Genomic DNA, 57671 nt, shown 5'->3' on the forward strand with positions numbered 1-57671 from the left:
CCGGCATTTCCACGTCGGTGGCATCACCAGAAGCAGCAGGCGCCTCGGACTCAGCGTCCTCAGCGGGCTTGTCTGGGGTCTCGGCAGCCTTCTCGGAGGAATCCGCGGACTCCTCAGCAGCCGGTGCGGATTCGCCTTCGTCACCGATGATGGCGATGACTGCGCCCACGTCTACGGTGTCATCTTCCTCAGCCTTGATTTCGAGGATGGTGCCGGCGACCGGGGAGGGGATTTCGGTGTCGACCTTGTCGGTGGAGACCTCGAGCAACGGCTCGTCGACCTCGACGGTGTCGCCGACGGACTTCAGCCACTGGGTAATCGTGCCTTCGGTTACGGATTCGCCCAGTTCGGGCATCACAACAGAGTGTGCCATAAGTGTTAAGACTCCTCGAAAGTTGGAATTAGTGAAACGCTAGTGTTTGATTCTACAGCGTGTTTATAAAAGGTGCGCACGGGTGGGGTGAATTAGGGCATCCTCCGCACGAAGTGGCTGAAGGTGGCCTCCGGTAGGCTAAAGAGCCATGTTCAACCCCTTCCGCCGCAACAGCTCCAAGTCCCAACTGCGCCCGCCCCGCGCACCGGGGGAGACCATTCGCGCAGAAGACGCCCAAGAGCTTCAAGCCTGGGCGCAGGGACGTGCTTTTATTGAGGCCTTTGTTGAACCGGAGACCGTGGTCAACGAGATGTCTGTCGTTGTGGTGGATGAAAACGGCGCCTTCATTCGCCGTCGCATTGGTGGGCCCAAAGGCATCGACGCGGTGGCTAAGCTTCTGCGCTGCGATGTCTATGACGTCGAAGAGACTGGTTACCCCCAGCGCATGCGCGAGCGCATCGAGCGAGAGCGCATTCTGCGCAAGCGGGAGGAACAACGCGAGCGCCGTCAGCGGTTTGAACAGCGACAGCAGCAGAATGACCAGGACGGCAATTAGAGGGGTGCTGCCTAGCCAGTAATGATGGTGGCGCCTGCCTTCTCAAGCTCTTCCAGAGCGGCGGCGCCGCGGGCCTCGTCGACAGGCGCGCAGTAATCCGCCAGCACACGCACCGTGAATCCCTCCGCAAGGGCGTCGGCAGCGGTGGCGCGCACGCAGTGATCGGTAGCGATGCCCACGATGTCCACGGCGGTGATGTCGTGCTCGCGCAGCCACTCTGCCAGGGGAACGCCGTCGGCCGCGCCTTCGAAACCGGAATACGCAGCGGTATATTCACCCTTCTTGAAATAGGCCTGGGCGGGCCCGATCGCTTCGTGCATCGCGGCGCCGAAGGAATCGGCCACGCAGTGCGTGGGCCAGGTATCGACAAAGTCGGGGTTCTCAGAGAAATGAGTGCCTGGGTCGATGTGCCAGTCCTGCGTGGCAACGACAGTGTCGTAGGAAGGCTGGAGGGCACCGATGCGATCGGCCACCTCATTTCCGCGCTCGGTGGCGAGGGCTCCGCCGGGGCAGAAGTCATGTTGGACGTCGACAATGATGAGTGCAGGTGTCATACGCGGCAATTCTATACGCTGGGAAACGATGAAAACACCGATTCCTTTTTATCTACAGAAGATCCTTGATGGCGTTCACGATCACGATTCCGGAGAAGTCGCGGACTATATCCCGGAGCTGGCTGCCGCAAACCCCGAGCAGCTGGGGGCTGCGCTGTGCTCTGTGACGGGCCACCTCTACAGCGCCGGTGACGCGGAGACCCGCTTTACCATTCAGTCCATTTCCAAGCCCTTCGTCTATGCCCTCGCTCTGAGCGAGTTCGGCCCTGACGCGGTGCGTGAGGTGGTAGGACTCGAGCCCTCGGGGCAGGCCTTCAATGAGTTATCCCTAGCCAAGGACCACCGCCCCCTGAACCCGATGATCAATGCCGGTGCCATCGTGGTCAATCAGCTGATTAATGGGGTGGAGTCGACCGTGGAGGACCGCGTGGAAAAGATCCGCGCCTTCATATCCCAGTTGGCGGGGCGCGAGGTGGACGTCGATAAGCGCCTGTGTGACTCGGAACTTGAGCACGCTGAGCGCAACCTGTCCCTGGCACATATGCTGCGCTCCTACGGCATCATCCAGGACGATGCCCACGACGCCGTGCTGTCCTATACCTCGCAGTGTGCTCTGTCGGTGGACGTGCGCGACCTCGCCGTCATGACCGCGACCCTGGCTAATGGTGGCCGCCAGCCGGTAACGGGGGAGAAGATTTTGGACGCCGACGTCTGCCGCATGACGCTTGCGGTGATGAGTTCCTGCGGCATGTACGACGGTGCTGGGCGCTGGATGGCGGAGGTGGGAATCCCCGCTAAGTCCGGCGTATCCGGAGGACTCATTGGAACGCTGCCGGGGCAGATCGGCGTGGCGACGTTCTCGCCGCGTCTCGATGAGCAGGGAAATAGCGTGCGCGGAACCGAAATCTTCCGCGAGCTCTCCTCGGACATGGGTCTGCACTTGATGTCCACGGAAAACCGCTTTGGTGTGCACCCAGTGCGCGGCGTCGACGAGGATGACGACACCGCGATTATCCGCCTACAAGGTCATATCAACTTCACCGCCACCGAAGCCATCCTCCACGAACTGGAGGAGCGCCAGTTCTCCGGCAAGCGCTTGGCCTTGGACTTCTCCCAGGTCTCTGGCCTGCACAAGGTGGGCCGGCGCATGCTCAAGGAAGGACTGCGCCGGCTGCGTGAGGAAGGCAACGAGGTCGCGCTTGTCGACGACGACGGGCTCGTCACCGACCGCGCCATGTCCGACGGTACGGTCCTCCCATTGGCGGATAAGGAGGACTACGTCATCGCCGGCGAAGAGGTGTGAGCGGCCTAAAGCCGCTCACACGAGGGGCCGCATGGAAGCCGCTCTGATCTAGGCTTCGGCGATCTCGCGCAGCGCTGCCACCACGGTGCGCACCGGAACTCCGGTGGCGCGCTTCGGGGTGTAGCCGCGCGGGGCGGAACCGTTCCAAGAGGGGCCGGCGATATCGATGTGGGCCCACTCGATGCCCTCGCCCACGAACTGCTTGAGGTAGGTACCGGCGAACTCCATGCCGCCCTCGCGCTTCGCATTGATATTGCGGATGTCCGCGGCCTGGGACTTGATCTCCTCGTCGTGCTCTTCCAGCAGCGGCATAGCCCAGGCGTTCTCGCCCACCTCGCGGCCGATTTCGGCGAGGCGATCGCGGAAGACCTCGGAGCCCATGATGCCGGAGGTGCGCGAACCCAGCGCCACGATCTGTGCGCCGGTGAGTGTCGCGGTCTCAATGAGGTAATCGGGCTTATCCTCGCTGGCGCGCGCGATGGCGTCCGATAGCACGAGGCGGCCCTCGGCGTCGGTGTTGAGGACCTCGGAGGTCAGGCCGCCGTAGTGGGTAATGACATCGCCCGGGCGGGTGGCGCCAGAGCCCGGCATGTTCTCAGCCAGCGGCAGGGTAGCGGTGATCTGAACCGGCAGCTTCAGCTTGGCCGCCGCGATGATGGTGGCCGCCATCGCAGCGGAGCCACCCATATCCGAAATCATGTCCCACATGCCATTGCCTGGCTTGAGGGAGATACCGCCGGTATCGAAGGTAATGCCCTTACCTACAAGAGCCACGTGTTTCTTGGCCTTCTTGGGCTTCCAGCTCAGGCGCACCAGACGCGGCGGGCGGGCAGACCCCTTGCCTACCGCGAGGATGCCGCCGAAGCCCTGCTTCTCCAGCTGCTTTTCATCGAGCACCTCGACGTCAAGACCGGCTTCCTTTGCCTGGCCGGAAAGGAATGCGGCGTAGGACTCCGGGTAGAGCTCGTTGGCGGGGACATTCACGAGGTCGCGGGCAAGCAAGACAGACTCAGCCACGGTGCGGGCTGCCTCGAATTCTTCGGAGACAGACTTATCAGCCACCACCACGAAAGTGGCTGGTTGTTCCTTCTCCTCCAGTTCGGTGGAGCGAATGCCGCGATAAGCGTAGCCGCCGAGAATGAGACCCTCGACAGCGGCGGTAACGCCGAAGTCCGCTAGCGAGGTCACGATGGTGCCCACGCCCGCGGTGGCGCGGGCCACGGAGCCGGCGGCGCGGCGCAGTGCCTCGGCGTCGAGTTCCTCGACATCGCCCAAGCCCAGCGCAATGACCTGCGCAGCCCCTGCCTTCTGCGGGGCGGGAACCTTCACGATTTCCCCTGCCTTGCCCGTCGCGCCCACGGCCGCGAGAGCCTCGTACGTCGAGCGCAGTGCGGACGAGCTGAGAAGAGAGGTGCCCGGCACCTCGAGTCCCTCCTCGCCGGCGAAGGTGGCGATCAGCAGGGCATCTGCCTGCTTGGGAGCCTTCTTGGCCAGCTCAACGGTGGGGAAAGAGCCGCGTGCGGGCAGTTCGAACGTGGAAGAAGCCACGATGTCCTCCTTGAGAAAAGTGACAATGGGATACTCCTCACACACTACCCGTGTCTATGGTGTGGAACGTACTGGGATTACAGTGGGATTACGGTGGGAGTGGGGTGGGGTGGCAGCGGGGCTTGTGGGCTCGCCGAGTGGACTCAAGGAGTGGTGATCTAGCTAGGGCATTTCTGCATCTCTATAGGGGGCTAAGGAGTACGCTGTAATCCATGTTGAATTACACCGTGACGCGAACTGAAACCCCCACCTCCCCGGAGCGCCTGCAGGAGATTCTGGCGAACCCGGGCTTTGGTAAGTACTTCACCGACCACATGGTGACGATTGACTGGACCGAGGACAAGGGATGGCACGACGCGCAGGTACGCCCCTACGCGCCGTTTAGCATGGATCCGGCGTCCACCGTCTTCCACTATGGCCAGGCCATCTTCGAGGGCATCAAGGCCTACCGCCAGCCAGATGGCAGCATCGCCACCTTCCGCCCGGAGCAGAACGCGCAGCGTCTGCAGGCTTCCGCTGAGCGTATGGCTATGCCGCAGCTGCCGGAAGAGGAGTTCATTGAGTCCCTGCGCCAGCTTGTCGACATCGACCAGGCCTGGGTCCCCGAAGCCGGTGGCGAGGCAGCGCTGTACTTCCGCCCCTTCATGATCGCTACTGATGTGTCCCTGGGCGTGCACCCGGCGCACTCCTACCGCTATGTCGTCATCGCCTCCCCGGCAGGCGCGTACTTCACCGGCGGCATCAAGCCGGTGTCCGTCTGGCTATCCACTGACTTTGTTCGCGCTGCTCCCGGCGGCACGGGCGCGGCCAAGTTCGCCGGCAATTATGCGGCCTCACTGCTCGCCCAGGCGCAGGCCGCGGAAAAGGGCTGCGACCAGGTGGTATGGCTGGACGCCATCGACCGCACCTACATCGAGGAAATGGGCGGCATGAACCTGGCCTTTGTCTACGGCGAAGAGGGCAACCAAACCCTGGTGACCCCGGCGCTGTCGGGCTCACTGCTGCCGGGCATTACCCGCGCCTCGCTTCTGCAGGTTGCTGAGGACATGGGGCTGAAGGTCGAAGAGCGTCGCATCACCTACAAGGAGTGGGAGCAGGACGTTGCTTCCGGTGCCATGGTGGAGGCCTTTGCTTGCGGCACTGCGGCCGTTATTACCCCGGTGGGCCACGTCATGGGCGACGAGACCGACTTCCACATCAACAACGATGAGGCCGGCGCTACGACGATGGCTCTGCGCGAGCGCCTCACCGGCATCCAGCGCGGGTCCGTGGAGGATACCCACGGCTGGCTGCACACGCTGGTGGAGGCTTAGAGCGCAATTCGCTTAGGCAAGCTCGGCGGCCAGCTGCACCAGCGGCAAGGCCGCGAGCGCGCCGAGGGGGAAACCTTCGCTCAGGTTTAAATCAAGCAGTGGGGTTAGTCCCAGCTCTTTGAGAGCAAGCGCATACGCCGGTTCGGGGGTGGTCGTCCCTGCGCGCAGCCAGCCTCTCACGCCGGGCGCGGTGCGCTCGGCCAGGACGGCGGCGGTGGCGGCCAGGGGGCCGTCGATAAGCACCGGCGTTCGCCGCGCCGTGGCCTGCGCGATGAAACCCGCCAGCGCTGCGAGATTCGGGGAGCCGATGGTCTGCACGACCTCCCAGCCCTCCAGGTTGCGGGCGCGGAACATCGAGTCACGCACAACGCTCACGCGGGCCTTCCACATCGCATCCGTAATACCGCTGGCCAGAGTATTCGTCCCCACAATCGCCACCGGTTCGGTATGGGTAATCCGGCCCATGACGCTGGCGGCGACTGTGCTTGCGCCGATACCAAAATCAGACGTGATGAGCAGATCAGTGCCCGAATCGATCTCTCGGTCAGCCGTAGCCATGCCGAGTTCGATGTGTGACTCGCACTCTGCCGGGGACATAGCGGCAGAGGGGGCACCAGGCTCAGTGCTGGTGGACTCTGCGCTGCATTCGACGAAGTCGATGCCCGCTCCTGCCCGCTGCGCAGCGCTGAAGAGATTATCGCGCCACCGATCTGCATCGCTGAGGGAGTGCTCTGTGGCTTCTGCACCGTCGACAGTGGGTACAACGTTGGCATCAGCGCCCTCAAAGACGATGGCTCGGGGGCGCTGAAGGGGCTTCGCCTGCGGGGAATCCTGCGCTGCCGCCAACCACGCGGCAATTTCGGCTACGCGGTTTGGTTGAGCTGCGGTTGAAGGGCGCAGCTGGGGAACCGCGGTGAATTCAGGCATGTGTCCTCCGGTTTAGACGGTGGCTCCGCGCTCCACCTGCGGGCGCGGGGTGCGCCACTTACGCGGCTGGGAGGCGCGGGAGTACGCGTAGAAGCCTAGGCCAAAACCGGCCTCGGTGGTTCCGGGGAACTTCAGGCGCACGGCGTTGTTGCACTTGCGCGCGAGCCAGAAGCCCTCGACGGCAAAAACAACGATGATCGCCATTGCACCGATCGAGATGATCTGCGACAGGCGCGGGTCCCGGGTGCTGACAAACATGAGTACGAGCAGGACGATAACAAAGGGCATGACCCACTCGTTGATAAAACGGCGGGAATCTACCCAATCGCGCACATAGCGGCGGACCTCGCCCTTATCGCGGGCGAGCAAGTAGCGCTCGTCGCCAGCGGCCATGCGCTCCTGTGCCACCTTGTTACGTTCGCGGGACTCAGCGCGCTCCTTACGCTTATATTCCTTCCATTCCGCCTTGGACATGGAAGCCTTAAGCTCCTTGCGATGCTGGTAGCGTTGCGCGTCCGACATCCCCCGGGGATCACGCTTGACGCCGCGGGCGATTTCCTGCGCATCACGCTTGGGCGTGGGGCGGCCCTTCGGCGGCGTGTAGCCCTTGCGGTGCGGTTTCTCGGCGGCGGGTTGCTCTTCCGGCGCCGGGGATTGCTCGGCGGGGGAAGAAGTCTTGTCATCTTTTTGCCACGGAAGTTTCACGCTGTTTAGCGTACAAGGTCTAGCAGACATAACGGGAATAGGCCCGCGGGAGAGAGCGTTGTGGTTAGGGAACAGGACACCTGTGAACCACTAGTGAACTGTGAGGCATCCTTTCTTCCTCACCTGTGAGGGGGTAGGGTGGGCTCCAGAAAAATTCCGCATATATAAGAGGAGAAATCATGACCGCTCCCGCGTCTGCAACCGGAGTTATCCTGACCGAGGCCGCTGCCGCCAAGGCAAAGTCCCTGCTTGAGCAGGAAGGCCGCGACGATCTGTCACTGCGCATTGCTGTCCAGCCAGGCGGCTGCGCGGGTCTGCGCTACCAGCTCTACTTCGATGACCGCACCTTGGATGGTGACAAGGTGGACACCATTGGCGGCGTTAACCTCGTCGTAGACAAGATGTCTATCCCGTACCTCACCGGCGCCAAGATTGACTTCTCTGACACCATTGAGGCCCAGGGCTTTACCATCGATAACCCCAACGCTGGCGGCTCCTGCGCTTGCGGTGATTCCTTCAATTAAATTCAAGTAAAGTCACGTTGACAAAACGATGAAGCCCTCGTCCGCAGTGTGCGGCGAGGGCTTCGTCAGTTTTGTTGTTTTAACTAGAGCTTCACGGGGTAGTCGCGCTGCTCTATCTTCGGGTCGATGCGGTCTTCCACGAAGATGCCATGCCAAATCATGAAGGACAGCACCGTCCACAAGCGGCGTGAGTGATCGGATACACCGTCGCGGTGCTCCTTGAGCATCTCCAGAACTTCCTTCTTGTTGAAGATGTCCTCGGTCTGGGATTCGGTAATCTGATCCTGGGCCCAGCCGTAGAGCTCATCGCCGGCCAGCCAGTGGCGCATCGGAACCGGGAAGCCCAGCTTCTTGCGGTGCAGCACGTGCGGGGGAACGATCTGCTCCATGGCCTTGCGCAGAGCGTACTTGGTCGTGCCGTGCGAAATCTTGAGCTCGTGGGGGATAGTTTCCGCGACCTTAAACACTTCCTTGTCGAGGAAGGGAACGCGCAGCTCTAGGGAGTTGGCCATGTTCATCTTGTCGGCCTTGACCAAGATGTCGCCGCGCATCCACGTAAACAGGTCGAGGTGCTGCATGCGGGCTACCGGGTCGAAGTCCTGTGATTGCGCATAGATCGGTGCGGTGACCTCGCGGTGATCCCACGACGGCTTGGCCCAGGGGAGCACCCGCTGGAGCTGCTCGAAGTTAAAGGAACGTGCATTGCCGTAATAGCGCTCCTCCATGGTCATCGAACCACGGTTGAGCAGGGACTTGCCCTTCATTCCTTCGGGGAGTACCTGTGAGAGCTTGCCCAAGCCGCGGCGCAGCGGGGAGGGGATCTTCTCGAACGGAGCCAGGGAGAGAGGCTCCTTATAAATGGTATAGCCGCCGAAGAGCTCGTCCGCACCTTCGCCGGAGAGCACCACCTTGACGTGCTTGCGGGCTTCCTGGGCCACGAAGTACAGCGGAACGAGGGAAGGGTCCGCGACGGGGTTGTCCAGGTACCACATGATCTTCGGTACAGCGTCGGCATACTCGTCAGGGGAGACGATCTTGACGATGTGCTCCACACCGATCGCCGCGGCGGACTCGGCGGCGACATCCACCTCGGAGTAGCCCTCGCGCTCGAATCCCGTGGTGAAGGTGAGTAGGTCTGGGTTGTGGCGCTTGGCCAGAGCTGCGATGGCGGTGGAATCAATGCCACCGGAGAGGAAGGAGCCGACGGTGACGTCCGCACGCATGTGCTTCTCTACGCTATCCTCCAACGCCCGGGCGATCCTGTCGAAGAGCTGCTGCTCCTCGCCCTGCTTGACGGGTTGGATGGGGAAGCGGGGCTTAAAGTAGCGCTCCGATACAACTTCTTCGCCAGGGCGAAGCGTCACGGTGCAGCCAGACTCGACGCGGCGAATATTGGCGTGGAGGGACTCTGGCTCAGGCACGTACTGCAAGTCTACGTAGTGCTCGATGGCGCGCCTATCAAGGCTGAGGTCTAGACCGAGCGAGTCGGCCATCGAAAGGATGCACTTCATCTCCGAGGCGAAGACCGTGCCCTCCTTGGTGGTGGCGTAGTAGAGCGGCTTGATGCCGAACTGGTCGCGGGCGGCAAACATCGTGCGCGTTTCGGTATCCCAGATAACGAAGCCAAACATGCCACGCAGGTGCTCTACGACGTCCTTACCCCAGTGGTGATAGCCCACGACGATGGGCTCGCCGTCGCCCTCGGTGTTGAAGGTATAGCCGGCGGCACTGAGCTCTTCGCGGAGTTCTACGTAGTTATAGATTTCGCCGTTGAAGGTAAGGGCATAGCGCTCGGGGTTGTCCTCGGGGCCCCAGCGGAGCGGCTGATTGGAGTGTTCGAGGTCGATGATAGATAGGCGGTTAAAGCCAAAAGCCGCATCATCGTCGTGCCAGGTTCCGGCAGCGTCCGGGCCGCGGTGGCGCATGCACTGAAGAGACTGTCCAAGAGCTTCCAGGTGCTGGGCGGCGTTGCGATCGGCGCTCAGTAGCGCGCAGAGTCCGCACATAAGCTTGCTTCTCCTTATAGATCACGGTTTATCTCCGGAACACTTTACGGCCGCGGCTAAACGATCTGCGAACCCCGCGCCGCGTTCCCCGTTAGGGTGCGAACTTTCGGATGATGCAGGGGTGTGCGGCTTGTGAATTGGGTCATAGCCGGGAGGGGGAGGCTGGGGGAGCTGGCGTGATCTTGCGCAGGTGGGCCGGTAACATTCCGTACGGTCACTACTTATAGGGCAGGTCCAACGCCCAGACAGTCCAGCGAAAAGGCCTGAAAATCAGGCAGGATGCTCTATTCTGATTGGGTAGGAATGCTCTGTGAGTATTCGAGAAGTTTGTGTGCACAGAAAGGCAGAACACACGTGGGACAGCGTAAGCAGCGCAACCTCGGCCGTAAGGCAGGCCTAGCGGGCGTCATCGCTTTGGGCGGTCTAGCCCTTGCGGGTTGTGACGTCGCAGCGCCGACGGCAGTTGAGAACCTCCTAGGCATGGGTTGGCCGAAGGGTGTTACCCCTGAAGCGACCTCGATGTACAACTTCTGGATCTGGGTCTGGGTTGCTGCATGGATCATCGGTTTCATCATGTGGGGCCTGTTCCTCACCGCTATCTTCCGCTGGAATGCGAAGAAGGCTGAGAAGGCCGGCAAGGGCGAGTTCCCGAAGCAGCTGCAGTACAACGTGCCGCTGGAGATGGCTCTGACCATTATCCCGATTCTGATCATCATGGGTCTGTTCTTCTTCACTGTTCAGGCTCAGCAGAAGGTTACGGCGCTGGACAAGAACCCTGAGGTGACCGTGGACGTTACCGCCTTCCAGTGGAACTGGAAGTTCGGTTACGCCGAGAACAAGGTTGATGGCGAGAACTACGATGGCGCCGATGCTGAGCGTCAGAAGCTTGCCGAGGAATCCTCCCTCGACCCGGAGGGCACCCCGAACCCGAACCCGATTCACGGTAAGTCCACCGGTGACATCTCCTACCTCAACTTCAACAAGATTGAGACTGTTGGTACCACCGAAGAGGTTCCGGTTCTGGTTCTCCCGGTTGACACCCCGATCGAGTTCCGTCTCGCCTCCGGCGATGTTTCCCACTCCTTCTGGGTTCCGGAGTTCCTGTTTAAGCGCGATGCCTACGCGCACCCGGAGAACAACTCCCAGGAGCGTCGCTTCCAGGTAGAGAAGATTGAGGAAAAGGGCGCCTTCGTTGGTCGCTGTGCTGAGATGTGCGGTACCTACCACGCCATGATGAACTTTGAGATTCGCGTCGTTGACCGCGCAGACTTCAACGAGTACCTCAAGTTCCGTGAGGAGAACCCGCAGGCAACCAACGCCGAGGCTCTCGAGCACATCGGTGAAGAGCCCTACGCAGTTACCACCGCTCCGTTCAACTCTCTGCGCGACACCCGCGATGCCGACAACTTTGTCGACACCGCTGAAGCGGCATAAGAAAAGGAACTGATAGAAAATGCGTGCAACATCTAAGGTCTTTTATTCCATCGCGACCTACCTCTTCGTGTCGCTCATCGTCTACGTCATTGGCGTTAACTACGTCAAGGATGATGGCTACATGTACGGCACCGAGTGGGTCGGCATCGTGGGCTTGGTCCTCGCTATGCTGCTCTGCCTCATGCTGGGCGGCTACCTGCACTTCACTGATAACCGCTCCGACATCGCGCCGGAGGATTGGGAAGAGGCGGAGACTGAAGACGCAGCCGGTATCCTTGGCTTCTTCTCTCCGAGCTCCATCTGGCCGCTGTGCATGACCGGCTCCATCGCAGTGCTGGGTCTTGGCATCATCTTCCTCTACTTCTGGATGATTATCCTGGGCGCAGTCCTGCTCGTCACCTCCGTGACTGGCCTGTCCCTGCAGTATGGCCTTCCGAAGGAAAAGCACTAAGGCTTAACCTTTTCTGCCGCGCTTTCTAGCGTCACGACTTCTCACGCCTCCGCCACACCTCGTGGCGGAGGCTTTGTCGTTGAGAAGACTGCGTCGTAGTGCGTTGCGGAAAGTTCCCAAAAGGGAGAAAAAATTTCGATTTGGGTGGAGTGCTGGGGGAGCGGGTGGCTTGCCGAAAGTGTGTAACTCTAGGTCTGTGCTTAGAATTCCAGCACGTTAACGGCCATTTTTACGGGGGTCATCCGAAAGTTGCAGTCCTGCACTTTCGCCCGCGGGGGCGGGTGTGATTTATCTCATTGGCGTTGGTCCGACCGGTTTCGGATTGCGGGCAAAACGTACCTCTTCTTGACCTGTTGCTGGCTTCACAACTGGCGTTGCCAAGTCTCACTACCTGCAGGGATGGGGCGTCGTAAAGCGCGCTAAAAAGTTCCCGACTACTTCCGGGGAGCTCTGTGGTTCCTGCCTGGGGTGAAAACTGTGAAGGTCTAGGTCGTGGCCTCAAAAAAATCGGGGGGAAATGAGATGACTTATGCGGTCAGACCAGCCATACTGTTATGCGTGACGAGCGTAGTTTCTAACCAAGGTATGGCAGCACCACGTGTTGCCGCGCTGAACCGACCCAACATGGTCAGCGTCGGCACCATCGTGTTCCTGTCTCAGGAATTGATGTTCTTTGCTGGACTGTTCGCGATGTGGTTCACCTCGCGTGCGAACGGCCAGGAGGGTGACTGGGCAGAGCACACGGCGCACATCAACGTGCCCATGGGCTTCCTCATTACGAGTGTCCTGGTTCTTTCCTCCGTGACCTCTCAGTTCGGCGTGTTTGCAGCAGAAAGGGGTGACGTTTACAAGCTCCGACTCTGGTACTCGGTAACCATCGCGTTGGGTGTTGTCTTCTTGGGCATCATGGCGTTCGAGTGGACAGAGTTGATCATGGCAGGTGTCACTGTTCAGTCCAGCGTGTTCGGTTCGGTCTTCTACATTCTGACCGGCTTCCACGCGGCTCACGTGACTGCGGGTCTGATTTCCTTCGGAATCATCTTGGCGCGCATCGCCCGCTCCAAGTTCACGCCTGCACAGGCCACCGCGGCAATGGCAGTGTCTTACTACTGGCACTTCGTTGACGTTGTGTGGATCGGCGTGTTCGTAGTCATCTACCTAGTTCAGTAGGCCGTAGTCGCCGGAGAATATCCGGCCTACAGTCATTCATCTCCATGTACGAGTTATCTAAAGGAAAATGATGGATAACATCCAGCAGCCCGCCGCAGTGGAAGACACCACTGCCGCGGCTAAGAAGACCCGCCGTCGCCGCAAGGCGAAGCGCACGCTTGCTGGCGTCTTTGCACTGAGCATCGGGCTTACCGGCGCAGGAGTCTTGGCTTCCGCTCTGACCCCTGATGCGCAGGTGGCCACCGCCGCAAAGGATGACCAGGCACTCGTTCAAGAGGGCAAGGACATCTACGAAGTCGCGTGTATCACCTGCCACGGTGCGAACCTGCAGGGTATCCAGGACCGTGGTCCTTCCCTCGTTGGTATCGGTGCCGGCTCTGTGTACTTCCAGGTGCACTCCGGTCGTATGCCGATGATGTCGAACGACGCACAGGCTGAGCGCAAGACCCCGCGTTACACCGAGCAGCAGACCCTGGCGCTGGCTGCCTATGTTGCTGCCAACGGTGGCGGCGCTGACATCGTCTACGACGAGGATGGCTCCGTAGCGCAGGAGTCCTTGCGCGGCGCCAACTACAACGGCCAGATTCAGGCCGAGGACGTCGCCAAGGGCTCCGAGCTCTTCCGCATGAACTGCGCGTCCTGCCACAACTTCACCGGTAGGGGAGGCGCCCTTTCCTCCGGTAAGTTCGCTCCGCCGCTAGACCCGGCTAACGAGCAGGAGATCTACCAGGCGATGCTGACCGGCCCGCAGAACATGCCGAAGTTCTCCGACCGTCAGCTGACCGCAGATGAGAAGAAGGACATCATCGCCTACCTCAAGTCTGCGAAGGAAACCCCGTCTCCGGCTGGTTGGTCGCTCGGCGGCCTCGGCCCGGTGGCTGAGGGCCTGGCAATGTGGATCATCGGCATCAGCCTTCTGTGCGTTGCCGCTATGTGGATTGGATCTCGCTCATGAGCAACGTAAAGAAGAATTACTCTCGCAAAGAGCTCGATGCTATGAGCAACGACGAGCTCGCAGCCCTCGGTACCGAGCTGGACGATGTCACCGTTGCGTTCCGCAAGGAGCGCTTCCCGGTAGAGGGCGATCCCGCCGAGAAGCGTGCCGCTGCAAACGTCACCTTCTGGCTCATCATCTCCGTCCTGATGGGCATTGCCTTCCTGGCCGTCTACCTCTTCTGGCCGTGGGAGTACAAGATGCTGGGCGAGGACGGCATGTGGTGGCACACCCTCTACACGCCGTTGCTGGGCCTGACCTCTGGTCTGTGCATCTTGGGCTTGGGCTTTGCCATCGTTCAGTACGTCAAGAAGATCCTCCCCGAGGAGATCTCGGTTCAGCGCCGCCACGACGGTCCTTCCGATGAAGTCGACCGCCGCACGCTGACCGCACTGCTGAATGACTCGTGGAACACCTCGACCCTGGGTCGCCGTTCCACCATCAAGGGACTGCTTGGTGGTGCCAGCGTTCTGTTCGGCTTGACCGTGATTGCTCCGCTGGGTGGTGCCATCAACAACCCGTGGAAGAAGCGCCACGAGTTGAACTACATGGGTGACGGCACCCTGTGGACCTCCGGTTGGACCCTGCATGAGAAGGGCGTCAAGCTCTACCTCGCTCGCGATACCGGTACTATCGCCGAAATGCACGAAGGCGAGTCCGGCTCGCACTACAGCACCCGTGGCGTCACCCGCCTGGTGCGTGTGCGTCCGGAGGATCTGGCTGCAGGCGGTATGGAGACTGTCTTCCCGCTGGCTGCGGAGGATGTCAACGACGGTGCAGAGTACTCCGAGGACAAGGACGTCTACGAGAACCACATGCACTCGATCCACGGTAACCGCAACGCTGTGATGCTCATCCGCCTGCGCAACGATGATGCCAAGAAGGCTATCGAGCGCAAGGGTCAGGAAGACTTCCACTACGGCGATTACTACGCCTACTCCAAGATCTGTACCCACATTGGTTGCCCGACCTCGCTGTACGAGGCTCAGACCAACCGCATTCTCTGCCCGTGCCACCAGTCGCAGTTCGACGCGTTGCACTACGGTAAGCCGGTCTTCGGTCCGGCAGCCCGTGCACTGCCGCAGCTGCCGATTGACGTGGACGATGAGGGTTACCTCATTGCTAAGGGCAACTTCATTGAGCCCGTCGGACCTGCATTCTGGGAGCGTAAGTCATAATGAGTAACAAACTTGCACAGATGGGTAACAACATGGACGAGCGGTACTCCGCTGCCGGCGTCCTGCGTACCCAGCTCAACAAAGTCTTTCCCACTCACTGGTCCTTCATGCTCGGTGAGATGGCACTGTACAGCTTCATCATCCTGTTGCTGACCGGTATCTACCTCGCGCTGTTCTTCGACCCTTCAATTACGAAGGTCATCTACGACGGGGGATACACCCCGCTGAACGGCGTGGAGATGTCTCGCGCGTATGCAACGGCACTCGATATCTCCTTTGAGGTCCGCGGCGGCCTGTTTGTGCGCCAGATGCACCACTGGGCAGCACTCATGTTCATGATGTCCATGATTGCCCACATGCTGCGCATTTTCTTCACCGGCGCATTCCGTCGCCCGCGTGAGGCTAACTGGATTATCGGTTGCGCGCTTATCCTTCTGGGCATGGTCGAGGGCTTCCTCGGCTACTCCCTTCCGGATGACCTGCTCTCCGGTGTTGGTCTGCGAATTATGTCCGCCATCATCCTGGGTCTGCCGATCATCGGCACCTGGCTGCACTGGGCCATCTTCGGTGGCGACTTCCCGTCCGACCTCATGCTGGACCGTTTCTACATCCTGCACGTGCTGGTTATCCCGGGCATCATCCTGGGCCTTATCGCAGCACACCTCATCATGGTGTGGTTCCAGAAGCACACCCAGTTCCCTGGACCGGGTCGCGCTGAGAACAACGTCGTGGGTGTCCGTATTATGCCGGTCTTCGCCACCAAGGCAATCGGCATGGGCATGATGGTTGCCGGTGTCCTGGCGCTCATCTCCGGTCTGATGACGATTAACGCTATCTGGAACCTTGGCCCGTACAACCCGTCCCAGGTTTCCGCTGGTTCCCAGCCGGATATCTACATGCTGTGGACTGACGGTGTTGCTCGTGTCATGCCGGCATGGGAGCTCTACATCGGCAACTACACCATTCCGTCTGCGTTCTGGGTTGCACTGCTCTGTGGCCTGATGGTCGTTCTGCTCTTCGCCTACCCCTTCATTGAGAAGAAGCTGACGGGCGACGACGCTCACCACAACCTCCTGCAGCGCCCGCGTGACGTTCCGGTTCGCTCCGCTATCGGTGCAGCTGCCATCGTCTTCTTCCTGCTGGTTACGCTGTCTGGTGGTAATGACCACGTGGCACACTTCTTCCAGATCTCGCTGAATGCGATGACCTGGGTTGGCCGTATCGGTCTGATTGTCCTGCCGCCGATTGCATACTTCATGACCTACCGCATCTGCGTTGGTCTGCAGCGCTCCGACCGTGAGGTGCTTGAGCACGGTATCGAGACCGGTGTCATTAAGCAGCTGCCGAACGGTGCCTTCATCGAGGTTCACCAGCCGCTTGGTCCGGTGGACGAGCACGGCCACCCGGTTCCGCTCGAGTACGCCGGCGCTCCGGTTCCGAAGCAGCTCAACCAGCTTGGTCTGGCCGACTCCGAGACACAGGGCATCTTCTCTTCCGATGACTCCGCTATCGTCTCCCGAGTCAATGAAATTCGCCACGAGAACCACGCTGAGGAGGCGGAGATGTTCCGTCAGCTCAACGAGGCTAACCGCCGCGAAGACGAGGAGAATGGCCGCATCTAGCGCCATCACTCGCTGAAACACGCTCACAGAGCCCGTTCCTTTCTCCATCACACAGGAGAATAGGAACGGGCTTTTGCGTTCTCATTTCCTTTTGTCGCGGGGCTTCGAACCGGGCCCTTGGAGCCGGCCTGGTTCATTTGTTCATTTCGGAAGCTGAGCTAAGTCAGGAGGGCGTACTTGCACAAGGCATCTGACAAAAGGCATTTTTGGGTCTGAAGACGCCATCTGCCATGAGTAAATGGCGTTTTTAGCCGTCAAAACGCCTTATGACTGATGCCTTTTGCCAGACGCCTTTTGTCAGATGCCTCAGGCGTGTCAATAAAGGCTCCCAGACGTTGGGCGTTGGAGGAGCTCAAAGAAGGTAATCCGTTTCGCGAAGAGATGTGCAGTGCACTACGGAAAGGTCGTCGTGAACCGACCTGGGTCATGGGTGGGTGAGTAAACCTTGACGTCACTCTTTGCAGTATTGCCTGGTGTTGTTCGGCGGTGGGGCGGGATTTCTTCGGACTAAATTGGCCTAACTCAGGTTAGAGCTGTCTTGGTTGAAGAAGCATTAGACCCCGCCGCGAGTACGCTAGGTGAGCGCGAAGGGCGTCCCAGGGGAGTTCGTTAGATACAGCGTTCTTTCATGCCTAGGCCTCTAGAGCGTGTGCTTTAGAGTAGTTGTAAGGCCGTCTACGTACCCGCTGTCAGAGGAGCGGTCTGCGGGCGCCGAGCTGGGTGGGAGAGCGGGCTCGTAAGTTTGCGTTGCTTGCTCGTCAAGGTGTTAACCCGTAGTTAACCTCTTCTTAGTTTGTCTGATTTCCAGGAATCGAGGTGCGATACGGCGATGCGGAGTTCTCTCATTTGCTCGGGAGAGTGACGCGGTTGACATAAAACCGCAGGAGAGAACCACTTTGTTGCATGGTTTCAGGAGAGGGTAGTGGGTCAAATGGGGTCGATGTGACGGCGAGTTACACGAGTGTGATGAAGGTTACATCGTATACTTTTGGACGCTCTTTGGGGCTTTAGGTCGGTGTTAAGGTCTAGCGGTGTGAAGTGAAAACCCCTCTGGGTTATTGCAGGTGAGGGCAAGTATCTGCCTGTCGTGCTTGTGTAATGAACTGGGGTCGTTGGGCGCCGTGTCGTTTAGGTTTCCATTTGATAACGGGACGGTAACGAAGCCGGTTTTACGTTTCTGACTCGACATCGCTCGTGATGATTTCGTAACCTATTCGAGACATTGAGTTACCGCCACGGTGTACACATCACCGGTGCTCAATACGAACTGAAGATTTAAGCGCCGCGTCTGGCCCCTCCTAAACATCCGGGGGCCGAGCGGAGATGGCCCTACAGGAACGGGTCATCGTCGAACGCTAGGCCCGCCCTTGGGTCAGAGCTTTTGTTCGCGTCATGTGGAGAGTAGTCATATGGATTGCCTTCTCCTAGTGAGCGAAAGTAGGCGCGCAGGAAGATTTGGAGTTTAAATTCGTGGCTAAGCACCGTCGTCAGGGCAACCTGAACACCCGTCGCATCGCATCCACTGCTGCTGTTGCTGCTACCGCAGCTGTTACCGTCCCTGCCGCTGCTAATGCGGCTGAGGTTGTCGTCCCGGAGACCGATATCCGCTTCGAGGTTGCTGGTCTGGAGAACGTCCCGAATATCAAGCAGCTGCCGAACATTGACCGTTACATCCCGGCCTTCAAGGCTGATCAGGGCGCGGGTTACGCCGCTGCTGTGGAGGCTCCGGTAGCTGAGGCTCCGGCGCCGGCACCGGTTCAGTCCGTGGGCGAGAAGGTTCTCGAGGCTGCTCGCTCCGCCGTCGGTTCCCCGTACGTCTATGGTGCCAACGGCCCGAGCGCTTTTGACTGCTCTGGTCTGACCTCGTGGGCTTACCGCCAGGCTGGCGTGTCCATTCCGCGCACCTCCCAGGCGCAGGCTTCTGCGGGTACCCCGGTGTCCCTCGATGCCCTGCAGCCGGGCGACATCATCGTCTACTACTCCGGTGCATCCCACGTTGGTATCTACACCGGCCACGGCACCATCATTGACGCGCTGAACTCCGGCACCCCGGTCGGCGAGCGCTCCCTGAACTACATGCCGATTCACTCCGCTGTTCGCTTCTAAGCGAACCTGGCGGTTTGGCTAACCCCTTCCGCTGCTCTTGCCATGTTGATGGCGAGGGTGGGGAAGGGGTTCGGCTATTCTAGAAGCCGTTATGCTTTTCCTTGACTGAGGGTATAATTCAGTCATCTATTAACCTTCTCTTAGTTTCGGGGGTATTCATGTCGCGTCGTGGCATTGCGTGTGCCGTCGCTGCAATCGTTGTGGGTGCGGCTCCGGTGGTCGTCCTGTCGCCATCTGCAGTGGCTCAAGAGTTCCTCCAGGAGCAACCGCACGAAGCGGCAGGGGAGCAGGCACCCGAGGATCTGAGCGATCTCATTGAGCGCATGGCGGACGTCGCCCAGCGCGTTTCTGCCAAGGGTGAGGAAGTCAAAGGGCTTGAGGATGAGCTCGCAGAATCGGAGAAGGAGATCAGCGAGCTGGAACGCAAGGCTAAGGAAGCGCAGCGCAGTTCCGAAGATGCTTCCGTGGTTGTCGCTGAGCAACAGCAGCGGATCGATTCCCTGGCGCAGTCGCGCTACCGCCGAAGCGCGGCAACGCCAGTGTCGGCAGCCCTTGATGCCAACGACGTAGCTAGCGCGGTCGAGCGCATGGGGTACCTGGGGGCTTTGACGAAGGCTGCCAAGCGTGAAGAGGAAGCCATGGTGGCTGCCGCCGCCGCAGCCGACGAGGCGCATCAGCAGGCAGTCGATGCTACTGAGGAAGCGCGCCTCAAGCGCGACGAGCTGCAGGCACAGCGCGATGCGGTTCTCAAGGAGCAGGCTGACCTGGAAGAGCAGCAGAAGGAGCTCGAAACCAAGGTTGATGGCTTGAGCCCTGAGGCGCGCCAGGCATGGGTTGAGCACTTTGGCGGCTCTGCCGACCTTGACTTAGCTGCGTTGGCCGATGGTTCGGGATCCGCCGCTGTCCAAGCAGCACTCACCCGCATTGGTGCCCCGTATGGCTGGGGAGCAACGGGCCCTGATGTGTTCGATTGTTCCGGCCTGATGGTGTGGAGCTATCAGCAGATGGGGAAGAGTATCCCGCGCACCTCGCAGGCGCAGATTGCCGGCGGCACCCCAGTACCGATCGATGAACTACAGCCCGGAGACATTGTGGGCTATTACGCCGGCATTACCCACGTGGGAATGTATATCGGCGACGGTCAGGTGGTTCACGCCTCCACCTATGGCGTTCCCGTGGCAGTGGTGCCGCTTCATTCCATGCCCGTTCAAGGCGCCGTCCGCTACTAGGCCATGGCGCGCACACTCCTAGTAACGAATGATTTCCCGCCCACCATCGGCGGGATTCAGTCTTATCTTCGAGATTTTCTGGCAACCCTCAACCCGGAGGACGTCGTCGTCTTCGCCTCGACCCAAGATGGTGACGCCGCTGCCGAGTATGACGCGACGCTGCCGTATACCGTGGTTCGCTGGCCACGCACCATCATGCTTCCGACACCAGCCACCGCGCGCCGGATGCAGAGTCTGATTCGTGAATACGATATCGAGACCGTGTGGTTTGGGGCGGCAGCCCCGCTTGCCCTTATGGCGCCGGAGGCCCGGGCGGCGGGCGCTCGCCGGATCGTTGCCACGACGCACGGTCACGAGGTGGGCTGGTCCATGCTTCCCATAGCCCGGCAGGCCCTGCGTCGCATTGGTCAGCATGCCGATGTCATCACGTATATCTCGGACTACACGCGTACCAGGTTGGAACCCGCGTTTGGTACCCATGCGCGCTGGGTGCACTTGCCTTCTGCGGTTAATCTGGAAGACTTCACTCCGGCCACGGAGGGAGAAAAGCAGAGCGCGCGGGAGCGCTTTGGACTCGGCCCAGGGCCCGTCATCGTGTGCATCTCCCGCTTGGTTCCCCGCAAAGGCCAGGACCAGCTCTTGCGGGCGATGCCGGCGGTACGGGCACGCTTCCCGGACGCCCAGGTACTCATCATCGGTCGCGGACGCTATGAGCAGACACTGCGCGAGCTAGCGCGTCTGTACTGCCCCGACGCGGTGTTGCAGGAGGCGCGGGACACCGAAGAATTGCAGTTGGCGCTTCATGCTGCCGATGTGTTTGCCATGCCGGCGCGCACGCGGGGTGGGGGACTCGACGTCGAGGGCCTCGGCATCGTTTACCTAGAAGCACAAGCGGCGGGGTTGCCGGTCATTGCGGGTGACTCCGGTGGTGCACCGGAAACAGTAACGTCCGAGACCGGCATCGTCGTGCGCGGCTCCTCAGTTCTGGAACTTGAGCAGGCCTTGTGCACGTTGCTTGGCGACGTCCCCGGGGCCCGCCGCATGGGGGCGGCAGGGCGCCGTCACGTGGAGGAGCACTGGACGTGGGAAATCATGGGCGCACGATTGCGTGAGGTTCTGGAATGTGATCGTGGGCAGGCCGGGGTATATCCTACTAGTCATGCTTGAACACACTTCCTCCGCTGACGGTGGCCACAGCGGCCTCACCATCGGGTTCGATATTGGTGGAACCAACTTGCGGGCCGCGGTGATTAATCCCGCCGGAGAGATTGTGGATTCGACAAGCGTCCCCACGGCCAGGGAAGCGCAGACACTCGAAGATGACATCGTGCGCTGCGTAGACAACTTGGCAGCATCCCATGACATCGAGGCCGTGGGCCTTGCCCTCGCGGGCTTTTTGGATCCCGAGTGTGAAGTTGTCCGCTTCGCCCCGCATTTGCCGTGGCGTAACGCCCCAGTACGCGAGATCCTCAGCAGGCGTTTGGACGTGCCGGTCCGCCTTGAGCATGACGCCAATTCAGCCGCGTGGGGCGAATGGCGCTTTGGCGCTGGGCGCGGTGCGAAAGAATGGGTTTTCTTTGCTGTGGGAACGGGCATTGGCGCCACGCTTTTTACTGAGGGAAAAATCTACCGTGGAGCTTTCGGCACCGCCCCGGAGTTCGGGCACCTTGTTGTGTCGCCAGGCGGGCGCCTCTGCCCCTGCGGCAAGCGCGGGTGCTTAGAGCGCTACGCTTCCGGAACCGCTTTGCCGGACACCTGCGCAGAGCTGCGCGGCGAGTATGACACCACCTTGTCGGAGAATCCCTCCGGCGAGGAGATCACCGCAGCAGCTAGGCAGGGCGATCCGCTGGGGATAGCTGTCATGGAGAACTTCGGTCAGTGGCTCGGGCAAGGGTTGTCCATGGTGGCAGATGTGCTCGACCCAGAGCTCATCGTGATTGGCGGCGGGGTGTCCAAGGACGCGGATTTGTACCTGGATCGGGCGCGGGATGCCATGGCTCGGCAGATCGTCGGAGCCGGTCACAGGCCTTTGGCCCGAGTGGCAACCGCGAAGTTGGGTTCGGCGGCAGGTATGATCGGAGTCGCTGATCTCGCCCGCCAGGAGCACCGAGGTTAACACCGCACATTTTTCTTTCACCGAGCAGCACTGCTTGCTCGGCACACACAGATAGGACTATAAGCGATGCGAAACAAGTGGTACTGGGCCTTTAAGCACATCTTTTTCGGCCCGGCCCTTCGAGTGTGGAACCGCCCATGGTCCGAAGGCATGGATCGCATCCCGGAGTCTGGTCCGGCAATCTTGGCATCCTCCCATCAAGCGGTGATGGACTCCTTCTACTTCCCGCTGTTGTGCCCGCGGCAGATCACCTTCTTGGCAAAGAGTGAGTACTTCACCACCCCCGGTTTCGTTGGCCGCCTGCAAAAGTGGTTCTTTAGCTCCGTGGGGCAGGTGCCGATTGATCGCGTCAACAAGGACGCCGGTGACGCGATGCTGGTGAGCGCACAAAAAATTATGGGCCGCGGGGATCTCTTCGGTATTTACCCGGAGGGGACTCGTTCGCCCGATGGGCGCATCTACAAGGGGCGCACCGGTATGGCCCGCATCGCGCTAACCACCGGTGAGACAGTAATACCGATCGCCATGCTCAACACCCGTAAGGCTAATCCAATCGGTTCGTGGGTTCCGCGTCCGGTGCGTGTCGGCATGCGCGTTGGCGAACCCATCGACCCCCACGCATGGGCCGCTGAGCGCAACCTTGATCCGCAGGATCACGCCACCGTGCGTGCTTTCACGGACTACGTGATGAAGCAGTTGTCTGAGCTGTCCGGTGAGCCGTACGTCGACGTCTATGCCTCCGACGTGAAGGCGTCCCTGCAAGCTGGGCACGGCTACCCGGAAGGGGCCGAGCCCAGTTCGGAGGCGCGGTAGTCAGTGACTTCCTCCCCGTCTCAACGCTTAGCGTGGCCTGATGTAGCAAAAGGGATTTCCATCCTGGGCGTCGTGCTGTTGCACATCACGCTTACGGTTCCAGAATCGAAGGGCACGTGGTTGGCCGCTTTCAACGTGTGGCTCGACCCACTGCGCCTGCCCCTGTTCTTTTTGGTGAGCGGGTTCTTCGCGCAAAAGGTTTTTCGCTTTAGCTTCGCAGAACTCTTTACTCGCCGCCTGTGGTACTTCCTTGTTCCTTATGTGGTGTGGATGCTGGTTGAACAGCAGACCAAGCGCGTGGAGTACCACTGGGTATTCGGGGATCCCGTGTTCGATTTCAGCCAGATGACGGCCAGCCTGCTCGTGGGCCATTCCATGGCGTGGTTTCTGCATTCGCTGATTCTGTTCAATATCTTCCTCTGGTGCGTGCGCAAGCTGCCCGGGTGGGCGGCGCTAGCGCTGAGTTTTAGCCCTATTCTGTTCATCGCATGGCAGGCGCAGTTCACCTCGATCGCGAAGGCCATCATGTTCCTTCCCGTCTTCGTTGCCGCTGCTTATTTCCGGGATGCAATCTCCGCCTTCGCTTCCGCTATCGAGGCCCCCTTCAAAGGCGAGTGGGATTACCGGAGCTTTTGGGCGTATTCCGGCATGGTTGGGGCCTACGCCATCGGGTTCTTTATCCGCCGCGCGTGGGATAGCTACGCTGGGGCCGTCGAGGTTACGTGGTTGTTGCCAGGCACGGAGGCGCTGGTGAGAGATGACGTCCATATTCTCGTGCGCATGGTAGAGCAGTTCTTCGAGGTTCCGGTGGGAATTGCGGTGGCGGTGGCCGTGTCCTATATACCGGTCTTATCCACCGGACTGCGGTTTATCGGTTCGCACACGCTGCCCATCTACCTCGGTCACCCGATTGGACTTACCGTCCTTTATGGCTACCCCATGGCGCTCAACCCGCGCGAGGTAAGCTTGGCTGGTCAGTGGCCGTTGGAAAATACCTGGTTCTGGCTCAGCATGTGCTTTGTTTATTGCGCGATTGCGTCGTTGGTCCTGTGGGTCTTGGGCAAGGTGCCCGTTGTGGGCTGGACGCTGAAGCCGCCGCCGATCGGTGCGAGTAGGAGAACCACGGAACCGCCCTCGGCAGGCTTGAGCTTGAGCCAGAAACTCACTGCGACAAGGAGCACCACGACAAAGAAATAGTCGTTACCTAGAGCCTGCTGCCACCAGGACCACTCCAGTTCCAGCTGCTCGCCGTGGGGGACAAGCCAGTGGCCGCGGGCTAGCAGCACGAACCACGTGAGGCCTGCGAGGAACCAGTAGCGGCGCGCGGTGAGGTAGACCGCGGCTAGGCACAGCCACGTGAAATGGTGGGACCACGAGACCGGGGAGCACAGCAGCGCCGCCGTGGAGGCCAGTAACACGAGTTCTATCTCTGAGGATGTGTGCTCCATGACCCACCACAAGACTGCGACGATGAGAGCGCAGCCAATCAACCACAGGCCCGATGCTTCCTCGGGACTAACACGGCTGAGCAAGCCTCGGAGGGATTGGTTGCTGGAATAGGACAGCGTGCCGATTCGGGAGGAGTCCCGGAGGATGTCAGTCCAGTACGCCGCAGAGCTTGCAGGGGAGGCGAGGTAGCCCACCACACCGCAGGCGATGAAGGCACCTATCGCCGTGGCGAGGGCACGCCAGTCGCGGCGAACGAAAAAGACCGCGAGGAAGACCGCCGGGGTGAGCTTGATCGCCATAGCAACGCCGGTCAGCACACCTCGCCACGAGGAGCGTGGTCTGAGCAGCAGGCAGTCGACAACGACGGCCGCGGTCAGCAGGAGATTCACTTGGCCGAAGCTGAAATTCTCGGTAATCGGTTCGGTGAGTGCGCAGGCGAGCAGCGCCCACGTGGCCCACCAGTCGGGGCGGTCAACTTCGCAGCACCGCGAGATAACGGCGTAGAGACATACCCAGAGCGCACCGAGTGACGCCGCAGTAAGAAGGAGAGACAGCGGCCACAGCGGCATCCACGACACCAAGGCAAAGAGCGCTGCAGCAAAAGGCGGGTAAGTAAAAGGCAGCGACACGCCGTTGCCGAGAACGTAGCTTTGCGCGTAGAGATTCTCCCCGCGGAGCAGGGCCTGCCCTCCCTCTCGGTAGACATCGAGGTCAACATGGTAAAACGGCACAATTCCGCCGCTGTTCATCGACGCCGCAAGATGGATAGTCCACGGCACCGTTGCCAGCCCCACCAGAAGGAGTGGAAGGAGGAGCGAGGAGAGAGCTTTCTTCACGCAGCTGAGTATAGGCCCCCAGTGGCACGGCTCCTCTAGGCAGCAGACTAGGATACGGGGCGTGCGCTACTTCTACGACACCGAGTTTATCGAGGACGGATCGACCATCGAGCTGGTCTCCATCGGCATTGTCGGAGAAGACGGCAGCGAGTATTACGCGGTATCCACCGATTTCGATCCGGGCAAGGCCAATGCGTGGGTGCGCGACAATGTACTGGATAAACTCCCGAGCCCGGCGGATCCCGTCTGGAAATCGCGCGAGACCATCCGCGAAGATCTCCTGAAATTCTTGGGCCGCCACTCCACCCCCATCGAACTGTGGGCCTGGGTCGGGGCTTATGACCACGTGGTGCTCGCCCAGCTGTGGGGAGACATGGCGAGCCTGCCCAAGGGGCTCCCGCGCTACACCCGGGAACTCAAGCAGTACTGGGAGTTTGCGGGCCGCCCCAAGCTGCCTCCCGTGCCCAACGGGAACCACGACGCGTTGGTCGACGCCCGCCATAACCTGGCCAAGTTTCGCATCTGTGAGCAGCACTTGCCGCTGACTCGGGGCAACCGCGTGAGCTGATCGTGAATTAATACCGTGACCTAAAAGTCCATTAACTAACGCGCGACAGGCCCGAGATGGTTAAATACTGGGTGTGAGTTGGACAGTAGATATTCCCAAAGAAGTGCTTCCTGATCTGCCGCCGCTGCCGGAGGGGATCAATGAGAAGTTCCAGGACGCCATTTCCCGCGAGGCGAAGCAGCAGCCCAGCTGGGATCAGCTGCAGGCTGATAACGTGCGAAAGATCCTGGAATCCGTCCCGCCTATCGTCGTGGCTCCAGAAATTGAGGAACTCAAGCGCAAGCTTGCCGACGTCGCCTTAGGCAACGCCTTCCTCCTCCAAGGAGGTGACTGCGCTGAGACTTTCGAGTCCAACACTGAGCCTCACATCCGCGGCAATATCAAGACCCTGCTGCAGATGGCGGTTGTCCTGACGTATGGCGCGTCCACCCCGGTGGTGAAGTTGGGTCGTATTGCTGGCCAGTACGCCAAGCCGCGTTCTGCCGATCTGGATGCCAACGGCCTGTACAACTACCGCGGTGACATCGTCAATGGAGTGGAGGCCAACGAGGAGTCCCGCCGCCACGATCCCGCCCGCATGATTCGCGCCTACGCGAACTCCTCGGCGGCTATGAACCTGGTCCGCGCGCTGACGCATTCCGGAACCGCGGACCTTTACCGCCTCCACGAGTGGAACCGCGAATTCGTGGCCAACTCTCCGGCGGGTGCGCGCTACCAGGCCTTGGCTGATGAGATTGAAAACGGCCTGGCCTTCATGAACGCCTGTGGGGTGTCGGATGAGACCCTGCGTTCGGCGGAGATTTACTGCTCCCACGAGGCCTTGCTGAAGGATTACGAGCGTTCCATGCTGCGCTTGGGTACGGACTCTAACGGCGAGACCAAGCTTTATGACCTGTCCGCGCACCAGCTGTGGATTGGTGAGCGTACCCGTGGTCTCGACGACTTCCACGTGGCGTTTGCTTCCATCATCGGCAACCCCGTGGGCATCAAGCTTGGCCCCGGCGTGACGCCGGAGCAGGCAGTGGAGTACGCGGAGAAGCTTGACCCGAACCGTGAGCCGGGTCGTCTCACCATGATCGCGCGCATGGGCCACGATAAGGTGCGCTCCGTGCTGCCCCCGATCATCAAGGCAGTGGAGGACTCCGGCCACAAGGTGGTGTGGCAGTCCGATCCGATGCACGGAAACACCTTCACGGCGTCGAACGGTTACAAGACCCGCCACTTCGACAAGATCGTTGACGAGGTTCAGGGCTTCTTCGAGGTACACCGCGAGCTGGGCACCCACCCGGGCGGCGTGCACCTGGAGTTCACCGGCGAGGACGTCACCGAGTGCCTCGGCGGCGCTGAGGACATCACGGACGTGGACCTGCCGGGTCGCTACGAGTCTGCCGTGGACCCGCGCCTGAACACCCAGCAATCGCTGGAGCTGTCCTTCCTCATCGCAGAAATGCTGCGCAACTAGAAGTTGCGCAGGCTAATACGGTCTCCAGAGAATCGGCCAGGTGCCGTATTCTCCGGATCCAAACCACCAGGCGGCCACGGCGACAGCCAAGGTGGCGAGGCCGACGAGGACGAGGAACCCGATGAGCCCGACCGCGCTGCGGTTGCTCAACGGACGTTCCTCCGGCTCCTCTTCGGACCCGGCCGCATATGGTTCTGGCACGGCGGGGGAGGGCGCCGGGGTGTCTACCGGTGCGGCAGGCAGGGGGAAAGCGTCCTCGCGGGTTTCCGCCCGTGTTTCACGCGTGGGGGAATCGGGCGAGGGGATCGCAGAGGTCGCTTCGAAGACACGCGTATTGTCCGTTCCCGAAAAGTCCGTAGGTACTGCAGCGGTACGTGCGGCGGCCGAGTTTCGCGGGACGGGGACCGTGAACTGTGGCAGTTGCAGCTCCCGGGAAACGTCATCCAAAGCATCCAGGAATTCACCCGCGTCTGCAAAGCGTTCGGCTGGGTTACGTGCGGTGGCGGTGGCCACGAGGGCGTCGAAAAGCATCGGCACCCCCTCAATGCGTGAAGATGGTGCCACCACATCCGCGTGCACGCGCGCGGTGGCGTGCGCAAGCGGGGTATCACCGTGGAAGGGGACTGTGCCCGTCAGCAACTCGAACAGGACGATTCCGGCCGAGTAGACATCGGAAGCCGGCGTGATATCCGCGCCAGTGACTTGCTCGGGGGAGAGGTAGCTGACGGTGCCGACGATCTGGCCGGAGCTATCATGCTCCGCCTTTGCGGAGCGCACCAAGCCGAAGTCACCCACCTTGACTCGGTGGTTATCGGTGATGAGAACGTTATCCGGCTTGATATCGCGGTGCACGAGGCCGGCGTGGTGGACTTCGGTGAGCCCGGCCAAGACCGAGTGCATCACGCCGGCCGCAGCGTGCGGCGGCATGGGTCCGCGTTCCGCAAGGAGCTCGCGCAACGTGCCGCCGGTGATGAGCTCCATGATGAGATAGATGGGCAAACCATCCGCGGAAAAGTCATGCACGGCGACGAGATTGGGGTGGCTCAGCTGCGCCATCGCGCGGGCCTCGCGCTTAAAGCGGGTGACGAAGACGGGGTCGTCGTGATAGCGCTCATCCATCACCTTGGCAGCTACTGCGCGGCCCAAACGCATGTCCACGCAGCGATACACTGTGGACATGCCGCCGCGAGCGATCGGCTGATCAATGCGGTAGCGTCCTTCAAGAATGTCGCCCACGTTCAGCCTTGTCATGGGTTCCAGTATGGTCGATCCTCTCCTCAAAGTGTGATCCCGCTACAGTTGTGTCTGTGACTAATTCTGCGAACCCTGAAGAGAATTCCCATCCCGAGCTGGCAGAGCTTCTTGCCGGTGAGGAGCTGCTGACGCTTAAAGAGGTAGCTGAAAAACTCGATCTGCCCATTACTCGCGTCTTCGATCTGCTCAATGCACGCAAGTTCATCGCGTGGCGGGACGCCGAAGGCCAGCGCCTCGTCCCGGAAGCGTTTTTCAATGCCAAGGGCGTCATTTCCAAGCACGTGTCCGGCGTCATCACTGTTCTTTCGGACAACGGCTGGGGTGACAACGAGATCCTGGCGCATCTTTTTACCGAGGACGAGTCCCTACCGGGCCGCCCCATCGACGCGCTGCACGGCCACCTCGCGCGGGAGGTTATTCGGCGCGCGCAGGCTTCGGCGTTTTAGGCGCTGTCGTCGCACCTGCCGCATTCGGTTCAGCGGCGGTGCGTGGAACACCGTCGAAAATCCATTGTGTGGCCAACCATGCCACGACCACCATCGCAATCACCCAGAACCAGTTGTAGAGCTGGTGATTGCCGTCGCCGGCGAAGGCTACACCAATAAAGAGAGCTGCGCCGGTGGTGAGCTTGATGAGCGGTAGTGGTGGGCGGAAGGTTCCCATGAGCGTGAGTACTGAGGCGTAGTACCACGGCAGCGTCACAGAGTTGAAGACGAACGCCACCTGGTAGGCCGCGGCCGTGGCGGCAATGGCGCGGCGCACGCCCGTGCGTCCCCACCACCACACAAGGACAAGGCCCAGGAGCATCAGAAGCATCGCGGCCGAGCGCAGCACGGTGAGCACGCCGTTATAGGTGGTGTCGGGGGAGAAGACCTGGATGAGCGGCACGAGTATGTCAGCGAGCAGGGTGGGGCCGGCCAAGGGGTTGATGACCTTAGAATTGCCACTGATCTGCGACAGCCAACCCCACGAGCTTCCCGACGCCCACGTGATCGCCGCCACCGCCAACGCGACCTCCGCCACGGCGATAACGCCGGATAGTAGAAAGAACCCGACGCGCTTGAGCGGCTTCGTTCCCTTCGGCGCCCAATGGTGCAGCATGAGCCACACGATAAACGGCGCGGCGAAGACGGCGGTGGCCTTGAGGGACACTGCCACGCCAACGAGTATGAGGCTGAGGTGGAACTTGTGGTGCACAGCAGCGAGAAGGCCCAGCGATACCAGCCCCACCATGACTGATTCGTTGTGCATGCCGCCGATGAGGTGCAAAATCATCACCGGATTCGCCACTCCCAACCAGAGTGCTAGGGCGGGATCGCCGCCAATGCTTCGGGCTAGGCGTGGAATTGACCAGGCGATGGCTGCAAAACCAAGGACGGAAATTGCCTTGTAGACGATGATGCCCGCAGCAACGTTATCGCCCACCAGGTGGGTTACCCCGTTGCCCATCCACAGGTGTAGCGGCCCATAGGGCGTAGTGGTGTTGCGCCAGTCGTGAGAGACCTCAAGCAGAAAAGGACCGGGGTTAACGGCTGCGCCCTCGACGTAGGGATCGAAACCATCGCGCACCATCGCGCCTTGCATCAGGTAGGAGTACACGTCCCGGGAAGCCAGCGGTGCGGCGCACAGCAGCGGGGTGACCCAGCAGATCAACATCCGGCGGATGTCTGCCAATGCGCCGTCTGGTTGCGGGTTCTTGAGCTGTGGGGCGATGAAGTGGCGGCCCGCCAACACCCATGCGGCGACGAGGCCAAACAGGCCAACCCAGTAGAGGACCATGCCAATGTTGCGGCCGTGGCCATAGGCAAGGAAGCTGATGTTAAGCGCCTCAAGAAAACCTCCGCGATTCCGGGTCGCGCCGCCGGAGAAGGAGGCGAGCGCCAGGACGATCGCGGAGACGATGCCTAGTGGCAGGGGATGAGGAATGCGCAGGGGCACGCGCGTGGATGCGGAGCGAGCCATGCTACATCCGGCGGGCCGTGGACTTGTGAGCAAGTTCTTCCAAGACCGCCGTGACCTCGGGGTCAACCTGTGCGTTGTGCAGATGGTCGAGGCCGGAACGCGTGAGATCGCTGATGCGCTGCTCGACGACGTCCGGCGCACCGGAATCAGCAATGATCTGCGCCATGCGGGCAATGTCTGCGGGGTCCTCCGTCTGCCCGATGAGGCGGCGAAGCTCAGCGGCGGCTGCGGGCTCGGTGGCGTCCGCGCGCTGCAGGGCCAGGGACAACAGAACCGTGCGCTTGCCTTCGCGCAGATCGTCTCCGGCGGGCTTGCCGGTGATAGCCGGGTCACCGAAGACGCCGAGCAAATCATCGCGCAGCTGGAAGGCGACGCCGATGTCCTGGCCGTAACCGCGGAAGGCAGCAACGAGTTTTTCGGGTGCGCCCGCTATAACGGCGCCCAGATGGAGGGGGCGCTCGATGGTGTACGCGGCAGTCTTGAACCGGTTCACCGAGTCCGCCAACGTGGCGTCCTCGGAGCCGGCGGCTTCCAGAGAGATGTCCAGAATCTGGCCGCCGATGACTTCGCGGCGCATTGCCCGCCATGGTGCGCGGGCGCGCGCCAGCGCCTCGGGGCTCAAGCCGGAATCTTGAAGCATGTCTTCCGCCCAGACCAGGGCCATGTCACCGATGAGGATGGCCAGCGATTGCCCGAAGAAATCAGCGTCGCCGCTGAGCCCGAGCTCGCGGTGGCGAGCAGCAACGCCGCGATGGACAGTGGGGTTGCCGCGCCGGGTATCGGAAGCATCCACGATGTCGTCGTGGATAAGTGCACAGGCCTGAATGAACTCCAAGGACGAGGCAGCGCGGAGCATTGCCTGCGGGGACTCAGTGCCGTCGAGCCCGTGCGCACCGACAAAACCTGCCCACGCGTAGAGGGGGCGAATGCGCTTGCCGCCGTCCAGGACGAAGGAATCCAAATAGGAGATCGCGTCGGCCACCGGAGAGCCGATGGCCGCGATGGCGTCGCGCTGACTGTCCAAGAAAAGCTTAAGCTCCTCGCGCACGGCTGCGGGGATGTCGTTCAAGGAAGGTATCTGCGGTGTAGTCACGCCTGCTACTTTACCTGGGTAGCTATGCCGGATTGCCGCCAGGTTAAGCGGTGTCGGCTGGTGTCAGCGGCACCGTCGATTGCAGGATGGCGAAGGGGCGCGCATCGGCGGGGTAGTAGAGCTGGCGAAGGAAATCACTAAACCCCATTTTGCGGTAGAGGCCGAAGGCGGAGTTTGCCTCGTTGGGAACTTCCGGAGTGGAAAGCAGGATGTAGCGCGCGGGTAGATTCCACGCTAAGGCTTCGAGCAGTGCGCGCCCTAAGCCGCGACCCTGTTCTCCAGGCAGCACGTGAATCTCCGCCAGCTCGAAATAGTTGTGGAGAATGTCTTCTTGTTCCGGGGTTGGTCCGCCACTGGCGGTGAGCGCTCGGCGAAGCTGTTTGTCCCACCACGTGTCCGGAGAGCCAAGGAAGCCGTAGGCAAAGCCTGCAATGCCGTAGTCGGTGGTGGCCACGACGCAGGAAAACCCTGGGCGTATGAGATCTGCGCGCCACCGCGAGATGGAGACGTCGCGCACTGACTGGCTGTAGCCCATTGCCGCGATGTAGATATCCACCAAGCGCGGGACAGCAATGGCGAACTCTTGGGGGCTTAGGCGGCGCAGCGTGTAACTCACATCTCTAATAACAGCAGATTCTTCAGGCATGTGAAAGCGCACAGAGAAACTACCTTCTGCACATCCAACCGCCGAGGAGACGGAGTACGTGTTCGAAAAGAGAAGAAATATCGCCCATCCCTATTGTTTAAATCGAACACATGAACTAAAATCAGAGGTGGATGTACGAAGGTGGTTTTACGGTGAGTCTCATCAGCGAACAGCAGCAGAAAGTCAACGGCACAGTCTTCATTGACAAGCTCAGGAAGCAGCCCAAGGAGGAGGGGTCATGGCACAGGTAATTTCAGCAACGGCAGCGGCTCGGGGCCGGAACAGGGAGGCGATGCAGCGCGTGCGCCGTGACCGCTTCCTCGGTCAAGCGTTGGATCTGTTGGTGGACGCGCGCCGTAGCGCTGCGGAGGGGCGGTTCGAGGACGCTCTTGAAATGGCGTACCGCGCCTCGCTTCGTGCTGCGGGCGCGCGTGTGGCGGCGTCTGCGGTGTCGCGCCGTCGGCGCTTGCCTACCTCTGCATGGGAGCAGGTAGCTCTTATCGGTCCGGCGGATGCTCAATGGGCCGCAGAATTCACAGACTATTCCCGCGTGCGCTCGCGCGTGGCCTCCGGAATGGATCCGGTGCCCGCTGCGGATACGGTCTACCAGTACTTGGCGCTTGCTACACGTTACGTGGACGCGACCGAATCTGAGCTGGGCTTCGGTGGGCTGGCCGCCTAGTGAGGGCGTGATTGCTCCGGTAGCAGGGGTGCAGGGATGCCCAAAAACTATGGACTGTCTTTGTGGGAACTATCTCGCTATCCTTGACGTTATAGAGGTAGTAAACATAGTTCCCAGTTCCACTACCTAAACCCAAATCATTACGGAGGACGCTGTGGCCCTTTCTGAGCACGAACAGCAAGCGCTGCGTGAAATTGAACAATCGTTGCTGGCCAACGATCCTGATTTTGGCGCGTCTGTGTCCGGTGAAACTTCTTTCGGCGGCAACTCGGGTGCCATCACCCTCCGTGGGGTGGCCTTAATCGTTGTCGGTCTGTGCATGATGGTGGGCGGAATCGCGTTGGCCCAGCAGTCCCTGTGGTTCGTTATCCTCTCCGTACTTGGCTTTTTGGTCATGTTTGGATCCGGTGTGTGGATGCTGCGCGGAAATTCGGAAGATTTTCTGGTTGCCGCCGGCGCACCAGCATCCGCTAAGCGGCGCAACAAGCAGTCCAAGAAGGCTGGCAGTGACGTTGGAAACCGCCTTGAAGATAACTTCCGCCGCCGTTTCGAAGGAAACTAAGCGCTAGAAACCCACCAGTAGCCCTTCGCTCTATTGTGAGTCGGAGGGCTGTGGCACGATGACATTGGCCATGGCGTACAGGGTTTGCGTTATGCCCGGGAGCTGCTCGGGCGAGCGGTCTGCCAATTCTGATGCGCGAACGATGGCGGCGTTGAGCAGCGAGATATCCGCTTTGGAAACACCAGGGCAGAACTCGTTAACGATCGATGCAAAGCCACCATGTGACTGCTGTACTGCCTCATCCGCAAAAGCCTGGGGGAAGTGCTGCGCGGCGGTCATGAGGGGACCGTGCGTGCCATGGAGGAAAAGTTCGAGAGTGGCGTCCACGTAAGCATGGATGCGCTCCGTCGGCTCTGGAGGGGCCACCTGCATGGCAGCTTCGAGCTGTTCATTCCACGTTTGCGTGGCCTGGATAAGCAGCTGCACCAACAAATCGTGTTGGGATGAGACGTAGCGATAAACGCTGGGGCGGGCAAGGCCTACTTCCGCAGCGACCTCCGCCAAGGTAGGGACTGCCCCGTGGTTGTTGACGATCAACCTTTCGGCAGCCTCGAGCACCGCGCGGTGCTGGACGGCGCGGTGCTCGGCTACTGTCGTTTCAGTGATCTTCGGCATGCGCTAAGTCTACGTTAAGCTGCGCATTCTTTTTCCATTCTGGTGCCTACTTGGCGGACGGGGTCAAGCGGCCATCGACCATTTCATAGACCTTGTCGCAGTGACCAAGAACGTCGTAGTCGTGGGTGACCATGACACCCGCGACGTTGAAATCGTGGCATTCTTTGGCTAGCAGCGCCACGATCTCTTGGGACCGTGCGCGATCGAGGGCAGCAGTGGGTTCGTCGACGAGCAGCACCTGTGGATCGCCCACAAGTGCGCGCGCGATACCGACGCGCTGGCGCTCACCGCCGGAAAGACTGCCGGGCCGGTGCTTCGCGCGATGCGCCATGCCGACCTTCTCCAGCAGTTGGGCGCTGGAGTAGCGCCCAGTCTTGCCGATGACCTTGCTGGCCAATTCGATCTGCTCCTCCGCCGTCAGTGCAGACGGGAGATTGCCAGAGGACTGGAAGACGAAGCCGATGTGGTTGCGGCGGATCTGCGCCAGTTCGGAGTCGCCCAGCGGCACGATGTCCTCGCCCGCGACGAGGACTTGGCCGGAATCGGGCGTAGTCAAGGCGCCTGCGACCGCGAGCAGTGTGGACTTTCCGGAGCCGGAGGGGCCAACCACGGCTACGAACTCGCCTGCCTCGACGGTGAGATCGACGGAATTCAGTGCCTTAACGTGTGAATCGCCGTCGCTGTAGCTGACGGTGACGTCTTTCAGTTCCAAAGCGTGGCTCATCGGTTTTCTCCTAGGGCTGCGAGGGGGTTGGTTCGGGTAACGCGGACGACGGCAATGAAGGCGCCGAGCAGTCCGGCGACGAAGAGAATGAGACCGCCATTGATGACAGCGCTGAATTCGGTGGCGTAGGGCATAGCCGTTTTCTCTAGGAGGCTGCCCAGGCCAACGGCGATGAGTGCGCCGGCGAGGATTGATACGAGGAGGATGACCACCGCTTGGCCGAGGCTATCGCGCAGCAGGAAGCTCTTGGTGGCGCCCATTGCGCGAAGGGTGGCGATATTGCCGGCGCGCTGGATGGTCCACACGAGGAAGAAGGCGCCGGTAACGAGCGCGGCAATGACATAGAGGAACCAGGTGATCATGGAAAGGGTCATCATTTCGGCGGTGTAGCCGGGGGAGGAATCAAAGCTCTCCTTGAGAGTTCGAACGTCGAGGCCGGAGCGCTCGGTGAGAGCATCGGTATCGGGCTTATCCGCTGTGCGAGCGACGATGACGGATGCTTCCTCGTAGGCTTCGGGGTTGACGGCTTCGCCGTGGCGCCCGCCGGCGTGAACCTCCTGCCAGATATCTAGCGGCAGGTAGGCCACGTCGACGTGGCCGAAGGTTCGCTGGTTGTCGGTGAAGCCGATGACGTCGAGGGGGATGTCCAAGCGGTCGAGGGTGATGGTGTCGCCCACCTCGATCCCCTCGTCCTGCAGGGTGGAGGACAGGATGATGTCGTGTTTCGTGTTGCTTGGCTTGCCGTCTGCCCGGGCGGTGTCGATTGGGGGCAAGCCTGCCGGTGCGATGAAGGAGTCAGGTTCTACTCCGAAGAGTGTGAGGTCCACCGCCGTGCCGTCCTGGTTGTGGGCGTTAGCAATGGTCAGGCCCAAGGGGGTGGCTTGGTTCACGCCCTCTAGTTGAGAGAAGGACTCGGCATCGGAGGCATCGACAACCGAGCGGGTGAATGCAGAGTCTTTCTGCGTGCCATCGGCGAAAGCGATGACGTCGCTCTCCATCGCCTTGAGGCCGGAAACGCCGTCGTTGACCAAGCCTGCGGTGAGGCCGGAGATGATAACGACGAGCATGGACATGAGTGCGAGGACGACGCCCATGAGGAGGAATCGGGTACGCGCGAAGAGCATCTCGCGCCAAGCTAGATACATGAAGGAACTTCCTAGTGTGTGGGGTGAAGTGAGTTGGCGTGTCACCCTGCGTGCCGCAAGATGACAACATGATGTTTCTATCATGGCGACGCAATGTTTCTAAAAACTTGTGCGGGCATTTTGCGCGGGGAGGGGAGACTTTTTGTGCGATTTCCCGATTTCCCCCACTTTGCCCCACCTGTGTTACGCGCCGGTCGGGGAATGTCGGCCCGAGGACTCTTTGGAGCGTGGTGGGAAGGTGAAAACGTCAGGAATATGGGGGTGGTGGGGAAAATTGCATGCTAAGGGGTCAAAGTTACGTGAGTGAATACGTGGAAATGGGCCTGTTTGAGGGGGCGTGTCAAGGGGAGGTCTGGGAAAACTTCCCACTGGAAAAATCGCCTTTGACCTGCAATGTTATTGCGACACGCAGATTGTTGTGGTGATAAAAGTGTGGGAGGTGGGGGAAAGTGGGGTAGAGTGGGGCGTAGCGGAGGAGAGTTGCTCTCTTGTCGCGAGAGGAATCCGGAGTTTTCGAGTGACAGGAAGGTGGACCCGGGGATGTTTCTCGGCACCTACACTCCCAAGCTCGATGACAAAGGACGGCTCACGCTTCCGGCAAAGTTTCGCGAAGAACTGGCTGGCGGCCTCATGGTCACCAAAGGTCAGGATCATTCGCTCGCGGTATACCCGCGGGAGGAGTTCGCGGCGCGAGCTAGGAAAGCGGCGGCCGTGTCACGTACCAACCCAGAAGCGCGTGCGTTCATCCGTAACTTGGCAGCGAGTGCGGACGAGCAACGCCCCGATGGGCACGGGCGTATCACACTGTCCGCAGGGCACCGTGAGTACGCAAACCTGACGAAGGAATGCGTAGTTGTGGGCTCGGTTGACTTCCTCGAAATCTGGGACGCAGCCGCGTGGGCTGAATACCAGGCGCAAACTGAAGACGCTTACTCGGCGGCAGACGCCGATGACGTACTTGCCGGGCTGCTGTAGAGCTTCCTGGCACACAGAGAGTGCGTGTATGGACTCTGCCCGAGGAGGATGAGCTGGTGTACTTCCCCGACATCAGAACCCTTCCTCGGACAGGGCCCTATACGCACTCGATTTTTTATCGAACAGATCTGATAGCGGCCTCAGGCGCCTGAATGGAAAGGGGGACAGCAACTGTGGACCACAACGGCACCATTACCTATGACGTGAATGACAACCACGGCCATGTCCCCGTTATGCGTGCGCGTATGGCTCAGCTGCTTGCTCCGGCCGTCGAAGCAGCGGGGGAGCACGCCGTCATCGTGGACGGCACCTTGGGGGCTGGTGGCCACAGCGAATACTTCCTCAACAGCTTTCCTAACGCGCGAATTATCGGTGTGGACCGTGACTCCGCCTCGTTGAGCAGTGCTTCTCGACGTCTCACCCCCTTCGCCGACCGCTTCGTCGGCGTCAACGCTCGCTTCGATGAGGTCGGTCGTGCCATTGCGCAGGGTGACCATGAGATTTTTTCTATCGCGCGAGAACACGGCATTGCAGGGGCATTGTTTGATCTGGGTGTGTCCTCCATGCAGCTTGACCAGGTGGAGCGTGGGTTTGCGTACAAGGCCGACGCCCCGCTGGATATGCGCATGGACCCGCGCCAGGGAATGACTGCCGCCGACGTACTCAACACCTATAGCCACGGTGACCTCGCCCGCATCCTCAAAACCTATGGCGATGAGCGCTTTGCCGGCAAGATTGCTTCGGCAGTAATAAAGGAAAGGCAAAAGGAACCTTTTACTACCTCAGCCCGCTTGGTTGAGCTGTTGTACGCCACGATTCCCGCAGCGACGCGTCGCACCGGTGGCCACCCCGCGAAGCGCACCTTCCAGGCGCTGCGCGTTGAGGTCAACCGCGAGCTTGAGGCGGTCGAACAGGTCATTCCCGTGATTACGGATGCCCTGTCCGTCGGCAGCCGCGCGGTGTTCATGAGCTACCAGTCGCTCGAAGATCGCATCGTCAAGCATGCCTTCACCAAGCTCAGCACCTCGACGACTCCGCCGGGGCTTCCCATGGACCTTCCGGGCACGGCGGCGCACTATTCCATCGTGACGCGTGGCGCGGAGAAGGCGAGCGAGGAGGAGATTGCAGAGAACCCCCGGGCAGCGTCCGTCCGGGTACGCGCACTCGAGCGCCTCGAGGGCAGTCCGTCTTTTCATGAACCGGGAGGTAGGCCATGACGCTGAGAGACCGAACCGCACAGGCAACGTACCACCGCGACCACGAGAGGACCCACACCATGGGAGCTAGCCGCGATTTCACCACCGGATCTGATTTCTCCGGTCAGGGAACCGCGCTGCTGGAGCGGGGGCGCCGCACCACCCCGTTGCCCAGTCGCACGCCGCATCGCAGTACTGTGCCCGCCCGCCGGGTCGGAACGGGTCTGCGAGGGAACCGCCTCGGTTCGAAGCAGGTAGTGAGCAATCGTGGGCGCCGCGTCGTACAGCCCACGCGGGTTACTGGCCTTTTCGCTCGCCTTTCTTTCATCGCCATTGGCCTGCTCATCACTGGTGTGGCTGCGGCGATGTGGCTCTCTGGCCTGTCGACGTCCCAGACCTTTAAGATTCAGGAGCTTACTGCCCACGAATCCACGCTCGATAACCAGCTGGAGACTCTGAACCGAGACTTGGAGAACGTGCGTTCGGCGTCGGACGTCGCCCGCCGCGCCCACGAGGCCAAGATGGGCGTCCCGGTTCAGCCTGGCGTAGTGGAAGTCGACGCAGACGGAAACGTGGAACAGAAGCGCGAAGCCACCCCGGATATGGAATCGGTCATCGACGTAAACGGCGAACCGGTCCGCCCGGGTCAGGCCTCGAGTGACCCGCACGCGACGGCGAACGTATCCGATAACCTGAATGCCCGTCCGACGCTGAGCGAGAGGAACCGTGAGCGCGAAGGCGCCGAGTCGGGTGCGTCTCGGTCGGACAACCACCCAGACGGCGGTGAATCCACCAATGACGGACAGTCGGCCGAAGGGAACGTAGAACTGCCGGACATCCCGGCCCAGGCTCCCTACGCCGCCCGCGGGTAGATTCCATCCCCGCTCCGCGCGTGCCTGCGTGGGCGGGCGGCGATAATAGGGCACAATTCGGGATGAACCACTGATTATTGGCCCATCTTCGCTGCAGACAGAAAGGTGACGTGTGACCCCACCACACTCCGGTGGCCCGCGCCCGAGGCGCGCTTCCGCCGCCCGTGCCGCCCAACCGCGCGGTACCTCTCACCAACCACGGCAGCGTTACGACGCCGACCGCGTCGTTCCCGCGACCCGTTCACGGAATCCGCGCACCGGCAAGCCCTTCATGAGCCAGCAGAAGACGATGCGCCGTCGTGTACACGTCATCGCGGCTTTGCTGCTCGTGGTGATGCTGGCGTGGATGGGGCGCCTCGCGTGGGTACAGATCGTGTGGGGCCCCGACTTGGCGGCGAAGGCCGCTGCGCAGAGAACCCGCGTCTATGTCGATACGGCCGGGCGCGGCGAGATCCTCGCGCGCGACGGCCAGCGGTTGGCCTACACGATGCGCGCCCGGTCCTTGACCGTGTCACCTACGCGCCTGCGAGATGAGCTCCGTGAACAGGAGGAGCAAAAAGCCGCCGGCGAGGCTCACTTTGAGTCGTTGGCACCCGATGCCAAAGAGGCTTTCCTCGACGACAAGGTGACAGAGCGGCTCACCGACATGTCGGAGGGGATCCCGAACAAGCTGAAGGAAGCCGGCATCGATGCCGGGGACGTGGATTCGGAGCAAATCATGGACAAGCTCCGTGCCGATACTCAATATGAGGTCCTCGTGCGCAACGTCGATCCGGATGTCGCGGTGGCCATCTCCGAGGACTACCACGGTCTCGCCGCTGATGAGCAGCAGATCCGCCAGTACCCCAATGGTGCTATCGCAGAGAACGTCATCGGCAAGGTATCCATGGACGGCCAAGGCCAGTTCGGCTTTGAGGCCTCCGGCGATACCACACTGACGGGTATTGACGGCAGCTCCACCGAAGACGTTTCAGCCAGCGGTCAGGTCATTCCCGGTACCCTTCGCGATCAGGTGCCCACCACCGACGGCAAGAACGTCACGTTGACGCTCGATCTGGATCTGCAGACCTACGTTCAGCAGAAGCTGGAAAAGGCCAAGGCTAATTCGAAGGCAAAGAGCGCCGAGGCAGTCGTTCTGGATGCCGCCACGGGTCAGGTTCTGGCTATGGCGAATACCGGCACCATCGACCCGAACAAGGACATCGAAAAGCAGCTGGAGAAGGATAAGACCTTCGACAACCTCGCCGTATCCCACCCCTTTGAGCCGGGTTCGGTGGCAAAGATCATCACCGCCGCGGCAACCATTGAGGAGGGCCTCACCAACCCTGATGAGGTCCTCCAGGTTCCCGGCTCCATCGACATGGCTGGGGTGACTGTGAACGATGCCTGGCCGCACGGCGTTGAGCCCTACACCACGACGGGCGTCTTCGGTAAGTCATCGAACGTGGGAACGTTGATGTTGGCAGATCGTCTTGGCCAGGATAAATACGCTGACTACCTCAAGAAGTTCGGCCTCGGCCAGACCTCCGGAATTGAGCTGCCCAATGAGTCACCGGGCTTGGTGCCCGATCGTTCGCAGTGGTCCGGTGGTACCTTCGCTAACCTGCCCATCGGCCAGGGCCAGTCATGGACTGCCCTGCAACTGGCTTCTATTTACCAGACCCTCGCCAATGACGGTGAGCGCATCGAGCCGCGCATCATTGATTCGATCACCGCGCCTGACGGGACTAAGGAAGAACTAGAGAAGCCCGAGACCACCCGCGTGGTCAGTCCCGAAACCGCGCGCACTGTCGTGGACATGTTCCGTGCGGTCTTCCAGGAGGATCCGCAGGGGCTGAACAACGGTACAGCCGGCAACGCGCAGATCGAGGGCTATCAGCTCTCCGGCAAGACTGGTACCGCGCAAAAGGTCGACGAGGAGACGGGAGCATACTCGAACTCCAAGTACTGGATCACGTTCGCGGGCATCGCGCCTGCCGACGATCCCCGCTTTGTCGTCGCCGTCATGCTCGACGAGCCCGAATCCGGTGTCAACGACGATGGCTCCGGCGGCCAGTCCGCAGCGCCGGTGTTCAGTGATATCGCATCCTGGCTGCTTGATCGTGACAATATTCCGCCTTCCCCACCAGCACCGCACCTGACCTTGCGTGCCGAATAGATAGCTCCGGCCGCGAATAACCTACAGAGATAGAGAAGAGGACGCACCGTGACCAGCAGCATCAGCCTTGATCGTTTAGCAGAAATTTCTTCGGGCACCGTGATCGGGGATGCCTCGACCACCGTGGGCTCCTGCGGACTAAACTCTGCAACCCTGCCACCTGGTGGACTCTTCGCTGCGCTTCCGGGAACGCGCGTTCATGGCGCACGGTATGCCGCAGACACCGCAGCAGCCGCGATTCTGACCGACCCGGAAGGCCAGCGCATCCTCACCGAAGCGGGAGAAACCCGCCCACTTCTCGTGGTCGAGGATATCCGCGCCATCCTCGGACATGTCTCCGCGGAGATCTATGGGCACCCCACTGAAAAGCTCACCATTCTTGGCGTGACGGGTACGTCCGGTAAAACTACGACGAGCTACCTGCTGGAAGCGGGGCTTTTGCACGCGGGCTTGTCGGTGGGCCTTATCGGCACCACGGGCACTCGCATTAACCGGGAGCCGGTGCCTACCTCGCTGACGACCCCCGAGGCCCCGACGTTGCAAGAACTCTTCGCCCGCATGGTGGACGAAGGGGTAACGCACGTGGTCATGGAGGTGTCCTCCCACGCGCTTTCCCTGGGCCGCGTTCAGGGAACGCGCTTTGCCGTTGGCGGATTCACTAACTTGAGCCAGGACCACCTCGACTTCCACCCGACGATGGAGGACTACTTCGAGGCGAAGGCCATGCTTTTCGACGGTCCCCAGCCCGCCGACCGCTCCGTTGTCTGCATCGACGACGAATGGGGACGACGCATGGCGCAGCGCGCTGCGGAGCGTCCGGTCATGACAGTGTCCACGAGCGCGGAGGCCACCGAGGCGGACATCACCGCCCGCCAACTCAGCACCGAAGCCACCGGCGCACAGCAGGTGGAGCTGACGGTGTCCACCGGAGAGCACGCTGGTTCCTATGAATTCCGGCTGCCCATGCCGGGCACTTTCAACATCGCCAATGCGGCCTTGGCCACCGGCATGGCCGCAGCCAGTGGCATCGAGCCGCGCGTCTTCTTGGAAGGCGTAGAAAAGGTGGCGGTCCCGGGCCGCATGGAACGCATCGACCGCGGCCAGCAGTTTGTCGCCGTGGTCGATTATGCGCACAAGCCAGCTGCGGTCGCCGCGGTCCTCGATACCCTGCGTGCGCAGCTGGAAGGCAGCAGCGGCCGGATCGGCATTGTCGTCGGCGCGGGAGGTGACCGCGACTCTTCCAAGCGCCCGCTCATGGGAGCGGCCGCCGCGAAGGGCGCCGATATGGTCGTGATCACCGATGACAACCCCCGCACCGAGGACCCAGCAGCTATCCGCGCGGCAGTGCTTGCGGGAGCGCGCGAAGCGAACCCGGAGGCCGATATTCGGGAGGTCGGCTCCCGAGCCAAAGCCATCGACGAGGTCGTGGCGTGGGCACAGCCGGGCGATGCTGTCATCGTCGTCGGCAAGGGCCACGAAGTCGGACAGCTGATTGGTGATACCGTCCACCACTTCGACGACCGCGAGGAGATGGCGCGTGCACTTGATGCCGCGATGACAGCGACTACCCTGAGTACCGAAGAATCCAAGGAGCAAGCATGATTGCGTTAAGCCTCGCTGAGATAGCTCAGATCACGGGCGGCCGCCTGGATAGCGTCGACGAGCCAGAGACCCGAGTGACCGGCTTTGTTGAGTTCGATTCTCGCAAGGTCACTCCGGGTGGACTCTTTGTGGCACTGCCCGGAGCCCGCGTCGATGGCCACGATTACGCCCACACCGCGGTGGAGAAGGGAGCCGTCGCCGTCTTGGCTGCCCGGCCGGTGGGTGTACCCGCCATCGTCGTGGAGCCGCGCGGACGCGTAGTAGGTGACGGAGCCAACGCCGATATCTATGCCAACGATGTCGATGGCTCCGCCGCCGCTGTCGTCGAGGCGTTGTCCGCGCTGGCCCGCGCAGTAACGCAGCGGCTGGCGACAGAGCAGGATTTGACCATCGTGGGAGTGACGGGATCGGCGGGCAAGACCTCGACCAAGGACCTCATCGCCACCATCTTCCGCGAGGTGGGGGAGACCGTCGCCCCGCCCGGCTCCTTCAACAATGAAATTGGGCTTCCGTATACGGCTCTGCGCTGTGATGAGCACTCGCGCTACCTCGTGGCGGAGATGTCGGCCCGCGGTATCGGACACATCCGCCACCTCACCCAAATCACCGCGCCGCGCGTCGGCGTGGTCCTCAACGTCGGCTCCGCGCACCTCGGCGAGTTTGGCTCGCGCGAGAATATCGCGCAGGCCAAGGGAGAGCTGGTGGAGGCACTGCCGAGCGCGGAAGCGGGCGGTGTGGCCGTCCTCAACGCCGACGATCCTTTCGTCGCCGCAATGGCGACGCGCACGGGGGCCAAAGTGGTGTACTACTCCACGGATAACCGCCGCGGCGGCGCCCCGGCCGCACAGTACTATGCCACCAACATCGAGCTCGATGACGTGGCCCGCCCCTCCTTTATCCTCCACAGCCCCAACGCTGAGCCAGTCGCTGTGAAACTGCAGGTATTTGGTTCCCACCAGGTGTCTAATGCACTGGCCGCGGCAGCCGCAGCCATCGAGCTGGGGGTATCGGCAGCCACGGTAGCGGCTGCGCTGTCTGGGCACCGCCTAGCCTCCGAGCACCGCATGGACGTGCGCACGCGCCGCGATGGCGTCACCATCATCGATGACTCTTATAACGCCAACCCGGATTCGATGCGGGCGGCAATTGCCGCCTTGGCCTATACCGCCGCAGCACGCCCCGATGCCCGCTCCATCGCGGTGCTTGGTGAGATGGGAGAGCTCGGCAGCGATGCCGAACAAGCGCACCGCCAGCTAGGGGAGGTATTGGCCAAATACCACGTGGAGCACCTCATCGCGGTGGGGGAGAATCCCAACTGCCGGGCTATGACTGAGGCGGCTGCGCAGCAAGGTATAAATACAATGGTGTGCGCCGACGCCGCGGCCGCCGCACGAGCGGTCGACGGCATTCTGCGCGCGGCCCCGGTAGGGGTCGACGATTGGGCTAGCCGTAGCGTTAAGGACGTGGTCTTGATTAAGGCCTCCAATGCCCAGCGCCTCTGGTTGGTCGCGGAACAGCTGAACCACAGCTAGCCGCTAGAAAGGACTTCAAGCTCGTGACTCAGATCATCATCGCTGGTGCGGTTAGCTTCCTCGTGGCGATCTTTACCACCCCGGTTCTCATCCGATACTTTTCCGACTCCGGTCGCGGCCAAGAGATCCGCGAGGACGGCCCCAAGTCCCACCTGCGCAAGCGGGGTACGCCGACGATGGGCGGCCTGGCTATTCTGGCCGGTATCTTGGTGGCTTATCTCGTGGTTGGTTTTTATGGCATGCTGACGGGCCACGGGGGGTTTACTGCTTCGGGTCTGCTCGTCCTCGGACTGACGCTGGGCTTGGGCGCGGTGGGATTTGCGGATGACTTCATCAAACTCTTCCGGAAGCGCAACCTAGGTCTCAACAAGACCGCGAAGCTGGTCAGCCAGCTGGTACTGGCCCTCCTCTTTGGCTTTCTTGTGCTGCGTTTCCCCAATGATGCGGGCCTGACTCCTGGCTCCACCAAGCTGTCGTTCATCCGCGATTTGAAAACTTTCGACTTTGCGGTTGGCGGCGTTGTGATCGGAACCATCGTGTTCTTGATCTTCATGTACTTCCTCATTGCGGCGTGGTCGAACGCGGTCAACCTCACCGACGGCCTCGACGGTCTTGCCGCAGGAGTGACGGCGATTGTCATGGGCTCCTACTCGCTGATGACCTTCTGGCAGTTCCGCTATTCCTGCGCCACCAACTTTGCGGCAGGCTGCTACCAGGTGCGCGATCCCCTCGATCTCGCCGTGCTCGCGGCGGCGGGCCTCGGTGCCTGCCTCGGCTTTTTATGGTGGAATGCCGCGCCCGCCAAGATCTTCATGGGAGACACCGGCTCCCTGGCGCTCGGCGGATTGGTTGCCGGCATTTCGGTCACCAGCCGTACCGAGCTTCTCATGGTGATTATCGGCGCCCTGTTCGTTATCGAGACGGTGTCCGTTGTCATTCAGATCGTGGTCTTCCATTCCACCGGCAAGCGCTTCTTCCGCATGGCCCCGATCCATCACCACTTTGAAAACGGCGGTTGGGCGGAGACTGCTGTGGTTGTCCGTTTCTGGTTGCTGGCCGCGATGGCGGCGATGGCCGGCGTGGCCATCTTCTACGGTGAATGGCTGACCTCCACAGGTATAGGTGTCGGCGCATGACGCGCCCCGACTTCCTCTCTGGCCGGGTCCTCATCGCCGGTGCCGGCGTTTCCGGCCGCGGCTGTGCTGCGGTCCTGGACCACCTAGGCGTGGACGTCACGGTGGCTGATGGAAACCAGGAATCCCGCGCTCGCCTCGCCGCCGAGCTCGACGTTGCCACCGTGGACACAGCAGCAGTAGACCTGTCGGATTACTCCCTCGTCGTGACCTCGCCGGGGTGGCGCCCGGATTCGCCGTTGCTCGCCGCCGCAGCTTCCCGCGGCCTTGAGGTCATCGGTGACGTGGAGCTGGCCTACCGCCTTGACCAGGCAGAGGTATTTGGGCCCTCCCGCCGCTGGCTCGCGATCACAGGTACCAACGGCAAGACCACAACGACGGGGATGCTCGCTGCCATCATGGCCGCTGACGAGCAGCGATCCGGGCAGCGCGCGCAGGCCGTAGGAAATATCGGGGTCTCGTCTTTTGATGCCCTGGCCGCCGAGCCCCGCGTGGATATCCTCGTCGCGGAACTGTCCTCGTTCCAGCTGCACTGGGCCTCCCAGCTGCGCCCGGATGTGGGAGCGCTGCTCAACCTCGCCGATGACCACCTCGATTGGCACGGCTCCTTCGAGGCCTACGCGGCGGATAAGGCGAAGATCTTGCGCGGCACGCACGCCGTTTATGGAAAGGACGACGAGCACGTTCGAGCGCTTGCCGCCTCTCTATCCAGCGCCACCGCCTTTACCCACGCCGAGCCCGCCCCGGGCGAAGTCGGCGTGAGCGCCGGCAGCCTCGTGGTCAATGAGGTCGCCGGACTGCACGCGGCAGTGGTGGAGGATGTCACCACCATCCAGCCCGCAGGTCTTGCTGGGGTGCTGGATGCCGCTGCTGCCGCGGCGGTTGCCGCGCTTGCCGGCGCTCAGCCTGAGTCCATCGCGGAGGGCCTCGACGCCTACGTGATGGCCGGGCACCGCGGTGAGGTTGTCCACCGTCATGGTGGCGTGACCTACATCGACAATTCCAAGGCGACGAATCCGCACGCCGCGGAGGTGGCCATGCGTGGTCTTGACTCCGTGGTGTGGGTCGCCGGTGGTCAGCTCAAAGGCGCAGATGTCTCGGACCTCCTGCGTACCCACGCTGCGCGGCTGAAGGCGGCGGTTCTGGTGGGCGTCGACAAGCACGTGCTGGCCCAGGCCCTCGTCAAGGCGGCACCCCACGTGCCTCTCGTCATCGTGGACAGTCATGACCCGCAGATCGCTATGGACCAGGCCGTGAGCGCCGCCGTGCAACACGCCGAAGCCGGCGATACCGTACTTTTGGCGCCCGCTGCGGCATCGTTGGACATGTACACCGGAATGAGCCAACGCGGCGACATGTTTGCCGCCGCTGCCCGCCGCCTCGCCCGCTAGCTAGGAGCACCCAGAAGCCGTGACTGCCACCAGCACCCAGAAGCCACACCGCACGCTGGGCCACCGCCTGCGTGATCTTCGCGAGCGCCTGCGCGCCTACCCGGGGCTTGACTACCTGATGCTGCGCATCGCGATCTTCTCGCTCATCGGCATCGGCGTACTCATGGCCTTCTCTTCGTCGATGGCGACGTCCCTGTCGGAGACCGATAGCCCGTGGTCGGCCGCTTTGCGCCAGTGCGTGTTGGTCGCCGCCGGCCTCATCGTGTTCTGGATAGGCCTCCGCATATCGCCGCGCACGTTGCGGGCGCTCGTACCGTGGTTCTTGGGGCTATCCATCCTGCTGCTTATCCTCGTGCTTGTGCCCGGTATCGGTACCGGCCGCGCGGAGGTCGGTTCACAGTCGTGGATCATGTTGCCGGGCGGTGTGGCCTTCCAGCCCTCTGAGTTCGCTCGCGTCGCCGTGGGTATGTATGGCGCCTCAGCGCTGGCGGATAAAACACATCGTTCGATGCGCTTGACGGATCCGTTCATGATGTATTCCATCATCGCCGGCATCATGTTCGTGCTCATCGTGGCCCAAGGTGACTTGGGCATGGGCGTATCCTTCGCTCTCATCGTGGTCTTCACCCTCGTATTCGCCGGCGTGAACTGGCGTGTGCCCGTCGTCGTCGGCGTCTTTGGCGCCATCGGCATGATCACTGTTTTCCTGGCGGGTGGATTCCGTTCGCACCGTTTCCACACTTACTTTGATGCGCTGCGCGGCAACATTGAGGACACACAAGGTACCGGTTTCCAGGCTTATCAGGGCTTTCTTTCGCTTGCCGACGGCGGCTTCTGGGGCGTTGGCCTCGGCCAATCACGCGCCAAGTGGTTCTACCTCCCAGAAGCCAAGAACGACTTCGTCTTCGCCATTATCGGTGAGGAGCTAGGCCTCTGGGGCGGTGCGCTCGTCATCGTGCTTTTCGCCGTGCTGGGCTACTTTGGGTTGCGTACCGCAACCCGCGCGCAGGACCAGTTCCAGTCCTTGCTGGCCGCCACGCTGTCGGTGGGTGTTGTCGTGCAGGCCTTCATCAACATCGGCTACGTCATCGGTGTGCTGCCGGTGACGGGTATTCAGCTCCCGATGATTTCTGCGGGTGGTACGGCTGCGGTCATCACCATCGGCTCGATGGGCCTGCTGTGCAATGTGGCACGCCACGAGCCGCTGCAGGTGTCCGCGATGCAGAACTTTGGACGTCCGCTCTTTGACCGTATCTTCTTCATCCCAGAGCCGACCCCGCCCAACGAGCGGCGCGGCGGGGCGCACCGTGCCCCGCGCGAGCGCGCAGATGCTCGGCGTTCCCAGCGCCCATACCGCGAGCGCTCCCAACGCCACGTGGAACGCAGCCGTGAGGAACGTTTCGGGCGTGCGGTGACGGGGCGCTCTCAGCGGTCGCAGGCGCCGCGCGCGGAGGGGCGGCGGGAGTATCGGCGCGGCGAGCGCCGGTAGCGCAGTGCGGCGCTGGTAGCGTGTAGTGCATGAATGACACGCCGATTTCCGTCGTCATCGCAGGTGGCGGCACCGCCGGACACATTGAGCCCGCGCTTGCGGTAGGGGAGGAGCTACGCCAACGCCACGGGGCGCGGGTCACCGCCTTGGGTACGCCGCGGGGTCTGGAAAGCGACATCGTGCCGGCGCGCGGTGTCGATCTCCGCATGATCACTCCGGTCCCTGTTCCGCGAAAGATCAACATTGACGCGGTGAAGCTGCCTTGGCGGATTTTCAAGTCCGTTCGGGAAACTCGCGCGGTGCTTAAGGACGTCGGGGCCAACGCTGTGTTTGGCACCGGTGGTTACGTTGCGGCGCCGGCTTACCTGGCGGCGAAGTCCTTGGGCATTCCGTTCTTCGTTCTCGAGACGAATGCTTTGGCCGGTATGGCTAATAAGCTGGGCGTGCGTCTTGGCGGCACGGGAATCAATGCCCAAGAGGGATCTGGCATGCCGGGCGAGGTCCTGGGCATTCCGGTACGCCCGGGCTTGGGCGAGGACCCAGATGGTACGAAGGCCGCTGCTGCGCGCCAGAACTGGAACCTGGATGAAGGCCGCCCGACCATCGTGGTTACCGGCGGTTCGCAGGGAGCGGTGAGCATTAACACCGCCGTCGCCGGAGCGCTCGAGGACCTGTGCCGAGACTTCCAAGTGCTGCATGCCTACGGCAAGAAGAACACGGTGCCGACTGAGCACGAGCACTACACGGCCGTGCCCTATATCGATGACATGGCCGGCGCGCTTGCCGTTGCTGATGTGATGGTCTGCCGCTCCGGCGCGATGACCGTGGCTGAGGTGTCTGCGGCCGGCCTGCCCGCAATCTATGTGCCACTGCCGCACGGCAACGGCGAGCAAGCGTTGAACTCCCGGGCTCTGGTGGAAGCGGGAGCCGCGGTCCAGATACCGGACGCGGAGCTTACTCCGGGGCGCCTTGTCGCCGAAGTTCGCGCTATCCTTGACCATCCCGACGCCCTTTCGGCCATGCGTGCCGCTGCTGACGCTAGCACCGCCGGCGATGCCGCCGCGGTGATCGCTGACCGAATCGCGCACCGCGTCGCCGCCGACACCCGCGGCTAGGCGCACAGTACAGGTTTATTAAAGAAGGAAATTTTCACCATGACTGATACCCCCGCCACCACGGACCTGTCCCGCGTCCACTTCGTCGGCATCGGCGGTTCCGGAATGTCCGGCCTCGCGCGCATCCTGGTTAGCCGTGGCGCGGTCGTCACCGGCTCGGACGTTAAGAAGTCGACGGCCGTTGACGTCCTCCGCGCGATGGGTGCGCACGTCGCCGTCGGCCACTCGGCTGAGAATCTCGATCTGGCTGGGGACAAGCCGACGGTAGTCGTCACCTCCTTCGCAGCCATCCCGCAGGACAACCCGGAGCTGGTTGCGGCACGGGAAGCCGGGATTCCAGTGATCCGTCGCTCGGACCTGCTGGCTGAGCTCATGGAAGGCCACCGTCAGGTGCTGCTCGCCGGCACGCACGGAAAGACCTCGACGACCTCTATGGCGGTCACCGCGCTCCAGCAGGCGGGGATGGATCCTTCCTTCGCCATCGGCGGGCAACTCAACCGAGCTGGGACCAACGCGCACGGCGGCACTGGCGACGCCTTCGTGGCAGAAGCCGACGAATCCGATGCCTCCCTCCTGCGCTACAGCCCCTTCGTGGCAGTCATCACCAACATCGAGCCTGATCACCTCGACTATTTCGGCACGGCAGAGAGCTACTATCGGGTCTTTGATGATTTCGCCGACCGCGTGGTTGAGGGCGGCTACCTCGTCGTGTGCCTCGAGGATGAGCATGCGGCCGCCACGGGTGAGCGGGCGGCTCAGCGCGGGATTCAGGTGCTGGGCTACGGCACGCGCAGCGAGGTAGCCGCGGATTCTTCCGTGCCGCTGGCAGCGGAGATCCTAGAAGAAACCGTCTCCGCCGCCGGCGCGCACGTCCGCGTTCGCCTGACCTTGCCGGGTCAGGCGCCACAGGAGCTGTCCTATGACCTGCATGTCCCGGGCCATCACATGGTGCTCAACTCGGCGGCGGCCCTGCTGGCCGGTGCGCTGGCTGGCGGGGACCCGGCGGAACTGGCCGCGGGTTTGACCGACTTTACGGGTGTGCGCCGGCGCTTCGAGTACCGCGGCAGCGAGCGCGGAATCCGTGTCTTCGATGACTACGCCCACCACCCCACAGAGGTGTCTGCGGTGCTTACCGCGGCGCGTGCGAAAGCGGACGCCGAGGGCGAGGGTGCGCGCGTGATCGCCTGCTTCCAGCCGCACCTGTACTCCCGGACCATGGAGTTTGACGCCGAGTTTGCTCAGGCCTTGGCGCTTGCCGACGCCGCCGTCGTCCTCGACATCTACGGCGCCCGCGAGAAGCCGGTAGAAGGAATTACGTCCCGCATTATCACCGACAAGATGCCCGAAGACATGCCGGTCATTTTCGAGCCGGATTTCTCTGAGGCTGCCGGTGATGTCATTTCCCTGGCGCAGCCCGGAGATATCGTCCTCACCATCGGCGCGGGAACTATTACCTACGTGGCGGGTGAAATCTTGTCGGCGCTAGAGAATGCGAGCGGCGCGGAGGAACCGAAGGAACCGAATGTCTAAAAAGACTGGGGCGCTTGCGCTAGGCGCGGTGCTTCTCGTAGTGGCGGTTGCTGCCGCGGGGGTGTGGCTTTTTCCCATCCTGAAGGTGACATCCTTCGAGGTCGTGGGAAATGATCACGTCGCGGCAGAGGAGGTCGAGCAGGCCAGTGGCGTCGTGAAGGGCTCTAATTTGGCGCGCCTGGATGCGCGCGAAGCCGCGCACGGTGTGGCCTCTCTGCCGTGGGTAGAGAGCGCGACGGTGTCGCGGGCCTTCCCGTCAACCGTCCACATCGAGCTCGTCGAGCACGAGGCAGTAGCTTATGTGCGACAGGGCGATAGGACGATTTTGGTGGACAACCACGGTAAGGAATTCGTGGAGGACGAAGCGCCACCCGAAGCCGTAGAGCTGACGGGGCACACCGACTCCGGTTCGCCTGAGATGCAGGGGGCTGTCGACGCCGTCGCTGCGCTCCCCGCGCCGATTCGGGAGAAGGTCGCGGCCCTCGAAATTAAGGACCGGTATTCGCTGACCTTCCGCACGGAGGATGACAAAACCATCTTTTGGGGTGCGTCGGAAGACAACGCGAACAAGGCCATTGCTTTTGAGGATGTGCTCAAGCTCGAGGGCGATTCTTGGAACATTTCGAACCCGTCGCTGGTGACTCGTCGCTAAGCGCGTCGCGAGTGGGGCGGGTGGGACGCCTGTTAAGAAAACCGCATGTCAGCAACCCTAAAGTAGAGGTTGAGGGTACCGACACGCGGCAAAATGTGCGCCGAAATTACCCCGTTGTCGTTAAAGATGGATGTAACCGCCTCTCAGAAAAAGGGGCGCCTCCTCGTTTACATTAAAACCTTATTCGAAAGGCAAGAGACCCTCGTATGATCTCATCTAGCAACAACCTCGCGGACATCAAGGTCGTCGGCGTCGGCGGCGGTGGTGTCAACGCTGTCAACCGCATGATCGAAGAAGGGCTCAAGGGAGTCCAGTTCGTGGCGATCAACACCGATTCCCAGGCGCTGATTTTCTCCGATGCGGATACCAAGCTCGACATCGGTCGCGAGGCCACCCGCGGCCTCGGCGCGGGTGCCAACCCGGAGGTAGGTAAGACCTCCGCGGAGGACCACAAGACCGAAATCGAAGACGCCCTCCAGGGCTCCGACATGGTCTTTGTGACGGCTGGCGAGGGTGGCGGAACCGGTACCGGCGCCGCTCCGGTGGTCGCCTCCATCGCGAAGAAGATGGGCGCTTTGACCGTCGGTGTCGTTACCCGCCCGTTCAAGTTCGAGGGCGCGCGCCGCACCCGTCAGGCCATGGCCGGCATTGAGGAGTTGCGCGAGGTCTGCGATACCCTCATCGTTATCCCGAATGATCGCCTCATGCAGCTGGGCGGCGAGGAGCTGTCCATCGTCGAAGCCTTCCGCGCCGCCGACGAAGTTCTGCACAACGGTGTGCAGGGTATTACCAACCTCATCACCATCCCGGGCATGATCAACGTCGACTTTGCGGACGTTCGCTCCGTCATGTCCGACGCCGGCTCCGCCCTCATGGGCATCGGCTTCGCCCGCGGCGATAACCGCGCGCTCAACGCCGCCGAGCAGGCCATTAACTCCCCGCTGCTGGAGTCGACCATGGAGGGTGCCAAGGGCGTTCTGCTGTCTATCGCCGGTGGCTCCGACTTGGGCCTTCACGAAGTCAACGCCGCTGCCTCCATGGTGGAGGAGCGCGCCGACGAGGACGCCAACATCATCTTCGGCACCATCATCGATGACAACCTCGGTGACGAAGTCCGCGTCACCATCATTGCGACCGGCTTCGATGCCCAGGCCAACATGACCTCCCAGCCGGCACAGCCTGGCCAGACGCAGCAGCATGGTGCGGAGGCTACCCCGGCTGCACGCCCGGGTTCCCTCTTCGAGAACCGCGCTGAGGCACAGCCTGAGAGCCCCGCCGCGCCCCGCACCGAGGCCCCGCGCGAGGAGTACACCCGCGCCGAACCGCAGCGCGCTGACTCCCAGCGCATTGAGCGTGAAGAGTACGCCCCGCGTCACTCCTACGAGCGCGAGCAGCCGGCAGAGCCGGCCCCGTCGAGCGGACTATTTACCACCTCGGATCGCTTCCGCGGTGAGGACTACCGCCGCGGCGGCGATGATGAGTACCGTCTCTCGCGCCCCACGGAGCGTCGTGGCCGTGACTTCGACGATGACGGCGATGACGATCTCGACGTGCCATCCTTCATGCGCTAGTTCCAGCCAGCTACTCTGGAGTGCATGCCAGTAAACGAGGAAGCACACGCAGCACGACGCCCCGTCCGCATGGTTTTTACAAGCCGTGCCGGCGGGGCGTCGTCGTCGCCTTATGACTCTTTTAACCTCGGCGATCACGTTGGCGATGACCCCGCCGCAGTGGCCGCCAATCGCGAGCGGCTCCGCCGAGCCACGGGCTTAGAGGACATCGTGTGGATGGAACAGCTCCACACCAACACCGTGACGGTGGTGGGGGCCGAGCGCCGCGGCGTCGAGGAGCCCGTGCCGGCCACCGATGCCGTGGTAACCACCGAAAAGCGCTTGGGCCTGGGCGTTCTCGTGGCGGACTGCACGCCGGTGCTGCTTGTCGACGTCTCCGCGGGCGTCATCGGCGCCGCCCACGCCGGGCGCCTTGGCGCGCGCAACGGAATCGTCCGCAATACCGTCGATACCATGGTTGAGTTAGGGGCCCGCCCCGCCTCGATTCAGGTGCTCATGGGGCCGGCCGCTTCTGGGCGGAACTATGAGGTGCCGGAGGCGATGGCGGATGACGTCGAGAAGCATCTGCCCGGCTCCAAGACCCGCACGGCGTCGGGTACCTGGGGCGTCGACGTGCGCGCTGGGCTGATTCGTCAATTGATGGAGATGGGGGTTACGGCTATCGAATCGGACCCGCGCTGCACGATTGAGGACACAGATTTCTTTTCTTATCGCCGCGAGGGCGTCACCGGACGCCAAGCCGGCGTGATTTGGTTGGAGGATTAATGACGAACAACGATACTGTGCGCCGTGAAGAGCTGAGGGCTGGCCTGGAGAGCACCCGCGCTGCTATTCACCGTTTCGCTGAGGCCGCTGGCCGCCCCGCCCCGCAGCTGCTGCCGGTGACGAAGTTTCACCCGGCCGAAGACATCGCGCTGCTAGCGGAGTTGGGGATCACAGATGTGGCGGAAAATCGCGAGCAGGAAGCGCGTGCCAAGGCGGAGGCCCTGTCCGAGATGCGTTTCCACATGATTGGCCAGGTGCAGACCAAGAAGGCGAACCACGTGGCCCGATGGGCGCATAGTGTTCACTCGCTCGATTCAGAAAAACTTGCCAGAGCACTCGACCGCGGCGTGGCTCTTGCCCAGGAACGCGGCCAGCGCGAGGACACGCTTCCGGTCTATATCCAGGTATCCGCCGACGGTGATACCGCGCGTGGCGGCTGCCCGCTAGAGGGTGTATCTGCTCTGGTGGATCTGGTCGAAGATCTGGAGAACCTGCAGCTGTGTGGCTTCATGGTGGTTCCACCGCTGGAGAGCGATCCGGCGGAGGTTTTCACCCAGGTGAGGGCATTGACGGATGAGGTGGCGGCCAAGCTTGGGCGAGACCTGAAAATGTCCGCCGGCATGAGCGCCGATATGGAGGCAGCGATTGCATCTGGAACGGATATCGTGCGTGTCGGAACCGGAATCATGGGAGCCCGCCCGCTAGGTTAATTGTCATTGTAAAACTGCATTACAAGACCGCAAATGAACAGAACACACTAGGTCAGAGGGAGACCCAGAATGTCACTGATTGATAGGACTAAAGAGTTCTTCGGGCTGGGCCCGATGGACATGGACGCCGACGATGCCTACTACGCCGACGAGCGCAGCTACAACGCTCCGGCCTACGCGCCTTCCTACGAGAAGCAGGAAGAGGAGTTTGTCCCGACCATCGTGGCTCTCTCCCTCGTCTCCTTTGATGATGCAGCAAAGGTTGGCGGCCCTTTCCGTGACGGTGACGCAGTGGTCTTTGAACTCACCGATGCCGACCGCGGCTCTGCCAAGCGTTTCGTGGACTTTGCCGCTGGCCTCTGCTTCGCGTTGGAAGGCCGCATGAAGAACCTGACCAAGGGCATGGACACCAGCCGCAAGGTTTTTGCCATCGTGCCGAAGGGTGCTGATATCTCCACCGTGGAGCTGGAGCGAGCAGCACACCTGCGCTAGAGACGTCAGGCTTTAACCGCTTCATCGTTATTCTCCTCCGTGTTGGCTTAAGGGAGGCGGAAGGCGATGGGGCGGTTTCGTCGTTTTCATCGTGGGGCCTTATCGGAGAGTCATTCTCGGCGGCGGTATGGCTGCCGCGGTGCTGTCTCTGTACGCCGAGGGCGAACCTTAGGGCAGGGGAGTACCGCTGGCGGGGGTGATTCCGATAGGCTCAGGCATTGTGAGTGCTTTAGGTTCAATTCTCCTCGTCGCCGTGAGTCTTTACTCGTGGGTTTTGTTGGCGCGCATCGTCATTGAAATGATCCAGTCTTTTTCGCGCCAATTCAACCCGCCCCGCTGGTTCATGATGGTTGCTGAGGTGCTTTTCGTGGTCACCGATCCGCCGGTCAAAGCGCTGCGAAAGGTGATTCCGCCGCTGCAATTGGGCGGCATCACGCTCGATGTTTCCATCATTGTTTTGTTCCTGCTTTTGTCCGTTCTTTCGCAACTTATTGGCTGGCTATTTTTCAGCGCCAATGGGCTTGCAATGTAATAAACGGGTGTATTAAACCCTCCTGTTAACGTTGAGACTCGTGCCAGCGTTAGATAATGTGTTGATTCGGATACAATGAGTTACCACAATCCGTATTATTAACCGCATATGTACCCGGCCTCTGGACCCTCTAGAGGTTTGACCGATTCGTAAGGGGAAGAGAAGTCAATGCCACTGTCACCAGCTGATGTACACAACGTCGCTTTCAGCAAGCCGCCAATTGGCAAGCGTGGCTACAACGAGGACGAGGTCGATCAGTTCCTCGATCTCGTTGAGGATGCTCTTGCTCAGCTGCAGGATGAGAACGATGATCTCCACGCCCAGGTTGAGGAGCTGAAGTCTCAGGCTCCGGCCGGCGCTGCCGGCGGTGCCGCTGCCGCTAAGGTCGACGAGGCCGCTGTGCGCAAGGACGTCGAATCCAAGCTTCGCGCTGAGTACGAGGCAAAGCTGGCTGACTCCAAGAACGAGATTGCCAAGGCCAAGGAAGAAACCAAGCGCGCCCAGGAACAGGCGAAGGCCGCTCAGGCGCAGGACAATTCCGCAGAGCTCAAGGCCGCACGCGAGGAAGCTGCTGCTGCCAGGCGTGAGCTCGAGGCCTCCAAGAAGGAACTGGAGAGCACCAAGAAGGAGCTGGAGTCCGCAAAGAAGAACTCCGCAACCTCCACCACCGCATCTTCCGCTGCTGCCGTGGCTGGTGCAGGTGCTGCACAGTCCAACGCACAGGGCCTCGCCACCCCGGACACGCATATGCAGGCAGCCCGCGTTCTGGGCCTGGCGCAGGAGATGGCAGACCGCCTTACCAACGAGGCCAAGGCCGATTCCGAGTCCATGCTGGCGGAGGCCCGCACGGCTGCAGAGAAGCAGCTTGCCGACGCTGACTCTCACTCCAAGGCTCAGCTTGCTGACGCCCAGAAGCGCTACGACGCGCAGCTGCAGGAAGCCGATACCCGCTCCAAGAAGCTGGTGGCTGACGCCGAAAACAAGGCAAAGCAGACTGAGGCCGACGCTACGTCCCGCGCGGAGGCACAGATTCGCCAGGCTGAGGAGAAGGCAGCTGCCCTGCAGGCAGATGCTGAGAAGAAGCACACCGAGGTCATGAACACGGTCAAGCAGCAGCAGACCGCTCTGGAGGCCCGCATCTCCGAGCTGCGCACCTTCGAGCGCGAGTACCGTACCCGCCTCAAGACGCTGCTGCAGTCCCAGCTTGAGGAGTTGGAGTCCCGCGGCACCGCTGCCCCCAACGGTGAGGCCGGAAAGTCCAACAATTAATCTCTGAATGAGCGGCGTCCCTGCGGGGGCGCCGTTATTCTTTTCTGTAGGTATACGTCCGTAGGTATACATTCTTTGTAAGCACAGAGCCCTTAGTCATTGGTGGGGAAAGGAGAGCGCACATGCTCATCGGCGCATTGCTTCTGGCCTTTGTTGCTTTCTTGGCGTTCGTGAACTACATCCTCACCGCTGCTGAGTGGTCCTTGTACGTGCTCTTCGCTTCGGCTGGGGTGGGTATCGTCCTGTTCATCGCAGACACCGTGATCAAGCTGCGCCGCAAGCACGACGAGTAGCTCGGTCTCGCCGAAAATCTGTAACGCGCGCAGCTAAGGCACGACGAGTAGCCCTCGACCCAGTGGTAATTCTGGGTGGAGGGCTACTTCTGTGAAGTCGCTAGTCGTCTCGCTCCCCGGAGTTTGGGAATAACCCGGGTGGCGCTTGCAGCGGCGTGGGTGGCGGGGGAGGGCCGTACGTTCTCTTCGCTTTTCCCCTGACCCGAGCCATGCGGCCGCGACCCGGCGGCGCATTCGGATCGTCCTGGTTCACCCCATTGTGATACGGACAGAGCATCACCAAGTTTTCCTGGTTGGTGTACCCGCCGTTCTTCCACGCGATGAGGTGATGAACTTGACATTCATCGGCCGGCTTCAGGCAGTCATCCCAAGCACAGACTGGGAACTCGGCCATAGCCATGATGCGCTGCTTGATGCTGGCCGAGCGCTCCTCGTAGTAGAGGTTGACCGGCCCGTGATAGGGATGAAAAAGAG

General features: G+C 61.6%; 54 protein-coding genes and 1 pseudogene (1 of these 55 running past the window's edge). 40 read left to right on the forward strand and 15 right to left on the reverse strand.

The features are described 5' to 3' along the window. The coding region (locus HMPREF2932_RS07855) for a biotin/lipoyl-containing protein (RefSeq protein ID WP_305764065.1) at positions 1–373 on the reverse strand (373 nt) is incomplete at its 3' end. A 148-nt stretch (positions 374–521) separates the two neighbouring features. Here HMPREF2932_RS07855 and HMPREF2932_RS07860 point away from each other — a divergent pair. After that, positions 522–929 carry an oxidoreductase gene (locus HMPREF2932_RS07860; RefSeq protein ID WP_070546898.1) on the forward strand — a complete coding sequence of 136 codons (408 nt, stop codon included), beginning with the start codon at positions 522–524 and terminating at the stop codon, positions 927–929. An 11-nt stretch (positions 930–940) separates the two neighbouring features. Here HMPREF2932_RS07860 and HMPREF2932_RS07865 read toward each other — a convergent pair whose 3' ends face one another. Further along, a complete protein-coding gene (locus HMPREF2932_RS07865) occupies positions 941–1483 on the reverse strand; it encodes an isochorismatase family protein (protein WP_071409951.1) in 543 nt (180 codons plus the stop codon). Between the two features lie 28 nt (positions 1484–1511). Here HMPREF2932_RS07865 and HMPREF2932_RS07870 point away from each other — a divergent pair, with 28 nt between their 5' ends. Further along, entirely contained in the window at positions 1512–2786 is a 1275-nt protein-coding gene (locus tag HMPREF2932_RS07870; RefSeq protein WP_071409952.1) for a glutaminase, read from the forward strand. Between the two features lie 48 nt (positions 2787–2834). On the opposite strand, the gene HMPREF2932_RS07875 is transcribed toward HMPREF2932_RS07870, so the two are convergent. Beyond that, on the reverse strand, positions 2835–4334 hold the full coding sequence (locus tag HMPREF2932_RS07875; RefSeq protein WP_071410000.1) for a leucyl aminopeptidase: 1500 nt from the start codon (positions 4332–4334) through the stop codon (positions 2835–2837). A gap of 212 nt (positions 4335–4546) precedes the next feature. Here HMPREF2932_RS07875 and HMPREF2932_RS07880 point away from each other — a divergent pair, with 212 nt between their 5' ends. Beyond that, positions 4547–5647 (forward strand): branched-chain amino acid aminotransferase, encoded by a 1101-nt coding sequence (locus tag HMPREF2932_RS07880; RefSeq protein WP_071409953.1) that lies wholly within the window; start codon positions 4547–4549, stop codon positions 5645–5647. A 12-nt stretch (positions 5648–5659) separates the two neighbouring features. Here the strand turns inward: HMPREF2932_RS07880 and HMPREF2932_RS07885 are convergent, their stop codons facing one another. Both HMPREF2932_RS07885 and HMPREF2932_RS07890 read right to left on the reverse strand, forming a co-directional pair. Beyond that, positions 5660–6574 (reverse strand): nicotinate-nucleotide--dimethylbenzimidazole phosphoribosyltransferase, encoded by a 915-nt coding sequence (locus HMPREF2932_RS07885; protein ID WP_070515791.1) that lies wholly within the window; start codon positions 6572–6574, stop codon positions 5660–5662. A gap of 12 nt (positions 6575–6586) precedes the next feature. Further along, positions 6587–7279, reverse strand: a complete 693-nt coding sequence (locus HMPREF2932_RS07890; protein ID WP_070682156.1) for a DUF3043 domain-containing protein — start codon at positions 7277–7279, stop codon at positions 6587–6589. Positions 7280–7458: 179 nt separating this feature from the next. Between HMPREF2932_RS07890 and HMPREF2932_RS07895 the strand changes: the two genes are divergently transcribed. Further along, on the forward strand, positions 7459–7803 hold the full coding sequence (locus HMPREF2932_RS07895; RefSeq protein WP_070512402.1) for a HesB/IscA family protein: 345 nt from the start codon (positions 7459–7461) through the stop codon (positions 7801–7803). Between the two features lie 83 nt (positions 7804–7886). On the opposite strand, the gene asnB is transcribed toward HMPREF2932_RS07895, so the two are convergent. Then, positions 7887–9809, reverse strand: coding sequence for an asparagine synthase (glutamine-hydrolyzing) (gene asnB / locus HMPREF2932_RS07900; protein WP_071409954.1), 1923 nt, complete (start codon positions 9807–9809; stop codon positions 7887–7889). A gap of 354 nt (positions 9810–10163) precedes the next feature. Here asnB and HMPREF2932_RS07905 point away from each other — a divergent pair, with 354 nt between their 5' ends. The 12 genes from HMPREF2932_RS07905 to HMPREF2932_RS07960 all read left to right on the forward strand — a co-directional run bounded on the left by HMPREF2932_RS07905 (position 10164) and on the right by HMPREF2932_RS07960 (position 24119). Further along, the gene (locus HMPREF2932_RS07905) at positions 10164–11243 is read left to right on the forward strand and encodes an aa3-type cytochrome oxidase subunit II (protein ID WP_070682150.1); all 1080 of its coding nucleotides are present in this window, start codon (positions 10164–10166) and stop codon (positions 11241–11243) included. 19 nt (positions 11244–11262) lie between these two features. After that, positions 11263–11694 carry an aa3-type cytochrome oxidase subunit IV gene (locus HMPREF2932_RS07910; RefSeq protein ID WP_046647941.1) on the forward strand — a complete coding sequence of 144 codons (432 nt, stop codon included), beginning with the start codon at positions 11263–11265 and terminating at the stop codon, positions 11692–11694. Positions 11695–12279: 585 nt separating this feature from the next. Then, complete coding sequence (locus HMPREF2932_RS07915; RefSeq protein ID WP_198531141.1) at positions 12280–12864, forward strand: aa3-type cytochrome oxidase subunit III; 585 nt, start codon at positions 12280–12282, stop codon at positions 12862–12864. A gap of 67 nt (positions 12865–12931) precedes the next feature. Beyond that, the gene (locus HMPREF2932_RS07920) at positions 12932–13819 is read left to right on the forward strand and encodes a cytochrome bc1 complex diheme cytochrome c subunit (RefSeq protein WP_029159009.1); all 888 of its coding nucleotides are present in this window, start codon (positions 12932–12934) and stop codon (positions 13817–13819) included. Continuing rightward, positions 13816–15036, forward strand: a complete 1221-nt coding sequence (locus tag HMPREF2932_RS07925; protein ID WP_070682147.1) for a cytochrome bc1 complex Rieske iron-sulfur subunit — start codon at positions 13816–13818, stop codon at positions 15034–15036. The genes HMPREF2932_RS07920 and HMPREF2932_RS07925 overlap by 4 nt, the downstream gene beginning before the upstream one ends. Beyond that, the gene (locus HMPREF2932_RS07930) at positions 15036–16658 is read left to right on the forward strand and encodes a cytochrome bc1 complex cytochrome b subunit (protein ID WP_046647943.1); all 1623 of its coding nucleotides are present in this window, start codon (positions 15036–15038) and stop codon (positions 16656–16658) included. The genes HMPREF2932_RS07925 and HMPREF2932_RS07930 overlap by 1 nt, the downstream gene beginning before the upstream one ends. 1470 nt (positions 16659–18128) lie before the next feature. Then, positions 18129–18764 (forward strand): C40 family peptidase, encoded by a 636-nt coding sequence (locus HMPREF2932_RS07935; protein ID WP_046648126.1) that lies wholly within the window; start codon positions 18129–18131, stop codon positions 18762–18764. A gap of 158 nt (positions 18765–18922) precedes the next feature. Beyond that, positions 18923–19993, forward strand: a complete 1071-nt coding sequence (locus tag HMPREF2932_RS07940; protein ID WP_071406680.1) for a C40 family peptidase — start codon at positions 18923–18925, stop codon at positions 19991–19993. 3 nt (positions 19994–19996) lie between these two features. Next, complete coding sequence (locus HMPREF2932_RS07945; protein WP_070515781.1) at positions 19997–21160, forward strand: glycosyltransferase family 4 protein; 1164 nt, start codon at positions 19997–19999, stop codon at positions 21158–21160. After that, the gene (locus HMPREF2932_RS07950; protein WP_070546882.1) at positions 21153–22109 is read left to right on the forward strand and encodes an ROK family protein; all 957 of its coding nucleotides are present in this window, start codon (positions 21153–21155) and stop codon (positions 22107–22109) included. The genes HMPREF2932_RS07945 and HMPREF2932_RS07950 overlap by 8 nt, the downstream gene beginning before the upstream one ends. A 66-nt stretch (positions 22110–22175) precedes the next feature. Then, positions 22176–22922 (forward strand): lysophospholipid acyltransferase family protein, encoded by a 747-nt coding sequence (locus HMPREF2932_RS07955; RefSeq protein ID WP_049155220.1) that lies wholly within the window; start codon positions 22176–22178, stop codon positions 22920–22922. 3 nt (positions 22923–22925) lie between these two features. After that, positions 22926–24119 (forward strand): acyltransferase family protein, encoded by a 1194-nt coding sequence (locus HMPREF2932_RS07960; protein ID WP_071409955.1) that lies wholly within the window; start codon positions 22926–22928, stop codon positions 24117–24119. A 194-nt stretch (positions 24120–24313) separates the two neighbouring features. On the opposite strand, the pseudogene HMPREF2932_RS13855 reads toward HMPREF2932_RS07960, so the two are convergent. Continuing rightward, positions 24314–25120: pseudogene (locus tag HMPREF2932_RS13855) on the reverse strand (glycosyltransferase family 87 protein); the annotation flags it as partial. 148 nt (positions 25121–25268) lie between these two features. Between HMPREF2932_RS13855 and HMPREF2932_RS07970 the strand changes: the two are divergent. Both HMPREF2932_RS07970 and HMPREF2932_RS07975 read left to right on the forward strand, forming a co-directional pair. Further along, a complete protein-coding gene (locus HMPREF2932_RS07970; protein ID WP_070515775.1) occupies positions 25269–25775 on the forward strand; it encodes a polyadenylate-specific 3'-exoribonuclease AS in 507 nt (168 codons plus the stop codon). Between the two features lie 73 nt (positions 25776–25848). Beyond that, positions 25849–27237 carry a class II 3-deoxy-7-phosphoheptulonate synthase gene (locus HMPREF2932_RS07975; RefSeq protein WP_070515772.1) on the forward strand — a complete coding sequence of 463 codons (1389 nt, stop codon included), beginning with the start codon at positions 25849–25851 and terminating at the stop codon, positions 27235–27237. Positions 27238–27249: 12 nt separating this feature from the next. Here the strand turns inward: HMPREF2932_RS07975 and HMPREF2932_RS07980 are convergent, their stop codons facing one another. Then, a complete protein-coding gene (locus HMPREF2932_RS07980; protein ID WP_071409956.1) occupies positions 27250–28488 on the reverse strand; it encodes a protein kinase domain-containing protein in 1239 nt (412 codons plus the stop codon). 56 nt (positions 28489–28544) lie between these two features. On the opposite strand from HMPREF2932_RS07980, the gene HMPREF2932_RS07985 reads away from it, so the two are divergent. Beyond that, positions 28545–28937 (forward strand): Rv2175c family DNA-binding protein, encoded by a 393-nt coding sequence (locus HMPREF2932_RS07985; RefSeq protein ID WP_371326337.1) that lies wholly within the window; start codon positions 28545–28547, stop codon positions 28935–28937. On the opposite strand, the gene HMPREF2932_RS07990 is transcribed toward HMPREF2932_RS07985, so the two are convergent. Genes HMPREF2932_RS07990 through HMPREF2932_RS08000 form a run of 3 tightly spaced genes read right to left on the reverse strand, consistent with a single transcriptional unit; the run spans position 28906 to position 32162 of the window. Continuing rightward, a complete protein-coding gene (locus tag HMPREF2932_RS07990; protein WP_071409958.1) occupies positions 28906–30453 on the reverse strand; it encodes an alpha-(1->6)-mannopyranosyltransferase A in 1548 nt (515 codons plus the stop codon). The genes HMPREF2932_RS07985 and HMPREF2932_RS07990 overlap by 32 nt on opposite strands. Position 30454: 1 nt before the next feature. Then, complete coding sequence (locus tag HMPREF2932_RS07995) at positions 30455–31546, reverse strand: polyprenyl synthetase family protein (protein ID WP_071409959.1); 1092 nt, start codon at positions 31544–31546, stop codon at positions 30455–30457. Positions 31547–31589: 43 nt separating this feature from the next. Then, complete coding sequence (locus HMPREF2932_RS08000; protein ID WP_046647957.1) at positions 31590–32162, reverse strand: GNAT family N-acetyltransferase; 573 nt, start codon at positions 32160–32162, stop codon at positions 31590–31592. Between the two features lie 268 nt (positions 32163–32430). Between HMPREF2932_RS08000 and HMPREF2932_RS08005 the strand changes: the two genes are divergently transcribed. Continuing rightward, positions 32431–32874: an SAV_6107 family HEPN domain-containing protein gene (locus HMPREF2932_RS08005; protein ID WP_046647958.1), complete on the forward strand. Its 444-nt coding sequence runs from the start codon at positions 32431–32433 to the stop codon at positions 32872–32874. Between the two features lie 154 nt (positions 32875–33028). Beyond that, complete coding sequence (locus HMPREF2932_RS08010; RefSeq protein ID WP_071409960.1) at positions 33029–33436, forward strand: DUF3040 domain-containing protein; 408 nt, start codon at positions 33029–33031, stop codon at positions 33434–33436. 30 nt (positions 33437–33466) lie between these two features. Here HMPREF2932_RS08010 and HMPREF2932_RS08015 read toward each other — a convergent pair whose 3' ends face one another. From HMPREF2932_RS08015 to HMPREF2932_RS08025, 3 genes are read right to left on the reverse strand one after another with little or no spacing between them, the layout of a single operon-like run. Further along, positions 33467–34051 carry a TetR/AcrR family transcriptional regulator gene (locus tag HMPREF2932_RS08015; protein ID WP_070754212.1) on the reverse strand — a complete coding sequence of 195 codons (585 nt, stop codon included), beginning with the start codon at positions 34049–34051 and terminating at the stop codon, positions 33467–33469. Positions 34052–34097: 46 nt separating this feature from the next. Continuing rightward, positions 34098–34775, reverse strand: a complete 678-nt coding sequence (locus HMPREF2932_RS08020) for an ABC transporter ATP-binding protein (protein ID WP_049155242.1) — start codon at positions 34773–34775, stop codon at positions 34098–34100. Continuing rightward, positions 34772–35920 (reverse strand): ABC transporter permease, encoded by a 1149-nt coding sequence (locus HMPREF2932_RS08025; RefSeq protein ID WP_049155243.1) that lies wholly within the window; start codon positions 35918–35920, stop codon positions 34772–34774. The genes HMPREF2932_RS08020 and HMPREF2932_RS08025 overlap by 4 nt, the downstream gene beginning before the upstream one ends. A 540-nt stretch (positions 35921–36460) precedes the next feature. Between HMPREF2932_RS08025 and mraZ the strand changes: the two genes are divergently transcribed. The 19 genes from mraZ to HMPREF2932_RS13590 all read left to right on the forward strand — a co-directional run bounded on the left by mraZ (position 36461) and on the right by HMPREF2932_RS13590 (position 57197). Further along, complete coding sequence (gene mraZ / locus HMPREF2932_RS08030) at positions 36461–36895, forward strand: division/cell wall cluster transcriptional repressor MraZ (protein WP_046647963.1); 435 nt, start codon at positions 36461–36463, stop codon at positions 36893–36895. Positions 36896–37068: 173 nt separating this feature from the next. After that, complete coding sequence (gene rsmH, locus HMPREF2932_RS08035; protein WP_071409961.1) at positions 37069–38112, forward strand: 16S rRNA (cytosine(1402)-N(4))-methyltransferase RsmH; 1044 nt, start codon at positions 37069–37071, stop codon at positions 38110–38112. Next, positions 38109–38963 carry a cell division protein FtsL gene (locus HMPREF2932_RS08040; RefSeq protein ID WP_046647965.1) on the forward strand — a complete coding sequence of 285 codons (855 nt, stop codon included), beginning with the start codon at positions 38109–38111 and terminating at the stop codon, positions 38961–38963. Before rsmH ends, HMPREF2932_RS08040 begins: the two co-directional genes overlap by 4 nt. Before the next feature lie 289 nt (positions 38964–39252). Further along, positions 39253–41121, forward strand: coding sequence for a peptidoglycan D,D-transpeptidase FtsI family protein (locus HMPREF2932_RS08045; RefSeq protein ID WP_049155442.1), 1869 nt, complete (start codon positions 39253–39255; stop codon positions 41119–41121). Between the two features lie 48 nt (positions 41122–41169). After that, positions 41170–42723, forward strand: coding sequence for a UDP-N-acetylmuramoyl-L-alanyl-D-glutamate--2,6-diaminopimelate ligase (locus HMPREF2932_RS08050; protein WP_071409962.1), 1554 nt, complete (start codon positions 41170–41172; stop codon positions 42721–42723). Then, on the forward strand, positions 42720–44255 hold the full coding sequence (gene murF, locus HMPREF2932_RS08055) for a UDP-N-acetylmuramoyl-tripeptide--D-alanyl-D-alanine ligase (RefSeq protein ID WP_071409963.1): 1536 nt from the start codon (positions 42720–42722) through the stop codon (positions 44253–44255). Before HMPREF2932_RS08050 ends, murF begins: the two co-directional genes overlap by 4 nt. 23 nt (positions 44256–44278) lie before the next feature. Beyond that, entirely contained in the window at positions 44279–45391 is a 1113-nt protein-coding gene (gene mraY / locus HMPREF2932_RS08060; RefSeq protein ID WP_049155252.1) for a phospho-N-acetylmuramoyl-pentapeptide-transferase, read from the forward strand. Then, complete coding sequence (gene murD, locus HMPREF2932_RS08065; protein WP_071409964.1) at positions 45388–46779, forward strand: UDP-N-acetylmuramoyl-L-alanine--D-glutamate ligase; 1392 nt, start codon at positions 45388–45390, stop codon at positions 46777–46779. The genes mraY and murD overlap by 4 nt, the downstream gene beginning before the upstream one ends. A 19-nt stretch (positions 46780–46798) precedes the next feature. Further along, positions 46799–48268: an FtsW/RodA/SpoVE family cell cycle protein gene (locus HMPREF2932_RS08070; RefSeq protein ID WP_071409965.1), complete on the forward strand. Its 1470-nt coding sequence runs from the start codon at positions 46799–46801 to the stop codon at positions 48266–48268. A 29-nt stretch (positions 48269–48297) separates the two neighbouring features. Next, positions 48298–49383, forward strand: a complete 1086-nt coding sequence (gene murG, locus HMPREF2932_RS08075; protein ID WP_070515750.1) for an undecaprenyldiphospho-muramoylpentapeptide beta-N-acetylglucosaminyltransferase — start codon at positions 48298–48300, stop codon at positions 49381–49383. Between the two features lie 39 nt (positions 49384–49422). Next, positions 49423–50913 (forward strand): UDP-N-acetylmuramate--L-alanine ligase, encoded by a 1491-nt coding sequence (murC, locus tag HMPREF2932_RS08080; RefSeq protein ID WP_071409966.1) that lies wholly within the window; start codon positions 49423–49425, stop codon positions 50911–50913. After that, entirely contained in the window at positions 50906–51565 is a 660-nt protein-coding gene (locus tag HMPREF2932_RS08085) for a cell division protein FtsQ/DivIB (protein ID WP_084739012.1), read from the forward strand. The genes murC and HMPREF2932_RS08085 overlap by 8 nt, the downstream gene beginning before the upstream one ends. 206 nt (positions 51566–51771) lie before the next feature. Continuing rightward, entirely contained in the window at positions 51772–53136 is a 1365-nt protein-coding gene (ftsZ, locus tag HMPREF2932_RS08090; protein ID WP_046647972.1) for a cell division protein FtsZ, read from the forward strand. Positions 53137–53160: 24 nt separating this feature from the next. Further along, positions 53161–53901, forward strand: a complete 741-nt coding sequence (gene pgeF / locus HMPREF2932_RS08095; RefSeq protein ID WP_049155266.1) for a peptidoglycan editing factor PgeF — start codon at positions 53161–53163, stop codon at positions 53899–53901. Further along, a complete protein-coding gene (locus tag HMPREF2932_RS08100) occupies positions 53901–54611 on the forward strand; it encodes a YggS family pyridoxal phosphate-dependent enzyme (RefSeq protein ID WP_070515741.1) in 711 nt (236 codons plus the stop codon). The genes pgeF and HMPREF2932_RS08100 overlap by 1 nt, the downstream gene beginning before the upstream one ends. 69 nt (positions 54612–54680) lie before the next feature. Beyond that, complete coding sequence (locus HMPREF2932_RS08105; RefSeq protein ID WP_046647975.1) at positions 54681–55103, forward strand: cell division protein SepF; 423 nt, start codon at positions 54681–54683, stop codon at positions 55101–55103. A gap of 220 nt (positions 55104–55323) precedes the next feature. Next, on the forward strand, positions 55324–55635 hold the full coding sequence (locus HMPREF2932_RS08110) for a YggT family protein (protein WP_049155268.1): 312 nt from the start codon (positions 55324–55326) through the stop codon (positions 55633–55635). 168 nt (positions 55636–55803) lie between these two features. Then, on the forward strand, positions 55804–56904 hold the full coding sequence (locus tag HMPREF2932_RS08115) for a DivIVA domain-containing protein (RefSeq protein WP_049155270.1): 1101 nt from the start codon (positions 55804–55806) through the stop codon (positions 56902–56904). 122 nt (positions 56905–57026) lie between these two features. Beyond that, entirely contained in the window at positions 57027–57197 is a 171-nt protein-coding gene (locus tag HMPREF2932_RS13590) for a hypothetical protein (protein ID WP_046647978.1), read from the forward strand. Positions 57198–57297: 100 nt separating this feature from the next. On the opposite strand, the gene HMPREF2932_RS08120 is transcribed toward HMPREF2932_RS13590, so the two are convergent. Then, positions 57298–57671, reverse strand: partial view of an HNH endonuclease signature motif containing protein gene (locus HMPREF2932_RS08120; RefSeq protein WP_071409968.1) — the final stretch only. 703 nt of this gene lie beyond the right edge of the window; the window shows 374 of its 1077 coding nt (coding positions 704–1077); its start codon lies off the right edge, out of view; the stop codon is at positions 57298–57300.

The sequence above is a fragment of the Corynebacterium sp. HMSC074H12 genome (assembly GCF_001813755.1).
Lineage (GTDB): Bacteria > Actinomycetota > Actinomycetes > Mycobacteriales > Mycobacteriaceae > Corynebacterium > Corynebacterium hiratae.

Coding starts and splice junctions, on each gene's coding strand:
- HMPREF2932_RS07860 (WP_070546898.1), top strand. CDS start 522: ATGTTCAACCCCTTCCGCCGCAACAGCTCCAAGTCCCAACTGCGCCCG.
- HMPREF2932_RS07865 (WP_071409951.1), bottom strand. CDS start 1,483: ATGACACCTGCACTCATCATTGTCGACGTCCAACATGACTTCTGCCCC.
- HMPREF2932_RS07870 (WP_071409952.1), top strand. CDS start 1,512: ATGAAAACACCGATTCCTTTTTATCTACAGAAGATCCTTGATGGCGTT.
- HMPREF2932_RS07880 (WP_071409953.1), top strand. CDS start 4,547: ATGTTGAATTACACCGTGACGCGAACTGAAACCCCCACCTCCCCGGAG.
- HMPREF2932_RS07885 (WP_070515791.1), bottom strand. CDS start 6,574: ATGCCTGAATTCACCGCGGTTCCCCAGCTGCGCCCTTCAACCGCAGCT.
- HMPREF2932_RS07895 (WP_070512402.1), top strand. CDS start 7,459: ATGACCGCTCCCGCGTCTGCAACCGGAGTTATCCTGACCGAGGCCGCT.
- asnB (WP_071409954.1), bottom strand. CDS start 9,809: ATGTGCGGACTCTGCGCGCTACTGAGCGCCGATCGCAACGCCGCCCAG.
- HMPREF2932_RS07910 (WP_046647941.1), top strand. CDS start 11,263: ATGCGTGCAACATCTAAGGTCTTTTATTCCATCGCGACCTACCTCTTC.
- HMPREF2932_RS07915 (WP_198531141.1), top strand. CDS start 12,280: ATGGCAGCACCACGTGTTGCCGCGCTGAACCGACCCAACATGGTCAGC.
- HMPREF2932_RS07920 (WP_029159009.1), top strand. CDS start 12,932: ATGATGGATAACATCCAGCAGCCCGCCGCAGTGGAAGACACCACTGCC.
- HMPREF2932_RS07925 (WP_070682147.1), top strand. CDS start 13,816: ATGAGCAACGTAAAGAAGAATTACTCTCGCAAAGAGCTCGATGCTATG.
- HMPREF2932_RS07930 (WP_046647943.1), top strand. CDS start 15,036: ATGAGTAACAAACTTGCACAGATGGGTAACAACATGGACGAGCGGTAC.
- HMPREF2932_RS07940 (WP_071406680.1), top strand. CDS start 18,923: ATGTCGCGTCGTGGCATTGCGTGTGCCGTCGCTGCAATCGTTGTGGGT.
- HMPREF2932_RS07945 (WP_070515781.1), top strand. CDS start 19,997: ATGGCGCGCACACTCCTAGTAACGAATGATTTCCCGCCCACCATCGGC.
- HMPREF2932_RS07950 (WP_070546882.1), top strand. CDS start 21,153: ATGCTTGAACACACTTCCTCCGCTGACGGTGGCCACAGCGGCCTCACC.
- HMPREF2932_RS07955 (WP_049155220.1), top strand. CDS start 22,176: ATGCGAAACAAGTGGTACTGGGCCTTTAAGCACATCTTTTTCGGCCCG.
- HMPREF2932_RS07980 (WP_071409956.1), bottom strand. CDS start 28,488: ATGACAAGGCTGAACGTGGGCGACATTCTTGAAGGACGCTACCGCATT.
- HMPREF2932_RS07990 (WP_071409958.1), bottom strand. CDS start 30,453: ATGGCTCGCTCCGCATCCACGCGCGTGCCCCTGCGCATTCCTCATCCC.
- HMPREF2932_RS08005 (WP_046647958.1), top strand. CDS start 32,431: ATGGCACAGGTAATTTCAGCAACGGCAGCGGCTCGGGGCCGGAACAGG.
- HMPREF2932_RS08015 (WP_070754212.1), bottom strand. CDS start 34,051: ATGCCGAAGATCACTGAAACGACAGTAGCCGAGCACCGCGCCGTCCAG.
- HMPREF2932_RS08020 (WP_049155242.1), bottom strand. CDS start 34,775: ATGAGCCACGCTTTGGAACTGAAAGACGTCACCGTCAGCTACAGCGAC.
- HMPREF2932_RS08025 (WP_049155243.1), bottom strand. CDS start 35,920: ATGTATCTAGCTTGGCGCGAGATGCTCTTCGCGCGTACCCGATTCCTC.
- mraZ (WP_046647963.1), top strand. CDS start 36,461: ATGTTTCTCGGCACCTACACTCCCAAGCTCGATGACAAAGGACGGCTC.
- HMPREF2932_RS08040 (WP_046647965.1), top strand. CDS start 38,109: ATGACGCTGAGAGACCGAACCGCACAGGCAACGTACCACCGCGACCAC.
- HMPREF2932_RS08045 (WP_049155442.1), top strand. CDS start 39,253: ATGCGCCGTCGTGTACACGTCATCGCGGCTTTGCTGCTCGTGGTGATG.
- murF (WP_071409963.1), top strand. CDS start 42,720: ATGATTGCGTTAAGCCTCGCTGAGATAGCTCAGATCACGGGCGGCCGC.
- murD (WP_071409964.1), top strand. CDS start 45,388: ATGACGCGCCCCGACTTCCTCTCTGGCCGGGTCCTCATCGCCGGTGCC.
- murG (WP_070515750.1), top strand. CDS start 48,298: ATGAATGACACGCCGATTTCCGTCGTCATCGCAGGTGGCGGCACCGCC.
- murC (WP_071409966.1), top strand. CDS start 49,423: ATGACTGATACCCCCGCCACCACGGACCTGTCCCGCGTCCACTTCGTC.
- HMPREF2932_RS08085 (WP_084739012.1), top strand. CDS start 50,906: ATGTCTAAAAAGACTGGGGCGCTTGCGCTAGGCGCGGTGCTTCTCGTA.
- ftsZ (WP_046647972.1), top strand. CDS start 51,772: ATGATCTCATCTAGCAACAACCTCGCGGACATCAAGGTCGTCGGCGTC.
- pgeF (WP_049155266.1), top strand. CDS start 53,161: ATGCCAGTAAACGAGGAAGCACACGCAGCACGACGCCCCGTCCGCATG.
- HMPREF2932_RS08100 (WP_070515741.1), top strand. CDS start 53,901: ATGACGAACAACGATACTGTGCGCCGTGAAGAGCTGAGGGCTGGCCTG.
- HMPREF2932_RS08105 (WP_046647975.1), top strand. CDS start 54,681: ATGTCACTGATTGATAGGACTAAAGAGTTCTTCGGGCTGGGCCCGATG.
- HMPREF2932_RS08115 (WP_049155270.1), top strand. CDS start 55,804: ATGCCACTGTCACCAGCTGATGTACACAACGTCGCTTTCAGCAAGCCG.
- HMPREF2932_RS13590 (WP_046647978.1), top strand. CDS start 57,027: ATGCTCATCGGCGCATTGCTTCTGGCCTTTGTTGCTTTCTTGGCGTTC.